This is a genomic window from Candidatus Contendobacter odensis Run_B_J11 (genome assembly GCF_000531125.1).
GTDB lineage: Bacteria > Pseudomonadota > Gammaproteobacteria > Competibacterales > Competibacteraceae > Contendibacter > Contendibacter odensensis.
In genome coordinates, this window is the sequence record NZ_CBTK010000113.1 from 57,672 (window position 1) to 115,342 (window position 57,671).

The window sequence follows — 57,671 nt, forward strand, 5'->3', positions numbered from 1 at the left end:
CCGTTGACATGGAAATTCCTCCGCGCCCGCCAGCGATCAATCCCGCACGGTGAGTGGGACGGTAAAGCTCACTTGGTAGTGAGCCGGGGTCTCGATGATTGCCAGCGGATCGGGAGTTGCGTAGGCCAGTTGCAACCGTTGCCGGATGTTGTCCTGCGCAATACGCTGGCCCGATCCATGAGATTCATCACGGGTGGCCGGTTGGGGATTGGCGACGGTGATCCGTAATGCGTCGGTGCGTTTTTCGATCTGGATGGTCAATATTCCGCCTGCCGGCAAGCATTGAATGCCATGCTGGATGGCGTTCTCGACCAGGGGTTGCAGCAGCAGGGCCGGGATCGGCAGATCAAGCGGCAGATCGGGATCCAGCCGCCAGGCTACCCGCAGCCGGTCGCCCAGACGCAAGCGCTCGATAGCAAGGTAGCGCCGGGTCAGTTCCAGTTCCTGGTGCAGGGTGATGGATTCGCGATGGGCCAGCGCCGAACGCAGCAGATCAGCCAGATCGAGTACTGCCTGCTCAGCCCGATCCGGCTGTCCAGGGATCAGGCTGGCGATGGTATTGAGGGTGTTGAACAGAAAATGCGGATGAATCCGTGCTTGCAAGGACTGTAAACGGGCGCGGGCTTCGGCTTGAATATTCTGTTGCCATTGGTGCTGAACGTAGAAGTAGCGCAGCGCCAACAACGTAATGATGCCACTGATGGCCTGCGGGGCAAGGATAGCGGGCAACCAATCGAGTGAGTGGGCGCCGAAGCCGGTATCAGTCGCCAGTCGTAGCGCTAACAGGGAACACAGCAGCGTAATCAGTTGGGCGATGCTGAAGGTAGCCACGGTCACGGCGGGAGGGTGTAAGCAGGCCAGCCAGCGCCGGCAACGGCACAACGTCGCTGCGACCATCAGCGCTACCCACTGCGTGAACAGCGACACCAAGGCCAGATCGGTCCAGAAATTTTCCAGGGTACGGCTGTTGGCGAGCGCCAGAACCAAGGCCAGTAACTCGATGATCAGCACGAGCAGAAAAACCGTGCGGTTATTGCAGAAGTCAGGCAAGAACCCGGTGATCATGCGGGGATCCCTGCTGGATTGTTGCGGATGGAGACGAGCAACGAGAGTGGGTTTCATTAGGGTGCGATGCCCGATTTACGGCAGGGTTCCAACGGCGGGTTGTCGAAACACCCGGTAGCGGCGTTCCACAAATAAACTGTTGCCACTGACGAGTTTCGCTTGATGTTTGGCCTCGGTCGCCAAGGTAGCGACATCATGATGCGAACGGCAATCATCGAGTTCAGGCTGGACCACCCCGACGGACAGGCTGAGCAGGGGAAAAAATTGTTCCTGGCCGCGCCGATCCAGCGCTTTGATTCCTCCCTGAAGCTGATCGATCGCGGTATAAAAGCGCGGAGCCATTCGGCCAAACTCCTTCAGAATTCGCTCACAACGCGGGCGCCAGTCGGTGCTCTCAAAGACCACGATAAAATCGTCACCGCCGATGTGACCGACGAAATCCCGTTCCGGGTCGGCATGGACGGACAGAATCTGTCCCACGCCCCGGATCACCTGATCGCCCTTCTGATAGCCGTATACATCGTTGAACGGCTTGAAGTGATCCAGATCGCAGTAGGCGACTGCGAACGACCGACGGGACTTGATCAGTTCCTCGATCCGATCCTGAATCGGTACGTTGCCCGGCAACAGGGTCAACGGATTGGCATAACGGGCATCTTGGATGCGCAGATCAGTAATCTTTTCCAGGAGGTGCATGGTCCAGCCCAGCCCGCTGTAGCAACCGTCGCGGGCGATGATAAAGGCGTGAGGATCGCTAAACCGATCCAGGCGTCCGGTTATCCGTCGGCTGGCGTGTTCGAGCGGTAATTCTTCTTCAATAATCAGCGGGTTCGGATCCATGAACAAGGTAGCCGGCTTTTTACCGTGCAGCTCCCGGCCAAAATTCGATAAAAAAATATCCATGAAATCCAGGCGGCGGATCAGACCAATGGGTTTTCCATCTCGAACGACCGGCAGATAGTACAGTTCTTTGTTCCGGCGCAGGATCGTGCCGACCGTGCCTACGGTTAGATCCGGAGCGATGCTGGGATTAGGCGTGACCAGACAGCTCACGGTTTTCGGCAATGGAGAAACAGGTGGAAGCAGCAAACCATCTTCAGGACAATCATGGGGTGAAGTCATACGAGGATAACCCATCCGAATAGAGTCGGAGAAAGCGTCTTCAGGTCAAGCGCGCCAAGCGAGGCGACTGAGGTAAAATTTGGATACCTTTGGGCCAATACGGAGCATATACGGCGATGATAACCGTAGTATGACCGCTCCATTGGCCCGGCTATTGCGCGCAATTCACTGGCAAATCAGAGAAGTTAGGGATAGGTGGCGTTCATGGTGAAAAGGCCAAATACTTCATTTCCAGCATCAAGTCCTCTCTCGAAGGAACCCACTGCATGAAATTCTGTAGCCAATGCGGCGCCCCAGTCGGCCTGAGTGTTCCTTCAGGTGACAATCGGCCTCGGCACGTTTGCGAAACCTGCGGCACGATTCACTATCAGAATCCGAAAATCGTCGCCGGCTGCATCCCCGAATGGCAGGGCCGGATTCTACTGTGCCGGCGGGCCATTGAACCGCGCTACGGTCTGTGGACCCTGCCCGCCGGATTCATGGAAAATGGGGAATCGGCGGTGGCGGCGGCGCTGCGCGAAGCATGGGAAGAAGCCCACGCCGTCGTTGAAAATCCGACGCTGTACGGCCTTTATTCGCTGACTCATGTCAGCCAGGTCTATCTGATGTTTCGCGGCCAGCTTAAGGATGGCGCCGCCAGTCCCGGCGAGGAAAGCCTGGAGGTGCGACTTTTCGCCGAGGACGAAATTCCCTGGGACGAATTGGCCTTCACCGTGGTTCGGGAAACCTTGAGTCAGTACTTCGCCGAACGCCGGAGCGGCGGATTCAGCCTGCATATCGGTGATATTATCCGTGAGTCGGATCACCAATTCCGGGTTAGAAACTACTGATGTAAAACCGGCGGCGACAGTCGGTTTGGGCATGGTCTATAGTTGCGGAGAACCAGGTTCCATCCATCATTCAAAACCGTGGAGGCATATTCATGAGACCTTATCTCGTCGTGGTAGAAGACCCCAGCTCCGATAAATTGCTTAACGTGGCCCTGATTCAGGCTGAGAACGAACAGCAGGCCGAAAGCAAGGCTCAGCAATTATTTCCCAAGCTGCCCAATGAGGATTTGTGCGTGTATGACATCCACGAGCTGAACCATGATTGCCCCGACGGTTGGACTTACCTGGACTAAACTGACCAGCCGCACCCCCGGAGATTCACGGCGTGGAGACCCCAATCCCTGAAGGCGAAGACGGTACGCTCATCGGCGCATCGTATGTGCTGAAGGAAGAAGAGCAACTGGCGCAAATCTGGAGCGCCCAGGATCGGATCAGGCATGAGCGTAGATCGCGGGAGACCAGGGAGATCATCGGAGGTCTGCGCCAGCACCTCGAACAGTTGCGCGCCCAGACCGACACCCTCTGGGAGCGGTTCGTTACCCTGACGCTGGAGCGGATTCTGTCCGATCAGCTTCGTGAGTTTCTCGACGAGGTTGAGACCGAAGTTCACGATCTGAGCCAGGGACTGGTGGAAGCCGATTGTGAGATTGATCGGCTGCGGGCGGATATTCAGGAACGGCGGCGCGGGCTGGAAGAGCGGTTAGCCCTGCTGGAACCGTTGGCGCATCGAACCTCTACCCAGAATCATCTGGGCATGATGTTGTCACGGGTGGAAGGGCTGGAGGCCTATTTACTGGGCAAGAAGGATGTAACGCCGGAAGCCTACGAGATGCATTACAAGCGTCATACGACCGCGCCGGGCGACCTTCTGTATCTGCGGATCCGCCTGCTGACGACCCGGGTCGCCATTACCGCCGCCAATTACAGCCGACAACTCAGCGAACTGGCCTTTGAACTGACCGCGCTGCTGCCTGAAATCGAGCGCCTCAAAACCGACATGGCTACGCTGATGACTCGGGTTGAGTGCGTAAGCGATTTATCCCGCTATTGGCTGGCGTATCTCGACATCGCCACCACAAAAACTGCCTGAGCGTCGCATCCAACATCTGAAAACCCAGCGGTTCCCCTCCCGTCAACCGGGAAGGGAAGTTTATTGATAGCTGCCTACAACGCTCGCACGCTCAATACACCCTGCACATCAGCGATCTGCGCCACTACCTCAGAGGTTACCGGCGCGGCGGTATCCACCACAGTGCAGGCAATCTCGCCCCGCGACTTGTTCAACAAATCCAGAATGTTGATACCGGCGGTGGAAATCGCCTTGGAAATCCGCTCGATCATGTGCGGGACGTTGGCGTTCACGATGACCAGACGCGGCCCGCCGTTGCGCGGCATCGCCACTTCCGGGAAGTTGACGGAGTTGTGAACCGTGCCGTTTTCCAGATACTCGCGCACTTGGTCGGCCACCATGATCGCACAATTGTCCTCAGCCTCGGCGGTGGACGCACCCAGATGCGGCAGCATGATGACTCGTGGATGATCCTTGAGCCGGTTGGTGGGGAAATCGCAAACGTAGGTCCTGAGCTTGCCGGCCTGCAACGCCTCGAATAATGCCTCTTCGTCTGCTACGCCCTCACGCGAGAAATTCAGCAGGGTTAAACCGGCTTTGCTGTGCTTGAGCAATTGCGCGTTGATCAACTGGCGGGTGGCGTCATTCAGCGGGACATGCAAAGTGATGAAATCGGCCTGCGCGGCCATCTCGTTGACGCTCAACACCTGCTCGACCTGTGAGGAAAGCTGCCAGGCGTTGCTGACGGTGATGTGCGGGTCATAGCCGATCACCCGCATCCCCAGCGCACGGGCGGCATTGGCGACCTTGACCCCAATCGCACCCAGCCCGATCACGCCCAAGGTACGGTTGGGCAGTTCAATGCCGACAAACTGTTTCTTGCCGGACTCGACCTGCTTGGACAATTCAGCGTCAGTGCCCTGGAGCTTGCGGGTGTAATCCCAGGCCGGACAGATGTTGCGCGCAGCCATTAACATGCCAGCGATCACCAGTTCCTTAACTGCATTGGCGTTGGCGCCGGGCGCGTTGAACACGCAAATGCCCTTGGCGGTCATCGCTGTCACCGGGATATTGTTGACGCCCGCGCCGGCGCGGCCCACCGCCTTGAGGCTGGCCGGAACCGGCCAGTCGTGCATGGCGTAGGAACGCAGCAGTACCGCATCGGGATTCTGGATTTCGGAAGCGATCTCATAGCAGTCGCGAGGCAGGCGTTCCAGACCGGAAACGCTGATGTTGTTGAGAGTAAGGATTTTGTACATGACGGGTTAACCACGGGCCTGAAAAAAGAAACACCCCGGACGCAAACGTCCAGGGCGGGATTTGCGGGGAAAAGTCTTTAGCCGTGCCGCTTCTGGAAATCGGCCATGAAGTCCACCAGCGCCTTGACCCCGGCCAGTGGCACTGCATTGTAGATGCTGGCGCGCATCCCGCCGACCGAGCGGTGGCCGGCCAGAGTCAGCAGACCCGCAGTTTTGGCCTCGGCCAGGAACGGCTTATCTAGCGCTTCATCGGGCAGGGTGAACGGTACGTTCATCCACGAGCGGTAGGCAGGATCGACCGGATTCTTGTAGAAACCGGATTCATCAATGGTTCGGTACAGCAGTTCGGCCTTGGCGCGGTTGCATTCTCCAATCACCGCCAATCCACCCTGCGTTTTCAGCCACTGAAACACCAGCCCCGCGATGTACCAGGCATAGGTCGGCGGGGTGTTGTACATCGACCCTTCCTTAGCCATGACCGCATAGTCGAGCATAGTCGGCGTGCCGGCGATGGTCTGGCCGATCAAATCCTCGCGGACAATAACAATGGTCAGACCGGCGGGGCCAATGTTCTTCTGTGCGCCGGCGTAGATGACGCCGAATTTGCTGACATCCAGCGGACGCGACAACAAGGTAGACGACAGGTCCGCCGCCAGCGGTACCGCCACATCAGGAACCGTGTGCATCTCGACGCCGTTGATGGTCTCGTTCGGCGTGTAGTGCAGATAGGCGGCTTCGGGGTCGCATTTCCAGGTCTCGCGGGCCGGGACGGTGGTAAAGTTACCCGCCTCGGAACTGGCGACCACATTGACCTGAGCGTATTTCCTGGCCTCGGAGATGGCTTTTTTCGACCACATGCCGGTGTTGAGATAATCCGCCTTGGTCTTGCCGCGCAGCAGATTCATCGGAATCGCAGCGAACTGGCTGGACGCGCCGCCTTGTAGAAACAGCATCTTGTAATTAGCGGGGATGTTCATCAGCTCGCGCAGGTCGGCCTCGGCCTGTTCGGCGATGGCGACGAACTCCTTGCCGCGATGACTCATTTCCATCACCGCCATGCCGGAACCGCGCCAATCCAGCATCTCGGCCTTGGCCTGTTCCAGAACCGCCTCGGGCAACATGGCGGGACCCGCACTGAAGTTATAAGGACGTGGCATTCGGGTATTCCTCGGTTTTAATTCACCCGCAGGGAATGTGCAGGTGAAAAATTAAAGACGCAGTGTAAAAATGCGGCGCATTTTAGCAGCTTCCTATCGGGATCGCTGCGTTTCCCACGGCGTTCGCACCAGTCGGGTGATCCGGGTTGTAAGCGATTGGAGCGATTACAACTTAAGGGGGGTGTGTCAAAATGCGGGAAAGATCACGCGCTAAACCAGGACGCCGGATGAAATGACATGACAAAATTAAATTTAACTATCAACGAGTTACTGATAGCGCAGTAACCGATCCATGCCTCTATCCAGAAATACTCTCGTTCTGATCCCGGCCCATAACGAACAAGCCACCGTCGGCGCTATCGTCGACCAGGTGCGGCGACTTTGGCACTGCCCGGTGGTGGTGATTGACGATTGCAGTAGCGACGCCACTGCTCTGGTGGCCCGCCATGCCGGGGCCACCGTACTCCCGCTGACGTTGCAACTCGGTGCTTGGGGGGCGATCCAGACCGGATTACGTTACGCCCTGCGCCAAGGCTATCGCACGGCGGTGACTCTCGACGCCGACGGCCAGCACGAACCCGAAGACATGGGCACGCTGTTTCAACCCTTGGCGGTCGGGGCAGCCGATGTCGTCATCGGCGCATTCCCCGAACGTGCCAGCCGCGCCCGACAATTCGCCTGGGCCTACTTCCGCTGGCTCACCGGCCTGAAACTGGAAGACATCACCTCCGGCTTTCGCGCTTACAATCATGCGGCCATGAGTGTGCTTGCCTCCCGCGAAGCCAGCCTGCTTGATTATCAGGATGTCGGGGTGTTGCTGATTTTGCGCCGCAAGGGCTTGCGCACCGTCGAGGTGCCGGTGGCGATGCAGCCGCGCACCCTGGGTGCCTCCAAGGTGTTTCGCTCCTGGTGGGTGGTGGGAAAGTATATGCTGCAAACCAGCCTGCTCTGCATCGCCCGGGTCGGCTATAACCATCTACCGCCTGCTGACGAAGACTAATATCCCACTGATGATCACTTACCAAATCACCTCGATGGCTATCGGGATCAGCCTCGCCGCCATCATCCTGTTGCTGGTCCGGCGCGATCACCTGCACGGACCCTATGCCATCTGGTGGATCGGCGCAGCGGCTACCGTTGCGGTACTCGGCCTGTTTCCACGGCTGTTTGACCGGTTGGCGGTGATACTGGGGGTCAGTTATCCACCGATTTTAGCCATCGTGCTGGGGTTCGGCCTGCTGCTGGTCAAGATTCTGACCATGGACGTGGAACGCTCCCGGCAGGAACGGCTGATTCGCCGCTTGACGCAGCGGCTGGCGATGCTGGAAGCGCAAGCGCCCGCAACACTGGATCCCGCCGGTTCTCCACCGCTGTCCGGTTCCAAACCCCCGGACGCAACCTGAGTCCGGTCGTCATGCGCGTCCTGCACCTTGGTAAATACTACCCACCCTTCGCCGGCGGGATGGAAAATTTCATGGCCGATCTGCTGCCGGCCCTCCATACCCAAGGTGTCACAGTGGCGGCGCTGGTGCATGACGAGCAGCCGCGTCGGGCTGGTCTGCTTCCTGTGTCGGGTAGTGTTCTCCCGATCTACCGTGCGCCTTGCTATGGTCGGCTGCTGTATGCCCCGGTCAGTCCCGCGTTCCCCTTCTGGCTGGCGCGGGCGATCCGCGAGTTCCAGCCCGACTTGTTGCATTTGCACCTGCCGAATACCTCAGCCTTCTGGGCGCTGGCGGTTCCCGCCGCCCGTCGGCTACCGTGGGTGATTCACTGGCACGCCGATGTAGTCGCCACCCCACTGGATCGTGGACTGGGCCTCGCCTACCGCCTGTATCGGCCACTGGAACAACGGCTGCTCGCCATCAGCCAGGCGGTGATCGTGACATCGCCGCCCTATCTGGACGCCAGCACTGCCTTGGCTCCTTGGCGCGAACGCTGCCACGTTATTCCGCTTGGCCTTGATCCCAGCCGCGTTGCCGATCCCGAACCGGCAGCACGCGCACGCGCAGCAGCGCAGTGGGGTGATGCCGATTTTCGGGTGTTGGCGATTGGACGGATGACCTATTACAAGGGTCACGACGTGTTAATTCGGGCTACCGCTGAACTGGGAGGGCATAGCCGGGCGCTGATTGCAGGCGCTGGTGAACAGCGGCAACGGCTGGAGGCGTTGATCCAGTCCCTCGGATTGACCGACCGGGTTCGGTTGCTGGGCTTTCAGGACGATGCTGACCTCAACACCTTGTGGTCCAGTTGCGACGTGCTCTGTCTGCCATCCCTGGATCGCGCCGAAGCGTTTGGAGTGGTGCTGCTGGAAGCGATGCGGTTTGGCAAGCCGGTGATCGTCAGTGATATTCCCGGATCGGGAACCGGCTGGGTGGTGAGGCAGGCGGGACATGGGCTGTTGGTTCCGCCCAACGATCCGGTGAAACTGGCGGCGGCGCTGCGGGAGTTGCATCGCGATCCGGCCCAACGCCAATCTCTCGGCACGGCAGGCGCAGCCGCATTACGGAAGCGGTTTGGCATCGGGCCGGTGGCCGAAACAGTGGCCGGGCTATACCGGCGCTTGTTAGATCGGGCATAGCCGCTATTCGCGCTGGCTACTTCACCAGCGGCCTTATGCTGGAAAAACCGCCGTCCATCGCCCACACCTGCCCGGTGATCCAGCCGGCTTTGTCGGACAACAGCCATGCCATCAGCCGCGCTAAATCCACCGGATCGCCGATACCGGGCAGCGGATATTGCCGGGCAGCTCCGGCACGACTGGCTTCACTGCCGATGATCCGCGCCACCGCCGGCGTATCCATAATGCCGGGCGCGACTGCGTTGATCCGAATGCGCGACGGCGCATAGGTGGCCGCCGCTGAACGTACCAAACCCTCGACTCCCGCTTTGGCGATGGCTATCGCTTCGTGATTGGCAACCCCGATCCGGGCGACCACCGATGACACCAGTACCGCCGCGCCCGGCTCCCGTGCCTGTCGCAGCCCTTCTACGAATGCGCTCAGCATGAAGAAAGCGCTGTCGAGATTGGCACGCAGACAGCTTCGATACAGTTCAGGCGTAGTCCGGTGTAGCGGCGATAACAAGGTGGTCCCGGCGCAATGCGCCAACGCCGTCGGTAAACCGATTTCTCGCTGACACTGCTCCAACGCAAACTGCGCCCCTTCCGGGGTGGACACATCGGCCTCAATGCACAAGGCATCTGCCCCGTAAATCGCTTGCAACCGTTCCAGACTCCGGCCCACCAGCGCCACGGTCCAGCCTTCCCGGCGCAATTCCGCAGCCAACGCTTGCCCCACTCCACCACTGGCTCCGGTCAATAATGCAATCGCTGCCATGCTGTTGTCCTCGGTTGTAGTTATTAACTTATTGAATATACCTTGTACAAATTCTAGCAGTGATGTACAAATTATGTCTAATATTTTCAGACAAGCTGCCCGTACACAGGAGGACAAACCGATGTCGGGATCACTGGATCATTTCAAGACTGTATTCAATCAATTAAACGCCAGCACCTTAAACTTGCTGGAGGAGATTTACACGCCCGAGGTGGTTTTCCGCGATCCGGTGCATGAACTCAATGGTCTGCCGGCACTGCGCGACTACTACGGTCGGCTGTATCAAGGGGTGGTGTCGTGCCGGTTTGAGTTCGAGAGCGAGGTAAACGACGGCTCGCAGGCCATGCTGGTGTGGATCATGCGCTTCCAGCACCGCCGGTTCCGGCGCGGCGAAATGCTGGATTTGCGCGGCGTCAGCCATCTCAAGTTCAGCGCCGACGGCAAAGTGCTTTATCACCATGATTATTTCGATATGGGCGCGTTTATTTATGAACGGGTGCATCTGCTAGGTAGCGTGATTCGCATGATTAAAAACCGCCTTTAGAGGGATTTCTCATGAAAATCGCCATTATTGGCACGGGCATCAGCGGGCTGACCGCCGCTTGGCAACTGCATCGCGAACACGATCTCACCTTGTTCGAGGCCAACGACTACATCGGCGGCCATACCCATACTGTAGACGTGGATGTACAGGGCCAGTACTACGCGGTGGATACCGGCTTCATCGTATTCAACGACTGGACGTATCCCAACTTTATCCATCTGCTGGAGCAACTGGGCGTGGCTTCGCAGCCAACGCTAATGAGTTTCAGCGTCCGTTGCGAGCGGACCGGGCTGGAATACAACGGCGAGAATCTCAACACCCTGTTCGCCCAGCGTCGCAACCTGTTCCGGCCCTCGTTTCACCGGATGATCCGCGACATCCTGCGGTTTAATCGCGAAGCGCCGGCGCTGTTGGAGGTGAACGACCACAGTGCGATCAGTCTCAACGCTTATCTGCGGGAACGGGCCTACAGTCGGGAATTCACCGAACAGTACATTCTGCCGATGGCAGCGGCGATCTGGTCGGCAGAACCGGCGCTGATGAGTGAAATGCCGGCGCGGTTCTTTGTCCAGTTCTTCAAAAATCACGGTCTGTTGAGCGTCAGCGACCGACCGCAATGGCGTGTCATTCAGGGTGGATCGCGCAACTACGTCGAACACCTGACCGCGCCGTTCCGCGACCGCATCCGCCTGAACTGCCCGGTGGAGTGGGTGCGCCGCACTCCGAACCAGGTCCAAATCAAGCCGAAACACGGCCCGCTGGAACACTTTGATGAAGTGGTGTTCGCCACCCACAGTGATCAGGCGTTGCGCCTGCTGGCTGACTCGACCGTGAAGGAGCGGGAGATTCTTGGTGCGATTCCCTATCAGGAAAATGAAGCGGTGCTGCATACCGATATTCGACTGCTGCCGCGCCGAAAATTAGCCTGGGCGGCCTGGAATTATCATCTGCCGCTGCAATCGCAAAACCGGGTGGCGGTGACTTATGACATGAACCTTCTCCAAGGCTTGGATGCGCCGGAGATCTTTTGCCTCACGCTCAATCGCAGCGAGGCGATTGACCCGGCGCGGATTCTCTACCGCACGACTTATCATCATCCGGTGTTCACCGAGGCCGGAGTCCGGGCGCAGGCCCGCCGCGATGAAATCAGCGGGGTTAACCGCACCTGGTATTGCGGCGCTTATTGGAGCTACGGCTTCCACGAGGATGGAGTGAACAGTGGGCTGGTGGTCGGGCAGGGTTTGCTGGAACGGCGGGCGGCGGCGTGAGCAGGCTACCGATACTGAGAGGCAGCGTAAAACGGCTTGTTGTAGAGCAATTTTACCCAGCCGTTTGTTTGACCGGTCTGGGCTTTAGCCGGCGTCGTCGGCGGGCCTGATTGTCAGCATTTCTGAAGCAGTTGAAACGGTGGCCTGCGGGTCGCCGTTTTTGTTGGCGGTGTTGGCAAGTCTAATCGGGGTCTTCTGCCGCTTCGCAAGCAGCGTCGATGACCGAATCAGCAAGAAAGTAGCCAGCCGCCTTGAGTTGATAAAGCATCGGGCGGAGATCGCCGACTAATCCACGCCGTCTCGCTTCTGCCAGCAGACCCGCCGTACCCTTGACCGGCAAGCCATAAATCTGGTGTGCGATACGACGACCACGCCGTTCGTCAATGATCACCGTGCAAGGCAGCAAGGTGCGGGCGAGCGCGATGACGGATGCTTCTCCCGGATCGAGTTCCGCCACCAGCAGAGGGTCTGGCTCCGGCCCTTGGCGAATATGCGCCACCCATTGTGGCGCACTCAGGTCAGCCGCGCCGGGACGGCCCAGTCCGGCGATGATGACTTCTGCATAAACCGGGGCGGGAATCCAGAATTCCCGAAACAGCGCGGGCAGCAGATCCAACCTTTCCAGCAGCGACAGAGCGACCAAAGGTCCAGCATTGATGACGGTGCGCTTATTCATCCCAGGAAAACTCACCCTCCATCTCATCAGCTGTCAGGTTGACGACCGGGGTTCCAGCACGACTGGCGGCCAGCAGGAACTCGACTCGTCCCATGCCGCAGATGCGTCCCGCTTTGCCCGACGAAACCCGACCCAGCTCAAAGAGCTTTAAGGCCAGCAGAAAACGGGCTTCGGTGATAAACAACTCGGGCGGATCAGCAGGTGTTGGCAAGGCATCGGCTGGAATTTCCAAGAGTATGGCGTTCATAGTGATATCCGTTGATGCTCATGGGCCAAGTGCTGACCAGCGTGAATCTTGGCTAGACGCATAAGATATTCAATCTGGAGATAGTGTTTCTTCAGGTAGAACTTGAGCATATCGGTCATCCTCGCAGTGGACAGGATCAGTTTATCAGGCTTGATGCGATGTACCATTGGCAGGTTTACACAAAGTTTTGAATAGGTCTTGTACACGGACCAACAATGATGTAAAAGTTATGTACAATATTTTTAGACAAATTTCTTGCGCCCGGAGGAGGAAATCCGTTTGCACAGTTCCCTCTATGTGGGTCATGTCGCTCACCGGCGCTTTTCCCCACGCCCGCACCAGTTCCGCTACAAGCTGTTCATGGTCTACCTCGATCTGGCGGAACTAGACACGGTGTTCAAAGGCCGCTGGCTGTGGTCGGCGAGCCGACCGGCGCTGGCCTGGTTCCGCCGCCGCGATCATTTCGGCGATCCCAACCTGCCATTGGATGCCTATGTACGCGATCTGGCGGAAAAGCAAACCGGCCGTCGTCCGCAAGGGCCGATTCGGCTGCTGACGCATTTGCGCTATTTCGGCTACTGCATCAACCCGATCAGCGTCTACTACTGCTTCACTCCTGACGGTGCGCAGATTGATACGCTGGTTGCCGAAGTCACCAACACCCCATGGGGCGAGCGCATCGGTTACGTGCTCGACGTGGCCGGGCAAACTGGCGGCAAGCAGCAGGCCGAATTTCAGAAAGCGATGCATGTTTCGCCGTTCCTGCCGATGGACTTGCGCTACGGCTGGCATTCCACCGCGCCGGGGCCGCATCTGGCGGTGCATCTGGACGTGTTCAAGGGCCAGTCCCGCCTGCTCGACGCCACTCTCAGCTTGCGTCGCCAACCCCTTGGAGGTCGGAGCATGGCGGGGGTACTGATTCGCTTCCCATGGATGACTTTGAAAGTGATCGCGGCTATTTATTGGGAAGCGGTGCGACTACTGTGGAAACGCATTCCGCTATTCCCGCCGCCTCCGACACCCGGCAACCCTGCGGAGAATTAAACTCATGCAGCAAGAATCCATTTTGTCGTCCCCTCTCGGTTTGTCACCCGCTCCAACCCCCTCCCGCCGGGCTGACCGCTGGCTGCGCCGTGCAGTGTTTCAGCGGTTGCAAAAGCTGATCCACGGCTGCGTGACGGTTGCCGATACCGATGGCAACCATGCCTTCGGCCAAGTGAGTGCGAGCTGTCCGCTCCGCGCTACCGTCACCATCCATGATCCGAATGCGTATCAGCGGCTGGCCTTGCGCGGCAGCATCGGCGTCGGCGAGGGTTACATGGCCGGCGAGTGGTCCTGCGATGATTTACCCGCGCTAGTGCGAATTTTTGTGCTGAATCAGGACGCGCTGTCAGAACTAGAGAAGGGTCTGACCCGGCTGATGATGCCGCTGTTTCGGCTGTGGTACGCCCGCCGCGACAACAACCGGGGGGGCAGTCGCGCCAATATCGCCGCCCATTACGATCTCGGTAATGAATTCTACCGGCTGTTCCTCGACGATACCCTGATGTATTCCGCAGCGATCTTCCCGACGCCGGACACCGGATTACGGGAAGCGTCCGTCGCAAAGATGGACCGTGTTTGCCGCAAACTGGAATTGAATCCGGGCGATCATCTGCTGGAAATTGGCGCTGGCTGGGGCGGGTTTGCCCTGTACGCCGCGCAACACTACGGTTGCCGGGTTACCACCACCACCATTTCCCAAGAACAATATCAACTGGCTTGCAACCGGGTACGGGAGGCGGGGCTGGAGGAACGGGTCACGGTGTTGTGTCAGGATTATCGCGACCTGCACGGTAGTTTCGACAAGCTGGTGTCCATCGAGATGATCGAAGCCGTCGGAGAACGGCATCTCAACACCTATTTCCGTACCTGCGCCCAATTGCTCAAGCCGCACGGCATGATGTTGTTGCAGGCAATTACCGTCGCCGATCAAAAGTACGCGCAATACCGGAACGAAGTGGATTTCATCCGGCATTACATCTTCCCCGGCGGTTTCCTGCCGTCACTGACTGCCATTGCCGAAACGCTGGGTCGGGTGACGGATCTGCGCGTCTTCCATCTGGAAGACATCGGCGCTCACTACGCCACTACGCTCAGCCATTGGCGGGAGCGGTTCCTGGGCAATCTGGATCGGGTGCGGGCGCTCGGGTTCCCGGACACCTTTATCCGCATGTGGGAATACTATCTGTGCTATTGCGAAGGCGGTTTCCGCGAGCGGGCGATTGGCACCGTGCAACTGCTGCTGACCAAACCACAGTGCCGGCGCGAACCGTTGACCCCGGTGCTGGTTTGAAGCGAAATTCCCCAATCCTCTATCAGATTCAAGATTCAAGCGGGTAATTGACGGAAAATCGAGGGTGGCAGCGGCCTTCAGGCCGTGATGTTCGCGGGCTAAAACCCGCTCCTGCGGCTAGGTCGAAAACCGATAGGTAGCAAGCCATGTTTCTGAATTTCATCGCGTTCCAAATCGGCTGGTTTGCCTGTGTGCTGGGTGGAGCGCACGGCTGGCCCTGGCTCGGCGTAGGGGTCACTGCCGCTATCATCGCGCTGCATCTCTACCGGGCGGCACGACCATCAACAGAAGCAGTATTGATAGTGCTAAGTGGCCTGCTGGGCTTTATCGCTGATTCGTTGCTAACCGGAATGGGGCTGCTGCAATTTCCATCCGGGCAGCTTCATCGGCACTTCGCTCCCTACTGGATGGTGGCGATGTGGATGGCGTTCGCTACCACCTGCAATGTCTCGCTGCGCTGGTTGAAACCCCGGTTGGGACTGGCGGCGCTGCTGGGCGCAGTGGCGGGACCACTGGCCTACTATGGTGGGGCAAAGCTGGGCGGGGTGTCGTTCGCTGAACCCCTCGCCAGTTTGATCGCGGTGGCCGGGGTATGGACGCTGGCAATGCCACTCTTATTGATTATCGCCGCTCGCTGGGACGGGATGGCAGAAACAGATCGGACAAACGCTGCGCCTGGCAAGTCCGCGATAGCAGATAAGCCAGTGTAACCACGTTGCCAAGAATGAACAGCGCTGCGATCCATGCCGCCGCCCGCCACCGATTCGGTTCCACCAATGCTAGCCAGACCGCGATGAACAGCAGACCCACACTGAGATCCAGCAGGGTGACGATGCCCCAAGGATTGGCGATGACATAGCGCAAGCCCGCCAGTACGTTGCTCTGGTTGCTGGCGATCAGAATGGCGGCGACGAGCAGGCCCAACAGAATCCCGCAAACGATAATAGTGGTGCGCAGCATGAACATTCTCCGAACAACAATGATGTTCCAACAAGACCACACCCGCGTGGGTAAGTGCGTTCGGTGGGTATTCGTTCAACTTTCACCGCCAGCCCTTTTCCTGGATACGGGAGGGGAGAGTGAATGGTTTTGTCGGAGGGTATTGCCATGACCGGTCTCGAACTGTTCCTGGCCGGTTGGGCGACGGCGGCGCTGCTGATGGCGCTGGCCTGGGCAGTGCAATGGCGTACTCAGGATGCCGGAGTGGTGGATGTCACTTGGGCGGCGGGATTGGGAGTGTTGGCGCTGGGCTATGCCCTGCTGGCGAACGGTGATCCGTTGCGGCGAATTCTGGTAGCGATCATGGCGGGCGGCTGGTCATTCCGATTGGCGGCTTACCTCCTGATCAATCGGGTGATCGGCAAGTCGGAAGACGGTCGCTATCAACGGCTGCGTGCGCATTGGCACGAACGCCTGCAACTCAAATTTTTCGGCTTCTTTCAGGCACAGGCGCTGCTCACCGCCGTATTCGCCGTACCCTTCCTCGTGGTCACCATGATTCTGGAACGACCTCCGTTACTCGCAGTCTTCGCCGTCGCACTCATCTGGCTGCTGGCAGTGGGCGGCGAGACGCTGGCTGACCGGCAACTGGCGGCATGGCGGGCGGATTCTGCCCACCGTGGCCGCACCTGCCGGGCTGGACTGTGGCGCTATTCCCGCCATCCCAACTATTTTTTCGAGTGGCTGCACTGGTGGTGCTATCCGCTGCTGGCCTGGGGGTCGCCGGCGCTTTGGCTGACTCTGATCGGCCCGGCACTGATGCTGTACACCCTGCTCAAAGTGACGGGCATTCCCTACACCGAACAACAGGCATTGGCCAGTCGCGGCGATGATTACCGCGCCTACCAGTGCAGTACCAGCGCGTTTATTCCCTGGTTTCCAAAACGGGAGGTTTGATGCTCAATATCGCCATTGATCTGATGGAGCGGGGTTATGTTCCCGACGGGTTAATTCGGATCGGCATCCGTCGCTTGCTGGCCCAGCGGTTGCGCGCCGAAGAGGCCCGTGATGAGCAGGTTCGCGCCGCAGCGCTGGAAAAATTCATCGTGGAACTGCGCGCCAGCCCCATTGCTTTGCATACCACGGCGGCCAATGCCCAGCATTACGAACTGCCCGCTGGCTTTTTCCAAAAGACGCTGGGGCCACGGTTGAAATACAGTTCCTGCTGGTGGCCGGAAGAGGTGAGAGATCTGGAAACCGCTGAAGCGGCCATGCTGGCACTTTCCTGCGAGCGGGCCGAACTGGGCTTTGATCAGGATATTCTGGAACTGGGCTGTGGCTGGGGTTCGCTGACGCTGTGGATGGCGGAGTTCTATCCCGACTCACGGATCGTGGCGGTCTCCAACTCCCATTCTCAAAGGGAATTTATTGAAGCGCAATGTCAGCAACGTAGATTGGAGAATGTTCAGGTCGTCACCGCCGATATCAATGATTTTTGTACCGACCGACGCTTTGATCGGGTAGTGTCGGTGGAGATGTTCGAACACATGCGCAATTATCAGGCACTGATGGCACGAATCCAGAGGTGGCTAAAACCGGGCGGCAAGCTGTTCGTCCATCTCTTTACTCATCGCCTGTTGGCTTATCCCTTCGAGACCGAGGGCGACGATAACTGGATGGGGCGCTATTTCTTCACCGGTGGATTGATGCCTTCGCGTGATTTATTGCCGCGTTTTCAGGATGATTTGCAGTTGCAAGAGCAATGGCACTTTAACGGACGCCATTATCAGCGCACTTTAGAAACGTGGCTGATCAATCAGGATCGCTATCGCGGCGAGATTATGCCGATCTTCAGTGAAACCTACGGCACTGAAAACGCTGAACGCTGGTTCCAGCGCTGGCGGGTATTCTTCATGGCGTGCGCGGAACTGTTCGGCTATCGGTGCGGCGAGGAATGGGGCGTATCGCACTATCGGTTTGGCAACCGGGGATGAGGGCTTCTATCTTTGATTCTCTTGGTCGCGAGTGGGTTTTTTAATGCCTCTATGTGGCTTTTTATTTCCATATCCAAGGTTAAAACCACCGGCTTTAGCCGGTCAGCTTTCAGCTACGACTCTCCAAGCGAGATCAGATACTCTCTAAATGGGGCTTGGCTTGGTGTTGCAACTTATTGTTACAACAGGATGTTCTTAAAGCGCTTGGCGCATTGATTGGGTGGACTTTCAGAGGTTGTACAGCGAGGCGGACCCACTTGGGCGTAAACCTGACGGGCACCTTCCAGACCAAGGGTAATCCACCTCACACCGGTGGGATACGTTGGTAGTTACCAATCACCTTGAAAGGGCTGGCTACAGTTGCATCACTTTGAATCACACCCCCCTCAGAGTGTCAAGTTGTCAGGCGCTTGGCGCGGTTTACCCTAAAATGGTAACTTGATCGCACTCATCCACTCGTACCGAACGATGTCTACTCTGGCTTTTCATACCATCGGCCTTATCGGCAAGTTTGGCGATCCCAATGTTGCGGATACGCTGAACCAAATCGCCCTCCACCTGCATCAGCGTCAGTTGCGGGTGCTGCTTGATGAAAGCTCGGCCCGGCTGATCCCGGATAACGGTCTGGAAATCGCCAGCCGCGCCGCCATCGGTGAGCAGTGCGATTTGGCTATCGTCATGGGCGGCGACGGCACCATGCTCAACGCTGCCCGCTCGCTAGTGGATTACCAGGTGCCGATCCTGGGCGTCAATCTGGGTCGGCTCGGTTTTTTAGCCGATGTTTCGCCCGGCGAAATCCCCCACAGTCTGGATGCAGTGCTGAACGGTCAATTTCGTGAGGCCCGCCGCTCGTTGCTCCACGCCGAGGTGGTGCATGAGGATCAGGTGACCAGCGAGGCTGACGCGCTTAACGATGTCGTGGTCCACAAGCGCGAAGTAGCCCGGATGATCGAGGTAGACACCTTTCTCGACGGGCGCTTTCTCAACGCCTATCGCGCCGACGGTCTGATCATTTCCACTCCGACCGGTTCGACCGCCTACGCTCTGGCTGGCGGCGGGCCAATCATCCATCCGGCGCTGGAAGCGGTGGTGCTGGTGCCGATCTGCCCGCACACCCTTTCACATCGCCCGATTGTGGTCAAAGCCGACAGCGTGATCGAAGTGGTGTTAAATGCCGCCAACACCACCCAAACCCAAGTGACTTGCGATGGTCAGATCAGCTTGGCACTCGAACCGGGTGACCGCATCGTGATCCGCAAAAAAGATCGCAAAGTGCGACTGATTCATCCCGTCAACCACGATTATTTCAAGTTGCTGCGGGCCAAGCTGAGTTGGGGCCTCAGCCCGGAAGCTTCACCGTTCACCTGATGATCCGGCCACCATGCTGACCCAGTTGCGTATCCGCGATTTCGCTATCGTTGAAGAATTGGAGTTGGAACTGGTGATCGGGATGACGGCGGTCACCGGCGAAACCGGGGCCGGTAAATCCATTTTGGTCGATGCCATTGGTCTGCTGCTGGGAGACCGCGCCGACAGTGGGGTGATCCGACACGGCGCGGAACGGGCTGACCTCAGCGCGGCCTTTGATCTCGATGCGCTGCCGGCGGCGCGCACTTGGCTGGCTGAACATGATCTGGATCACGACCGCGAATGCCAGTTGCGACGGGTCATCGCCCGCAATGGGCGCTCGCGTAGCTACATCAACGGCGTCCCGCAACCCACCCAGGCGCTGCGGGATTTGGGCGAGTGGCTAGTGGATATTCACGGCCAGCATGAACATCAGTCATTGCTGCGGCGTGAGGCCCAGCGGCAATTGCTGGATGATTACGCCGGACATCCACCGCTGGTCGCCGAATTGACCGCGAATTATCAGACCTGGCACCGGCTGCGGCAGGAACTGGGTGAGTTGCGACAGGCCAGCAGCGAGCGCGACGCCCGGCTGGATATTCTGCATTATCACCTGCGGGAACTGGCGGCGCTGAATCTGGCGGAAGGCGAAATCGCGGAACTGGAACGCGAGCAGCGACGGCTGGCGAATTCCAGCCAGTTGCTGCAAACCGGCCAGCAGATTTTGAACGGGCTGACCGAAAGCGATGAAACCTCCATCGCCGATCGAATCGACCACTGGCGGCACGAACTGGATGCCCTGATCCGGCTGGATACCCGGCTCGCTCCCGTCGGCGAAATGTTAAGCACTGCGCTGATCCAGGTACAGGAAGCCGGCGGCGAGTTGCGAAGCTATGTCCAGGCGCTTGATCTCGATCCCGACCATCTGGCGCAGGTCGAACAGCGACTGGCCGCTGCGCACCAGCTTAGCCGCAAGCATCGAGTGACCGCCGAGGAATTGCCGGCATTGCGAATACGGTTTGATGCGGAACGGGATACGCTCGAACACAGCGAGACCCGGTTGGAAGACTTGCAGCAGGCGGTCAAAACGGCACGGGCAGCTTATCAGCAATGTGCCGACCGATTGAGCGCGCAGCGGGTGGCGGCGGCGCGAGAACTCGGCGAGCGGGTCTCAATCGCGCTGGCGGGGCTGGGGATGCCGGGCGGACGTTTCACTATTGCGCTGGAGCGGTTGGAACAACCGACGCCCGCTGGGCTGGAAACGGTGGAGTTTCAGGTCAGCGCCAATCCGGGCCAGCCGTTGCGTCCGTTAGCGAAAGTCGCTTCCGGCGGCGAACTGTCGCGTATCAGCCTGGCGATTCAGGTGATCACCGCTCGCGCCGCCCGCATTCCGACGTTGATTTTCGATGAAGTGGATACCGGGATCGGCGGCGGGGTGGCGGAAGTGGTGGGGCGGCAATTGCGGGCGCTGGGCGGCGGTCGGCAAGTGCTGTGCGTGACCCATTTACCCCAGGTTGCGGCGCAGGCGCATCAGCATTTCAAGGTGGAAAAACAGACCAGCGGGGAAACCACCCACACTCAGGTTTTAGCGTTGGACCATGGCGAGCGGATCGCGGAAGTGGCGCGAATGCTGGGTGGGGTGGAGTTGACGGCGAATACGATGGCGCATGCCCGGGAAATGGTGGAGAAGGCAGTGATTGCAATGGCGGACCAGTACCCCTCAGAGCGGTAGCAGCGGTAACTCCGGGATATCAACTTCCACCCGGTTGCGCCCCTCATCCTTGGCCCGGTACAGCGCCCGGTCGGCTCTGGCAAGAACGGTGTCGGCGGCGGAATCGCTGAGCGCAAACAGAGTAACGCCGATACTGACGGTAATTGTGATGATGCCAGACGCCGTGTGGGCCGGCGAACTGGCGATGATCTGGCGCAGCCGCTCGGCCAATTGCCGCGCCCCTTCGGGATCGGTGCCCGGTAGCAGCGCGGCGAATTCCTCGCCGCCCAGCCGACCCAGCAGATCAACCTTGCGCAAAACATGCCGGGCGACCGTAGCGAAGTGGCGCAGTACGGCATCGCCAGCGGCGTGACCGTAGCTGTCGTTCACCTGCTTGAAGTGGTCGAGGTCAATCATCAGCAGTGCAGCCGGCTTGGCATAGCGTTGTAGCAATTCCAGTTCCAGTTCGACCTGCGCCAGGAAGTGGCGGCGGTTGGCCAGATCGGTCAGCGGATCGGTGGTCGCCAGCCGACGCAATTCCAGTTCCAGAGCCTTGCGTTCAGTGATGTCCTGCACGATGACCACTAGGTAGTCCGGCGATCCGCTTGGACTGTGTACACAACGTACCGAAATAATGGTGTGTACGGTCTGGCTGTCGCGGCGGATGAAGCGCTTGTCCAGGGTATAACCATCGGTTTTACCGGCTAAAACGCGATTGAATTGGGCGATCTCTGCCGCGAGATCGTCCGGGTGGGTGATCTCCGCCCATGTGGTGGTAGCCAGTTCCGCCCGTGGATGGCCCAAAATCTCGCACAGGCGATCATTGAACTGTACCCAGCTCTTGTTCAACGCCATGATCCCCATGCCGATCAATCCCAACTCGTAATAACCGCGAAACCGTTCCTCGCTCGCGCGCAAGGCATCTTCCATCGCTTTTTGCTGGCTGATGTCCTGCACGATGACCAGCAACAGGGTCATGGATGGAACCAATTCTCGCCGGGGTAACAGCAGGGCATCGGCATCCTTGCGTCCGGTCAGGCGGGCTGCAAATTTGTGGGTGTCCTTGTTACACAGGGTTACGTCAATGCTTTTACCCTCGGGGTTTTTGAAAAAAGCGCTGAAGCGGCCGAGGAAAACATCGTGTTCGGGATCGGCCAGGAAATCGGCCAGTGCCCGACCCGCCAACTCGCCGCGCCCGCGGCCTACCATACTGGCGAAGGTCTGGTTGGTCTGGCGGATAATGCCGCTGGCATCCAGCGTCAGATAGCCCACTGGAGCCTGGTGATAGAGCCGGGCGTAGCGGTCGCGAGTCTGCTCCAACTGATTCTGGGTGGTGCGCAACTCCTCATTCTGGAGTTCCAGCTCAATCTGGTGGACCGAGAGATCGTGGATCAGCCGCTCGATCTCAATGGTGGAGAGGGTACTTACTCCCAGGCGGGAATCATCGAGCAGCGCCTCCGCCCGTTCACGCAGCAATGCCCAGTCGCGATCCCTTTCCGTGTTCATGCCGCTTCTCCGGTCGGTTTACTCGATCAAGGTGAATCGTGGCGCTGCGCTCCACGTTCCCGCAGCGCCTCTTGGCCCAGGCGGGCTTCGGTCACGTCTTGAAAAGCTCCTGACAGTTTGACCACTCGCTCATCCCGCATCACCGGCCAACCGATAGTGCGCACCCAACGCCGGTTACCTTTGGCGGTAGCGATTTCCAGGGTCAGGTCGTAGGACACCCCCTCCTGGCAGGCGCGACGGAAGGCTTCGGCGATAATGGGGCGATATTCCGGCAGGTAGAAGCCGATGCTTTCTTCAGGGCGCGGCTGGTGACCCGGTGCGACCTCGTGGATGCGGAAGGTCTCGTCGGACCAGCGCAACTCTCCGGTCGCGGGGATAAAATGCCAGGCGCCCAAGCGGGTCTTTTGGGCGATTTCCTTGAAGGTGGTTTCTTTCTCAGCCAGAGTGAGCTGGACTTCCTTGACTTTGGTGACATCCACGAAGGAAACCACGGTGCCGGAGAAGGCTTTCGGTCCCACGGTGTAGGGCGCTACCCGCATCAGGTACCAGCGGCCGTCCTGGGTGTGAATCTCCCGTTCCAGCGGCTGGCTGGTGGCCTGTACGTCCCGCACCACATCAATAGGATCGCAATCCGCCAAATAATGCGAGATATGGGTAATGGGTCGCCCGACATCGCTCGGCAGCAGCTTGAAGATATCGACGACCCGGGGGGAGAAGCGGCGCACTTCCATGTTTTCATCCAGCAGGAGCTGGCCGATCTGGGTGGCGCTCAGCAGATTGTCCACGTCGTTGTTCAGTTCGGTCAACTCGATGATCTTGGTTTGATACTCGGTGTTGACGGTGAATAGTTCCTCATTGGTGGATTGCAGCTCCTCGTTGGTGGACTGAAGTTCTTCGTTGCTGGCCAGCAGTTCTTCATTGGTGGCCTGAAGCTCTTCGTTGGAGGTTTCCAGCTCCTCGATGGTCGCTTGCAGGTTCTCGCGGGTGAATTGCAGATCCTGCTCCAAATCCCGCAATCGTTCCTCGGCTTCCCGCGACAGGTCGAAGGCTTGAATCGCATGATCCGATTCGGTCGATACGGTTTTTTTCGACTCGCCGATAAAAACCGCCGCCAGCGATTCCTGCCCACGTTTTTCGGGCAGGGGCCGGATGCGCAAATCCACCAGTCGGGCGCCGCCGTCCCGGGGCAGGCGGATGTTGGTGAAATGCAATTCCTGGCGCTGGCGAAAGACTTTCTGAATGCCGGTGGTCAGTGGAATGGACAATTCCCGCACCGCCATCTTGGAGATGTCGTTGACGACCTTGCCCGAAGGCAGTTTGAAGTAGTCTCCCACGTCGCCCAGGACATGCAGGACTTCCAGTTGGGTATTGACGATCACCGCTAATGGAATGTAGTCCTGAGCGATGGCTTCCAGAAAGCGTTCCAGCACTCGTTCTTCTTCGCTGAAACGCAGGTTGCGGCGGGCGCCGGCGAACTGGCCTCGAAGATCGCGGGAGCGGGTGTCGGTTACGGACAGCAAGTGAGCCGTATCAGCCAGCGGCTTAAGGCGGCCCTTGGAACGGTAGAGCTTCCATTTCGAGTCCACCGCCTCGAAGTAATCAGCCATTTCACCCGTGGTTTCGCTGGTGCCCAACAGCAGCAATCCACCGGAATTGAGGGAGAAATTGAAAAATTCGAGAACCTTGCGTTGCAGGATTGGTTGGAAATAGATCAGCAGGTTGCGGCAAGTGAGCAGGGTGATATTAGTGAAGGGCGGATCCTTGCACAAGTTGTGTTGGGCGAACACCACCATTTCCCGGATGGTGCGGGCGATTTGAAAATTATCCTCGTTCTTGTAGAAATACTTGGCCAGCAGCCGGGGTGAAATGTCGGAGGCAATGCTTTCGGGATAGGCGCCGTTGGCCGCGTAATGAATGGCGTTGCGATCGATATCGGTGGCGAAGATTTTTACGTCGTGGGAGACGCCCAGCGTTTCCATGCACTCGCGCGTCAGAATCGCCAGACTGTAGGCCTCCTCGCCGGTGGAGCAACCCGCCACCCAGAAGCGGATTTCCCGGTTTTTGGCGTTGTTGAAAATTTCCGGCAGTCCGAACTGCTCCATGCGGTCGAAGGCGCCTTGATCGCGAAAGAAGCTGGTGACCCCGATCAGCAGTTCACGATACAGCGCCACCACCTCGCCGGGATTGTTGGTCAGATAGGCTACATAGTCCTGAATGTCGTCAGTCTGGTTGATGGTCATCCGGCGTTCGATGCGCCGGGTGACGGTGCTGGGCTTGTAGAAGGTGAAATCGACCTTGCACTTCTCCCGCAGCATGGCGAACACCCGGGTCAATCCCTGCTCGTCGCTCAACAGGGTTTCGGAGCGTTCGACCTTGGTGGTGTACGGATGCTTGGCGAAGGACAGCAACTGAACCGGCATTTGATCCGGCGGCAGGATGAAATCCGCCAGGCCGGTAGAAATGGCGGCCCGCGGCATGCCATCGAATTTGGCGCTTTCCTCATCCTGGATCATGATCATGCCGCCATATTCCTTGATGACGCGCACTCCCCGGGTGCCATCGCTGCCGGTGCCGGAGAGGATGATGGCTATGGCTTTTTCGCCCTGATCCTCGGCCAGGGAGCGCAGAAAGATATCAATGGGCAAATTGAAGCCCTGACTACGATCCTGATCGCTCAGCAGCAGTTTGCCGTGGAAGATGGTGAGATTCTTCTTGGGCGGGATCAGGTAGATATTATTGGGCAGCACGACCATGCCATCCTCAGCCCGATGAACCAGCATGGCGGTTTTTTTCGACAACAGCTCAACCATCAGGCTCTTGTAGTCGGGTGAGAGATGCTGGATCACAATGAAGCCCAGACCGCTGTCGGGCGGCATGTGGCTGAAGAAGGACTCAATGGCTTCCAGACCGCCTGCCGATGCACCCACCGCTACATAATGGGAAAGCGGCGCGGCGGCGGGTGGACTGCCCACCGCACCCTCCGCTGGGTCATTCTTGGTGCTGTCGCTGGTTGTCTGCATGCCACGATACTCCCTGATTAATGTCCGTCATCAATATCCACGGGCGCTGATGCCCCATACCCAGTTAATCAGAATGTTCGCTTTTCGTCATTCTCGCTTTCGCGGGGATGACGAATGCAAAGGCTTAGCGAAAGTTCTGATACCCGATCTATATAGCTCGGAGGCGGGTTTGACATGGCCCGGATCAGGGCGGCCACTCGATTTCTACCCGGTTGCGACCTTGACTCTTGGCTCGGTACAACGCCCGGTCGGCCCGACCGAGAATGGCGTCAGCCGCAGGATCGGTCGGTGCAAATGAAGTAGCGCCGATGCTGACAGTCACTCTGATAACCCCACCCGCCGTCGTCACCGGCGATTCCGCCACCCTTCGCCGCAGCCGCTCGGCCAATTGCTGCGCGCCATCAAAGTCAGTGCCTGGCAGCAGGGCAGCAAATTCCTCACCGCCCAGCCGGCCCAGCAGATCGACTTGGCGCAACATCTGTCGGGCGACGGCGGAAAAGTGTCGAAGCACGTCGTCACCGGCGGCATGACCATGCTGATCGTTCACTCGCTTGAAATGATCGAGGTCGAACATCAGCAGGGCGACGGGCCGGGCATAGCGTTTGAACCGGACCAGTTCCTGCGTCATCTGCGCCAGAAAGTGGCGACGGTTGGACAGTTCAGTCAGCGAATCGGTGGTGGCCAGCCGGCGCAGTTCCCGCTCCAGCGCCTTGCGCTCGGTAATATCCTGCACCATGACGATAAAATGGCGCGGTGATCCTGCCGGGTCGCGTACACAGCGAACCGATAGCACGGTATCTACGATCCCGCCATTTTGGCAGACAAACCGTTTATCCAGCTTGTAGCCCTCTATCTCTCCGGCCAGGACCCGGTTGAACTGGCTCATGTCCATTGCGAGATCATCCGGGTGAGTAAGCTCAGCCCAGGTTTTGGCAACCAGTTCGGCGCGTGGGTAGCCCAGAATCTGGCACAGGCGATCATTGAATTGCACCCAACCCTTGGTCGGCGAGGTGATCGCCATTCCGATCAGCCCCAACTCATAATAGCTGCGAAACTGCTCCTCGCTTTCCTGCAACGCAGCGGTGCGGGTCTGTACCTGCTGTTCGAGTACGGCCTGGCGGTTGCGCAAAAATCCAACAAACGTGGCCAGCACTGCGGTCAACAGCAACCCCGCCAGGCCAGTGAGCCAACCCGCCCGCGCTGGATGGGCGGCATGAAACAGTGGGGTAGGACGGATCAGCACCGCCTGGGCACGACCAAAGGTAAACAGCGGGTGAACCGCCTGGAATTCCCGTTGCTCAAAGCGGGCCACCGTGATGGCCTCGATATGCCGGCTCTCGTAGTCGTGCGGGTGGACCGCCAGCAGCGTGGGGCCAGCGGCGATCATCAGATCGATCAAATCCACCGCAACCTCGTCCGAATCATGGATACCGTGCAGCAGGGCACGGTCCAGCAGGGTTTGCAAACGCAGTACGCCCAGCACGAAACCGCGCAACCGTCCAGCGTCGCCCCCCGCGTTGCTGTTCTCCGGCATCGGCAGGACCGGTGCGAACACCGGCTGAAACACCAGTATGGCCGACTGGTGTTCGGTTTCCTGCACCAGAGTAAGCGGATGAGTTGCCGTGATCAGCCCAGTGCGCAGAGCGGTTTCCAGCGCGGTGCGGCGGATCGATTCGGAACCGAGATCGAATCCCAGAGCCACTTCGTTACCGACCCGTGGCTCTAACCCATAAACCGGGTAGTAGTCCGCCCGGCCTGATACGGGAACCCGTTCACCTTGGGCATTGTGTTCCCAAATGATGAAATCACCGCTTCCTTCACCCTGCGCTTCGGCCTCGAAACGCGCCTTGTCCGCCGCCGGTATGTGCGGAATCCACTCATAGGCCTGAACTGTAGTTGCCTTGGCCAAGGGGGCTACAAAGGCGTGGAACTCGGCGCGATTCACCTGCTGGCTGGCCTGATAGAACTGGGCCAGCGCAGACAAAGCGGCCCGAATATCGCTAAACACTTCGCGGATATTGCCGGCACGGGCGTCGGCCAGACGGTGGAAGAACACACCGCGCTCGCGGTTTTCCGCCTCCAGCACCAACAGCGTCGCTGCGAGGGTCAGCGCCAGCCCCAAGGTTCCGACCAGAGCCGTCTCAAAATGCCGGAAGTGTAGCCGCCTGCTCGCCGCTTGGCGGTTGCGCCACTGAATAGCGCCGGCACCGCCCAAGAGCAGGGTCAGCAACAGCAGGGTACTCAGGATCGGCACCAGCCGGCTCGCCAGAGCTTGGTGATTCCAGTCGCTGACGCGAATATCCAAACCGACCACCATCAACACCTTGCCGCTGTGAAGATCGCGAACGGGAGCCACCGCAGAGACGAAGACTCCATATTCATCCTGCCATGGCCCGAAGGCGACGGGCTGGCCGGTTCGGAACATCTCAAAATTTTCGGACGCAGGCTGTCGGTAAACCGTCCCCGGCGGTGAGGCCCAAGGGTCGTCTTCCGCCAGATTCTCCGGCCCGAACACAATGGCGCCGTCGCGAAGCGCCATGCTGTAGATGCTGTGCTGCTGGACGAGTCGCCCATAGGCGATCATCAGTTCACGAATCCGCTCGAACGCCGGTGTTCCCCGGTCCGTCGCCGTGAACGACAGCGCCTCCACCTCGCCGACGGGGAGGGCCTGGGCGATTTCCATCGCCTGCCGGAGCAGTCGTTCCCGCATCTCGGCCTCGACGCTGTGGCCGCGCCACTCGGTGGCCAGCCAACCCAGCGTGACCAGCACCACAAACGCCACCGGATACCGCCAGCGCACGATCCCGCCAAAGCGCCCTTTTTTTGATTTGGGCTGCTGTCCGTGCAGCCAGATGCCGGTCATGACCCCGATAGCGCCCAGCGCCCGAACCAGTTGAATCGGTATCCCGGTCGCGGCGAAAAAGCGGTCGTAATTCAGCCAGGAAGCGGGGGGAAAGTCGGCATCGGCCACAATCAGCCCAGCGGCCAGACCATAGAGCAGCATCGAACCGGCGGCCCATCGCAATCCTAGATACCGTTCACCCTCAACCGTCGCGGCGGCCCGCCACAAGGTACAGCCGGCGAGCAGTCCACCCGGCAGCGCCAGCGCATAACGACCGGCGATGTTCAGGCCACTGATCCCGGCCCATCCGCCCAGTCCCACCAAAGCCAGCAGCGGCAGATAAATCCACCCTCCCAGCGACTTGAATCCCTGGCGCATCAGGCCACGCCGCCCGAACTCGACCAGCGGCAAAAAGGACATGATCATGACGACCAGCCGAACTTCCTTGAATACCGGGGCATCGCCCAGACTCAGCGCCAGCAGATCCAGCCATTCGTTCAGGCCGTGGAGCAGACCGAAAGCCGCCAGCCATCGCCACGGCAGCGTCTGGTCCCGCCCACTCAGCGCCAGGGCCCGCGTCGCCAGCAGAAGGAACGACAGGCCGTAGATGAAATAGATGTAATCCGTGTTTACGGCAAAAACATTCACCGCTCTTTCTCCTGCCGACCCTCGCTATTGGACGGTCTGGCGGCGCTCATCCCACTCCGGCGCCCTTGGCCTGCACATCGGCGTGATAGGACGAACGCACCAGCGGCGCGGAGGCAACATGAGTGAAGCCCAGCGCTTCGCCAAACCGACGCAAATGCTCGAAGTCCTCCAGCGGAGCGTAGCGCTCTACTGGTAAATGATGGACGCTGGGCTGCAAATACTGGCCCAGCGTCAGCATCTCTACATGGTGGGTGCGGAGATCGCGCATGACTTGTTCAATTTCCGTCGTGGTTTCGCCCAAGCCCAGCATCAGCCCCGACTTGGTTGGGATCTTCGGTTGCCGCTCCTTGAAATGGCGCAGTAAATCCAGCGAGTATTGATAATCCGCGCCGGGTCGGGCTTGGCGATACAGCCGTGGCACCGTTTCCAGATTGTGGTTGAACACATCGGGCGGCTCCCGCTCCAGAAGATCCAGCGCCGCATCCATCCGTCCGCGAAAATCCGGGACCAGAGTTTCGATGCGGATGCCCGGCTGTCGGGCGCGTACCGCCCGGATGCAATCAGCAAAATGGGCCGCGCCGCCGTCGCGAAGATCGTCACGGTCTACCGAGGTGATCACCACATACTTCAAACCCATCGCCGCCACGGTCTGCGCCAGGTGTTCCGGTTCCTGGGCATCGAGCGGGTTAGGGCGACCGTGGCCCACATCGCAGAACGGACAGCGCCGGGTGCAGATGTCGCCCATGATCATGAAAGTCGCGGTGCCGTGGCCGAAGCATTCGCCGAGATTGGGGCAACTGGCTTCTTCACACACCGTGTGCAGGTGGTTGTCGCGCAGAATCTGCTTGAGTCGCATCACTTCCGGGGTACCGGGGAACGGGGCGCGAATCCAGGCCGGTTTACGCAAGCGCTGCTTGGGATCGGTTGGCGCGATCTTGATCGGGATGCGGGCGACTTTTTCCGCGCCGCGCAATTTCCCACCGGGCTGGGGAGTGGTTTTAGGCGCTGGCGCAGCAGAGAGATCGCCGGAAACGGGAGAATCGGACATGGCCTGTTCCTGAAAGGGATAGGTGGCGAACAGCCGAGAATTCGGCTCAGGATTATGCCGCAGATTTCAAGGTAAATCCCGCACCAGTCACGCCTTGCCACCTATCGGTTTTCGACCTCTACCGTAGGAGCGGGTTTTAGCCCGCGAACATCGCGGCCAGAAGGCCGCTCCTACCCTCGCTTTGCCCATCCTGCAAAAAGCTCAATGTCTATGCTCTGTTGAGAAATGGTATTACCACTTACCGGCTACCGGTAAATCGCCCGCTTGACCGAAGCTGCCAAAGTAACAACGGTCAATATCACAGCCGTCCCACTGACCATTACCGTTGTAGTCGAGGAACCAGGTGCCGTTGCGGAACACCCCGACCTTGGCTTTGCCGTCGCCGTTCCAATCGCCGGCAGCGGGTAAATCGCCGGCTTGACCGAAGCTGCCGTACAGGCATTTGTCTTGGCCGCCATCCTGCTGACAGCCGTCCCATTTTCCATTGCCGTTGTAGTCGAGATACCACGTCCCGGCCCGGAATACGCCGACTCCGGCTTGCAACCCGCCGTTCCAATTCCCCGCTACCGGCAGGTCAAGGGCTTGGCCGAAGCTCAGGCACAGATCGGCGCTACAGCCGTCCCATTTGCCGTTGCCGTTGGCATCCAAAAACCATTGGCCGTTGCGGAACACGCCGATCTTGGCAAAGCCGGTGCCGTTCCAGTCCCCGGCCACCGGCAGATCGCCGGGCGCGCCAAAACCGCTGTAGCAGCCATCGACCGCGCAGCCATCCCATTTCCGGTTGCCGTTGAGGTCAATGAACCATTCGCCAGTGCCGGAACGCAGCACTCCGATATAACTCTTGCTGCCGCCATCCCAGTTGCCCGACGCGGGCATATCCCCGGCCTGACCAAAGCCGGTGAAGCAGAACTCGGTGCCGCAGCCGTCCCAAACGCCGTTGCCGTTGGCGTCGAGGAACCACTGACCGTTGCGGAACACACCAACAGCAGAGCCGAGGTTCTGTCCACCCGGCGACATGAGGAATGCATGGCCTTGCCCGTTTATGACCCCGTGACCGGCAATTTGCCCAGCATCGTTAACGGCTTTAGCTTCTTGTAATGTCCAGCCCGACCCTGCGGGCAGGAGCGAATTCAAGTCGACCATCTGGCCGCCGTCGTACAGGTAGGCATGGTAGGCCCCATTGGCGGTATCCGAATACCCGACGATCTGGCCACTGGTGTTGATACTGTAGGCGCCGCTATTAGTCCCGCCCAAGGTGCCGAGGTCGCTCATGACCCCGTTGGCGTACCGAAAGGCATGGGTAGCGCTATTCCCTGTGGTTTTTGACTCCCCGACGACTTGCCCGCTGGCGTTAATGCCGTAGGCGACGCTGTCAGTCCCGCCCAGGGTGCCGAGGTCGCTCATGACCCCGTTGGTGTACCGGAAGGCATGTTGGGCAGTATTCCCGGTGGTGTACGAATCGCCGACGATCTGCCCGCTGGCGTTGATACCTGAGGCGCTGCTGATCGTCCCGCCCAAGGTGCTAAGGTCCGTCATAACGCCGCTGGTGTACCGGAAGGCATGGTTAGCAAGATTCGTGGTGGTCGCATACCCAACGATTTGCCCGCTGTCGTTGATACCAAAGGCGTAGCTGTTAGCCCCGCCTAAGGTGCCAAGGACGGTCATGGTGTTACCGGTGTACCGGAAGGCACGGAGGCTTTGCTTATCCCCAGCGGTATACGAGACCCCGACGATCTGGCCGCTCGCGTTGATGCCGGAGGCGCTGCTGCTATGAGTCCCGCTTAAGGTGCCGAGATCTGTCATGACTCCGTTGGCGTACCGGAAGCCATGTTGGGCAGTATCCCCGGCGGTATCCGATTCCCCGACAACTTGGCCGCTGGCGTTGATGCCGTTGGCCCAGCTCTGAGACCCGCCCAAGGTGCCGAGGTCGGTGATGGTGTATGAAGGGGGGATCGCCCACGCCTGACCGGCGGCGGACAGCAGAGCGATCAGAATGAGTGGCTTGGTGTTCATTGGTTAGCCTCAAGTGTCAGTTGCCTAAAATAACTTTACTCTGCCTAAGTAAAGTTTACAACATTATGATTTATTAGGAATAATTTGTGTAGGATAAGGAATATTCACCCTACTGGACTTTGCCCATGTTGCCCCAGGGGTGAATGGTAGGAGTGGCATCAAGCGCAGGGCGTTTTCGCGCCCTGCAAAAAAAGCCCCGCCGAGGCGAGGCTGACCAGAGTGTGATTCCGTTACCAATGACCGGCTACCGGCAAATCGCCAGACGCGCCGAAGCTGCCCAAGTAGCAGCGGTCTGTTGTAGCCGAGATACCGCAACCATTCCAAAAACCGCTACCGTTGTAGTTGAGGTACCAAGTACCGCTGTGGAACACCCCGATCTTGGCTGTGCCACTGCCGTTCCAGTCACCCACGACCGGCTTATCACCGGCTACCTCAAAGCTCAGACTCAGGTCAGCGCTGTCCCACACGCCGTTACCGTTGGCGTCCAAGAACCACTGGCCGTTACGGAATACTCCGATCTTGGCTTTATGGTCGCCGTTCCAATCGCCGACTACGGGTAAATCGCCGGTCAGGGCAAAGCCCGTATAACAACGGTCGAGGCCGGAACCGCAGCCATCCCAAACACCGTTACCGTTGTAGTCTAGGTAAAAAGCATTCGCGCTCGGACGGAATACGCCGATCTTGGTCGTGCCGCTGCCGTTCCAGTCGCCCACTATCGGCAAATCGCCCGCTTGGCCAAAACTGGTGAAACAACAGTCGTCCCATATTCCGTTGCCGTTGTAGTCGAGGTACCAGCCCCCCGCGCGGAATACGCCAATCTTGGTGTTGCCGCTGCCATTCCAGTCGCCCACTATCGGCAAATCGCTCGCTTGGCCAAAGCTCATACACAAGTCTGTAGAGCAGCTATCCCATATTCCGTTGCCGTTATCGTCGAGATACCAGCCGCCATCGCGGAACACGCCGACGGTTGCAAAGTATTGGGTAAAAGTGGCGGTGACCGTTTTGGCTGCGGTCATGCTGACGGTACAGGTTCCCGCGCCGCTACAGGCTCCGCTCCAGCCAGCAAAGGCCCACCCGCTAACAGGGGCTGCGGTCAACATAACAGAAACAGGCGGCGTGCCAGTGACATAGGTTTCTGTGCAGTCAGTACCGCAATTAATTCCGGTGACATTGCTCTTTACGGTTCCCAATCCTATCGGGGTTACCGTCAAAATGACGCCTCCCTCCAGCTTGACGACAAACGCATCCTTAACATTGTTGTTGATGGGGTAATAGCCATTAGGGGTGAAGGGAAAGTCATTGGCGTTTGTTACGCCGGCCAGATAGACGCCATTGGCCCTGGCGGCAATCCCCGCACCGCTGTCAATGCCGTTATTCCCGCCCAGGTAAGTCACATAAAGCCATGCCTTGCCGGTATCATTGAGCTGCGCGACGAACGCATCGCCGCTTCCGCCCAAGGTCTTGTCCATCGCATCAGCGGTAACCGGGAAGTTCGCGGAGGCCGTTGCGCCGGTGACATAAGTGGACACCGGGGCAGGAGAATTAGGGACGACCGCGATCCCGGCTGCGCTGTCTGCGCCGCTCCCGCCCAGATAAGTGGAATAAAGCAGCGAATCCATTCCAACCAAGGTCGGATCTGGATCGATTTTGGCGACAAAAACGTCTCCGTTGCCTGCGTAATTACTCTGTGCTGCATTAGGCGTCATCGGAAAATTGGAGGACGCGGTGCTGCCGGTGACATAGGCATGTCCATCATAATCCACCGCAATGCCCGCCCCGCTGTCCGCGCCACTCCCGCCCAAATAGGCGGAGTAAAGCAGTGAATACCTGCCGTTGGGGGCTGGAAATGAAAAGGGGTCAATTTTGGCGATAAAGCCATCCAGACTGCCGCCAAGCGTGGTGTCAAAAGCCAGACCCGTCACCGGAAAGTTGGTCGAGGCGGTGGAACCAGTGAGATAAATGTGGCCGAGGTTATCCACAGCTATTGCTGCGCCCTTGTCATCCTTGGCTCCGCCCATATAGGTGGAATAATACAAGGTGCCGCCGGTATCGATCACGCTGACAAAGGCATCGGTTCCACCGAGCAGCGCGGGTTGAAACGGGTTTTGCAGTGGAAAGCCATCGCTGAAATTGGAACTGGTGTAGCCCGTCACATAAATCAACGACTGAAGCACCGCGATGCCCCGCCCTTCATCATCCTTGGTTCCGCCCCAGTACGTTGAAAACGACAGATCACAATTGGTGTTCAGCACCACGATGAACGCATCCTTGCCGCCGTTGAGCGTACCCGGACCAACAGTAGGAAAGTTTGCCGAAGCGGTCGTGCCAGTGACATAGGCAAATCCCATGTCGTCCACCGCAATGGCATAGCCGATATCGTCTTTGTCATCGCTGGAACCACCGAGATAGGTGGAGCAGAGCAAGCTGGCAACGCCAGACAGGTTAAAATTGAATCTGGAGACGAAAGCATCCTGTTTGGTATTAGTGCTATTCGGGTAACCTCCTACCGTAATGGGAAAATCCAGCGAGGAAGTGGTTGCGCCGGTCACATAGGCAAAACCGCTATCATCAACGGCGATGCTGGTGGCGTAATCCTCCTTGATCCCGCCCAGGAAGGTGGAATAGGCCAGCACCGGATCGATGACCAAAGGCTGTTTCGGGTCATAGTGCGCCACCTCGAACCCGACTCGCAGCGGCTCAAACATCGGATCGGCGACCGCAATATTCACCGTAGTCGCCGCTGCTTCCGAATTGCGCAGCACATAGCGCCCGGCGACCGGCTGTTGCTGACCGTCAGTGACCTGATAAATCCGGGGCGCTTGCTGCACCACCTCGCCGCCCGGCACTGTCAACACCAAGTCCCCTTCAGCATTAACCCGCACCCGTTCCGCCCCGCTGATCGCCAGTTGAATCATCGCCGGATCGGCGCCGGGGGCCACAATGAAATCATGTTCTAGTTGCTGCGGGTTGCCGTAATACATCAAATCAATGCCCGGATAGACGTTTGCATAACGCACCCGCTGATAATGCGGGACGTTGGTGCGCCACTTCGCCGGGTCATTACCCAAGAGGTAATTGCTGATGCCGGGCAGCTTCTCCAGACCTTCAATTTGCGGTGCGGGATTGCGGGCCGCTCCCTCCAGCCGGGTACGAATCACCGCGCCGGGCGTCATCGGTGCTGCTGCAGGTTCGGTCGTCGGTCGGCTGGGACGCAGGGACAGCACCGCCTCATCACCCGTCAAGAACAGCGCATAACCCGCCCCCCGCGCCAAAAACTTGACGTCCTGGGCTGTTTGACCGACGTTCGGTTCAAAATAGATCGGCGTCCGAACGTAATCCGCCCTGAGCCGGGTCAGGGCGTCGGCCTTATCGTTCGACCGGCCCGGCAGGAAATCCAGCGGCTTTATTGACTGCCATTGCTCAGCCCGCGCCAGCAGATCAAACACCTGGGCCACAGTGGGCGATGATTCCGCCTGCGCTATTGCGCCGACCAGCGCCAGCACTATCGCCAGCAGTCCACCGCACAATGCGGCCCACCCGCAATGCTGTTGCTCGCCGCTTGCCTGGGTCATGTCTCTTTCCTTGGTTGGATGATGTTGCAGATTCCAAGGCAAATTCCGCGCCGTCTGTGGCCGGATTGTCCGGTGGTTCAGGGCAATCCCTCCACCCAGCCAAAGCAGCTATAGCCCAGGTGCTGGCCGAGGTGCGGCAGCAGTTCTTCAGCGGCGGTGGCGGGCGAGAGATGAACGCCCAAGTCGCGCAATTGGGTGACGCGCAGACCGGGATAACCGCAGGGATTGATCCGGCTGAACGGCTCCAAATCCATGTCCACGTTAAGGCTAAGGCCGTGATAGCAGCGGCCCTGGCGGATGCGTAGCCCCAACGACGCCACCTTGGCATCCTCCACATAAACCCCCGGTGCGGTAGGCCGGGTGTGGGCGGCAATAGAATGACTGGCCAGCAGATCGATCACCGCCTGCTCCAGCGCCGTGACCAGCATTCGCACGCTAAAACCCAGTCGCCGCACGTCCAGCAGGCAATATAGGACAACCTGTCCCGGACCGTGATACGTCACCTGACCGCCGCGATCCACCTGAATGACGGGTATCTCGCCCGGACTCAGCAGGTGTTCAGCCTTGCCGGCCAAGCCCTGGGTGAAAACCGGGGGATGTTCGACCTGCCACAGTTCATCCGGGGCATCGGCGTTGCGGGAGGCGGTGAAGGTCTGCATGGCGGCAAATACCGGAGCGTATTCGCAGTGACCGAGGCGGCGAAACCAGAGCGGTTGGGAGCGGGGAATTGGCGCAGTCATGACTGACGCGCTTACAGCACCATCTTGATTTGCGGATGCCCACTGAGGTCGCAGTAGATAGCGTCCAACTGAGCGCGGTCGCGGGCATGAACGATCACGGTCACCGACTGATAGCGGCCAGCGCTGCTCGCACGCACCCGCACTTGGGCATCGTCCAGATCGGGCGCATGGCGTAGCACCTGTTCAACCACCAGCGCCCGGAACCCCGGATCACTTGCACCCATGACCTTGATCGGAAAATCGCAGGGAAACTGCAATAGCGACTCATCGCTCATGCCAGACGCCTCTCAATGACTGCTGCTTTCAATTGAACAGGGAATGGAAGAACAGCAGGATCGCGTCAATCATCCGTCCGAACCAGCCGCTTTCCGGCACATCCTGAAGCGCAACCAGCGGCGTCTTGCTCACTTCCTGATCGCCCAGCTTGACGACGATTTCGCCGAACGGCTGATCTTTTTGCGCCGGCGCGATGATGGTCGGCTGTACCGTGGTCGTGGTGCTGACTTGCGGCGCTTGCCCCTTAGGTACGGTCACATACAGCGGCTGGATCACGCCCAGTGGCAACTGGTTGGCCTGTCCTTTCCAAATCCGGGCCGTCACGATAGGGGTGTTGGCGTCGTGCAGCTTGCGACTCTCGAAGAAACTGAAGCCGTAGTTCAACAACGCCTGGCTGGCCTGAAAGCGTTCCTTCTCTTTTGCTGCGCCCAAAACCACTCCGATCAGGCGGGTGTCGTTGCGTTTAGCCGAGGACACCAGACAGTAGCCCGCCGATTCGGTGTGGCCGGTTTTGACGCCATCCACCGAGGCATCGGTCAGCAACAACCGGTTGCGGTTCTGCTGCTCGATATTGTTGTACTTGAAACTGCGTACTGAATAACGAGGATACTGATCGGGAAAGTCCTGAATCAGCGCCCGGGTCAGAAGAGCGATGTCGTGGGCGGACATGTAGTGATTAGCGTCGGGCAGGCCCGGCGCGTTAGTGAAATGGCTGTTCTTCATCCCCAGCCGCTCCGCCTCCTGATTCATCAGCTTGGCGAAGGTTTCCTCGGAACCGGCCACATGCTCGGCCAGCGCCACAGTAGCGTCATTACCGGACTGCACCACCATGCCCATCAGCAAGTCTTCCACCGGCACCTGGCTGCCCACTTTAACGAACATCTTGGAACCGGCCGTCCGCCAGGCTTTCTCGCTGATGGTTACTTGATCGTTCAGATGAATCTTGCCCGTTTTCAGGGCCTTGTAGACGACATAGGCGGTCATCAGCTTGGTGATACTGGCCGGTTCCATCCGCTCGTCACCCTTCAGATTCGCCAGAAGGTTGCCACTCTGGTAATCCATCAGGACATAACTACGCACCGGCACTTGAGGGGGGGGTGGAATAGATTCGGCGTTTGCAGCGATCCCGCTCAGCGCCAGCAGGGCCAACGCGAGCAGCGGTAAAAAAAGAGTGCGGTTCAGAGTGAGCAGCGGCATATCGCGACGTTCTTCCATGGTTGCAAACGGGAACGGGTGATTCTAGCCACAAGTCCCGCCCAAAAACAAACCGCCTTGCTCGCAAGATGGCGGCAAGGCGGTGGTATGGCCTTGGTAAGGGGGCGTGATCGGCGTCAGGGCTTCAATCCGCGATGATCCGTGGGCGATTGATCCGCGAACTGGCCAGCCGCAAAGTCGCTTGCCGGGACTCGTTGGCATTACGCGGTTCCGGGCGGTTGCTCGCGCTGGTTTCTACCCGTGTGATGCGCTGGCCTGCATTAACCGCCCCGTCATTACGCTTTGGCTGGTGAGCATCGCTCCGTCCAGCGATGTTCCGTGCTGGTTCAGGCTTGCCCTTCTGGTTGCCGGTCGCCGTCGGCGTCTGCCGCTCCTCTACGATGTTCCTGCCTTTCGACGCTGGCGCGGCGGATGCCAGTCGGAGAGCTGGGCGCACTGGATTCCGATCAATCTCAGCCTTGGCCAAGGGTTTTGCGCCCGCAGTTTTCGCCGCTGACTTCGGCGGGTTGTGTTCCACGTTCGCCAACGCTAACCGTACCGGCGGCTGGGTTTGCGGTTTAGCCTTGCCTCGCTCGCCATTAGCCAGCGCCAACCGCGTCGAGGTTTTGGCCTGAGCCTGAGCCTGAGCCAGTAACTTCTTCGCCTTTTCCCGTTCCACCCGCGCCAGAACCTGCGCCGGCGGTTTACCCGGCGCCTGCGCCGTCGGGCGGGCGGGCATGGCCCGGGCAAACTGAATAGCAGCGGGTTTAATGATCGGTTCTGGGCGATCCTGGCGGCTGGCCAGCAGTTCCCGCTGCTCGGCGCGACGGGCGGCCAGCAGCGGCAAGGATTGATACGGCGCCAGCGCGGCGATTTCGACTCGGGCGGTGCCCTGCTCCAGCATGCCCAGCCGGTCGGCGGCGGCATAAGATAAATCAATGGCCCGTTCGCCGACGAAAGGTCCTCGGTCAGTCACTTTGACGACAATATGACGGCCGTTTTCCAGATTGGTCACCTGCACATAAGTGGGAAGCGGCAGGCTCTTGTGGGCGGCGGTCAGCTCGAACATGTTGAACAGCGGACCGCTGGAGGTCTTGCGACCGTGAAATTCCCAGCCATACCAGGAGGCGATGCCTTCCTCTCGATAGCCTTCGCTGGTTTCCTTGACCCGGTAGCGCCGGCCAAATACCACATAGGTATCGGGATTGCCGGAGCGACTGGGCGACTCAACCTTGGGGATCGGTTCATCGCTGCTTGTGGCCGTGTCCGAGGAACTGACCGGCAGCGGGTTCGCCGACTGTGGATGGTCAGGAACGGTGCTACAACCCGCAAGCGCGCCCGCCAATGACACCCAAACCAATGCGTGGCTCCAAGAAGATTTCGCCATAAAAACACCTCCCTTCCACCGGAGGGCACGCCGAGGGCGCGCCGGATCGGTGCAATTTTTGTGGATTTTCAGGATGACTCACTCAATACGAGCAATGCGAGTCGAATGTTCCGGCATGGCGCCGGCAGAGGATCGAGCGTAGCGCTCGCGGATTTCCTGGCTGAGCTGGTACACCGCCATGGCGTACAACAGGCTGCGGTTGTAGCGAGTGATGACGTAGAAATTGTCGAAGCCCAGCCAGTATTCCGAACGGTCGCGTCCCTGCAATTCCAACAACATCGCGGGTTGAGCGTCGCTGACGGGCGCTTCGGGAATCACTCCCTGGGCGCGCAGACGGGCGACGCTGGATTGGGGTGGATTCACTTGGCGGCTGACCAGGGCGGGATAGGCCGTGCCGCTCACTGATGCCGGTACAGCGACCGGTTGCCCGCTGCGCCAGCCGTTTTTCTTGAAGTAATTTGCGACGCTACCGATGGCGTCACCCGGGTTGCGCCAGAGATCGCGGTGACCATCATCGTCGAAGTCCACCGCAAAGGACTGGAAGCTGCTGGGCATAAACTGCCCCAGTCCCATGGCTCCAGCATAGGAACCACGCGGGGCGAGGGGATCGATGCCCTCAGCGCGGGTGAGGAGCAGGTAGTTTTCCAGTTCCTTGCGGAAATAGGCCGCACGGCGGGGATAGGCGAACGCCAGCGTAGACAATGCTTCCAGCACCCGGTATTTGCCCATGTTGCCGCCGTACTGGGTTTCCACGCCGATGATGGCGACCACAATTTCCGGCGGTACCCCGTACACCTGTTCAGCTTGGGCCAGTGCTGCGGCGTTGGCCCGCCAAAACTCTACTCCGCCTTGAATTCGTTTGGGATTGACGAAGATCGTCCGGTAGTCATACCAGGGTTTGGCTTCAGCCGGGCGGGACATGGCGGTGATAATGTCAGGCTTGGCATAGGCGCGGCTGAACACCGCTTGCAATTGCGCCGCGTTGAAACGGTGTTGGGTAGCCATTTCACGAATGAACGCCTGCACATCAGCCCGGCTTGCCAGCGACTTTCCGGCGTTCGCGGGGGAGGGATCAGCGACGGAGGTTGTGTCCGCTGCGGCAGGCGGACTGGAGGCGACCAGAGTATCCGGTGAGGGACGAAGCGGCGCTGGCGCAGCGCAGGCGCTTAATAACAGGGCAATTCCAAACAGATTAAAGCTCTTCACGCGCTCATCTCGTCGTTGTTCCAAGGGCGATTATCGCGTCGAGGTCCGGCGGTGCGCATGGATGCTCATTAAAATACCGAAGCCCGCCATGATCGTCACCAGCGAAGTCCCACCATAACTGAACAGCGGCAGCGGCAGTCCCACCACCGGTAACAGGCCGGAAACCATTCCAGAGTTTACGAAAGCATAGAGGAAAAAAATTAAAGTGAGACTACCGGCCAGCAATCTTGTGTAGGTATCCGGGGCGCGGGTGGCCAAATACAGGCAGCGGGCGACGATAAAGAAGTACAGCACCAGCAACAGGCAACCACCCACCAGGCCAAATTCCTCCGAAAACGCGGCGAAGATGAAATCGGTTGATCCTTCTGGCAAAAAGTCGAGGTGCGACTGAGTGCCGTTCAGCCAGCCCTTGCCGTAGATGCCGCCCGAACCGATGGCGATCTTGGATTGGATGATGTGGTAACCGGCCCCCAACGGGTCCGTTTCCGGATCCAGAAAGGTCAACACGCGCTGGCGCTGGTAGTCATGCATGATGAAGGTCCAGAACAGCGGGATCGCCGCGCCCAAAACGCCAGCCAGCCCGATCATGACGATCCAGCTCAATCCGGCCAGGAACAGCACCGAGGCTCCAGCGCAGCCGACTACCAGCGCGGTGCCTAAGTCCGGCTGCCTGGCAATCAGGATGAACGGCACCACCGTAACCAGCACCCCGCCCAGCAGATGCCACCAGCGCGGCGGCAGCGGCTTATCACCGAAGAACCAGGCCATCGTCATCGGCACCGCGATCTTCATGATCTCCGAGGGCTGAAACCGCAGTACCCCCAAATCCAGCCAGCGTCGTGCGCCCTTGGAAATGTCACCGACCGCCATAACCGCCAGCAGCAGCAAAATCCCCACCAGGTAAATCCACGGTGACCAGAAGCGGAAATAATGCGGCGGCACCTGCGCCAGAATCAGCATGATCACGAAGCCCAGGCCCAGCCGCATGGCCTGACCGATCACCAGATTCAAATCACGTTGCCCGGCACTGTAGAGCACGATCAACCCCAATCCCGATACTGCTAACAAGGCGAGCAGCAAGGGTAGATCAAGATAAATCAGCTTGAGGAATTTACCGGTGTCATTCGGTTCCATGGGGCGGGACATCCTGGGCGGGTGGAATCCCGGTGGTGATGGAATCGTCGTATTTATCGAGCAGCCAGGCATCCATGACCTTGCGCGCCAGCGGCGCGGCAGTGGCGCTACCGCCGCCGCCATGCTCGGCGATCACCGCCACCGCGATGCGCGGCTCCTCGGTCGGGGCGAAGGCGATGAACAGCGCATGATCCAGCAAATGCTTGGCCAGGTTCTTGGCGCTGTAGCGTTGATTCTGGCCCAAAGTGAAGACCTGGGCGGTGCCGGTCTTGCCAGCAATCCGATATTGGGCGCCGATCCCGATGCGATGCGCGGTGCCACCCTCGACCACATGGATCATGCCGGCGATCACCGCATCCCAGTAGCGGGGATTCTTGAGCGTGACCGGTGGCAACGGTCGCGGCGCTTCCAGGGTCTTGGCCCGGGTGCCGGGATCTTCAGTGGCGTACAGGATGCGCGGGGCAAAATTTTTGCCCTGCTGGGAGATAACGGCGACCGCGTGGGCCAGTTGCAGCGGCGTCGCCAAAAAATAGCCCTGGCCGATACCGGCGCTGAGAGTGTCTCCGGCGAACCACGGTTGCTTATGCACCCTGTTTTTCCACTCTTGGGAGGGCAGCAGTGCTCCCTTCTCGCCGGGCAGATCGATGCCGATTGGACGTCCCATGCTGAACTGGTCCAGAAATTCATGAATACGGTCGATGCCCAAATTCAGCGCCAGATTGTAGAAGTACACATCGCAGGATTGAGCAATAGCCCGATCCATGTCCACACTACCGTGGCCGCTGTGCTTCCAGTCGCGAAATTTGCGGCTCACGCCGGGCAAGCGGTAAAACCCTGGACAGAAGACCCCGCTGTAGCGGTTGACTACGCCGTAATTCAGTCCGGCCAGCGCCATCAACGGCTTGATGGTAGAACCTGGGGGATAGACGCCGCGCAGGGCGCGATTGAGCAGTGGCCGATCCTTGGAGGTGTTGAGGGCACGGTAAGAAGCGAAGTCAATGCCGTTGACGAACAGGTTGGGGTCGTAGATCGGCTGGCTGGCCAATGCCAGAACTTCACCGTTACGCGGGTCGAGGGCGACAATCGCGCCGTTGTAGCCTTCCAGCAGTTTTTCCGCAACGGCCTGTAAGCGGATATCAATGCTGAGATAAATATGTTGTCCGGGGGTGGGCGGGGTGCGGCTCAGCACTCGTAACGGTCGGCCATCGGCGTTGGTCTCGACCTGCTGATAGCCGGTGCGGCCATGGAGTACCGCTTCGTAGGATTTCTCTGCTCCGGTCTTGCCGATGTGGGTGCTGCCACTGTACTGGCCCGGATCGAGCCTGCTTAGTTCACCCTCGTCAATGCGTCCGACATAGCCGATGGCGTGAACGGCACGCGGTCCCAGCGGGTAACGACGGGTCAGATCGGCTTTGATATCCACCCCCGGCAACCGGTAGAGATCAATCGCCAGCTTGGCGATCTCCTCGTCGGTCAACTGAAAGCGCAACGGTACGCCCGCGTAGGGTGGACTGCGCCGGGCCAGCTTGCGGAAGCGCTCAATATCGGCGTCGGTCAGCGCGATGCGCTCGCGCAGTTCCGCCAGAGTAGCGTCCAGATTCTTGACCTGCTCACGAGTCACTTCCAGATGGTAGGAGGCCAGATTATCGGCCAGCAGTACCCCATTGCGGTCGAAAATGAAGCCACGGGTAGGCGGCAGCGGCTGCAACCGGACCCGGTTGCTATCGGACAGCGTGGTGAAACGCTCGTGGTTGAGGACTTGCAGATAGACCAGCCGGCTGGCCACCGCCAGGAAGCTCAGGAAGACCGTGAACACCAACACCAGCGCCCGCCGGAAGAACAACTCGCTCTCGCTGGCGTTGTCCTTGGCCCGGGTCAGCAGTGGATCCAGAGGCGGTTGGGTGAACGGTTGCCAAGTTTTCATTGTCAGCCAGCCGGCACCTCAGTTCACCTGGAAATAGCGGCGGGTATCGCGCAGCACCACAAACAGCAGGGGCCACAGCACCATCCCGCCCACCGCTGGTGCCAGATACCAGCCATCACGCGGTGGGTAGCCGATGACCCCGCTGATCCAGAACACCAGCACCTGCTCGATGAGCAGAAAGATCAAAACGCTGAAGGCCTGCCGCCACGGCGAAAATACCCGGATGCGCCGATAGGTTTGCAAGGTGAGATAGGCTACGGTCACGAACGCCAGGGCGTGTTGCCCCAGTAACGCACCACGGCCGGCATCCACCAGGAGTCCAACCAGCCAGCCGACGCCCATCCCGATGCGGTGTGGTAGGGCCATGCACCAGTAGATCAGCACCATCGCCACCCAGTCCGGCCAGAACCAGCCCAGCCATCCCGGCACCGGGGTGCCCGCCAACAGAAACGCCAGCAGGAAGCTGAGAGCGATGACTTCCCCGCCGGTGGATTGAACACTTGTCATGGCGGCGGCGTTGTAGCGGTGCCAGCCACCGCCGGTGGTGTGGCTATTGGCTCATTCTCCAACAGCATCACTTCGCGAATCCGATCCAGTTGCGCGACCGGTCGGGCGATGATACGGGCGAATGGACTCCCCGGATCGAACTCGACTTTGCTGATGGTGCCCACGGGATAGCCGGGTGGAAATCGTCCGCCCAGCCCGGAAGTCACCAGCAGATCGCCGATTTTCACATCCTCATTGTTGGGAATATGTGGCAGTTCCAGTTCCTGAAAATTGCCGGTACCCCGCGCCAGAGTCCGAGCGCCGGTGCGGTTGATCTGAATCGGCAGGGCGTGGTTAGGATCGGTGATCAGAATCGCCGTCGCGGTAAACGGATCGGCGCGGATGATCTGGCCGATAATGCCGTGCTGGTCGATCACCGGTTGGCCGACAGTGATGCCGTGCTGGCGCCCGCGATTGAGCAGAATGTGATGCCGGTACGGATCGAAATCCACCGCCAGCAACTCGGCAATCAGCACCCGCTCCGGGGCGTTGACCGCCGATTCGAGCAACGAGCGCAGCCGGCGATTTTCCGCCTCAAGGGTGGTGAGTTTCTGCAACTGGGCATTGAAAAATACCTGGCTTTCGCGCAGGCGGGCGTTCTCTTCCAGCAGGGTGGTGCGGCCCGCCAAATTCTCGTTTGCCCAGTTTCGGGCATCGGTTGGCAGCCGTGTCAGATAATGCAACGGGTAGATCACAGTGGACAGGACATCATGCACGCCGCCCAGTGTGTGATAGCGATGGTCCACGGTCATCACGACCATGGACAGCGCGACCCACAGTCCAAGCTGGAGGGTGGCCGTCGGGTTGACGATGAACAAGTGGCGGACCCGTTTGCTGGGTTTGAGAGCTGCCACCGCTGGGCTTATTCAATCGCGAAGGCGTCAATGGCGCGTTCGTCCTTGGCGATCAGCTCCAAAACTCGCCCGCCGCCACGCGCCACGCAGGTCAGCGGGTCTTCGGCGACAATCACATTCAGGCCGGTTTCCTCGGTCAGCAGCTTGTCAATGTCGCGCATCAGCGCACCGCCGCCGGTGAGTACAATTCCGCGCTCCGCTACATCGCCGGCCAGTTCCGGCGGGGTCGCCTCCAGGGCCATCTTGACCGCACTGACGATGCCCGAAAGCGGCTCCTGCAAGGCTTCGAGGATTTCGTTGCTGTTGAGAGTAAAGCTGCGCGGGACGCCCTCGGCCAGGTTGCGGCCCTTGATTTCGATTTCATGCACCTCGTTGGTAGGATAGGCGCTGCCGATCTCGTGTTTGATCCGCTCGGCGGTGGGTTCGCCGATCAGCACCCCGAAATTGCGCCGCACATAGTTGATGATCGCTTCGTCAAAGCGGTCGCCGCCGATCCGCACCGCGCCAGCATAGACGATACCATTCAGCGAGATCACCGCCACTTCCGAGGTGCCGCCACCGATGTCCAATACCATCGAGCCTCGTGCTTCCTCGACCGGGATACCCGCGCCAATCGCTGCCGCCATCGGTTCGGGAATCAGGTAGACCACCCGGGCACCGGCGCCCATGGCCGACTCGCGGATCGCCCGCCGTTCCACCTGAGTCGAGCCGCAGGGCACGCTGATCAGCACTCGCGGGCTGGGATTGAAGAATTTTCGAGCGTGAACCTTGCGGATGAAATGCTGGAGCATCTTCTCGGTGACGGTGAAATCCGCAATCACCCCGTCCTTCAATGGTCGGATGGTCGAGAGGTTATTGGGAGTACGGCCCAGCATTCGCTTGGCGTCGGTGCCGACCGCCGCGATGGTGCGAATGCCGCGAACCGGATCCTGGTTGATAGCAACCACCGAGGGTTCATTGAGGACGATGCCACCGCCCCGAACGTAAATCAGCGTGTTAGCCGTTCCCAGATCAATAGAAAGATCGTTGGAGAACTTCCCGCGCAACCATTTGAACATGTTGTTGAAAACACCCGGTTGTCAAAAGCGGCCAATCCTAACAAGCAGGGCGGTTGGGAGCAAGCTGGCAAATATGCTAGGGTTAGCGGACTTGATTCATGCAGCCAGGAGAATTTGCCCAATGTCACTGGGACTCGCCGAAGTCGCTAAAATCGCCCATCTGGCGCGATTATCCATTCGTGAGGAGGATGCGCCAATTTATGCCCGCAATCTATCGGCTATTCTTGAACTGGTGGCGCAGATGAACGCTGTGGACACTACGGGCGTTGCGCCAATGGCTCATCCGCTGGATACCGCGCAGCGATCACGCGCCGATGAAGTGACCGAATCCAATCAGCGCGAGCGGTTTCAGGCGATTGCCCCGCGCATCGAAGCCGGCTTGTATCTGGTTCCCAAAGTCATCGAATAAGTATTTCTGCGACTAAAGCCATGCATGAGAAAACGATTGCCCAACTGAGCGCCGGCCTCGCCGTCGGCCACTTCAGCAGCGAAGAATTGACCTGCGCGTTCCTAGATCGGATCGCCCGGTTCAATTCCTCATTGAACGCTTTTATCACTATCACCGCCGAATCCGCGCTGACGCAGGCCCGCGCTGCGGATGAGCGCCGTCGCCGGGGCGAAGCCGGACCGCTGACGGGCGTTCCTATCGCCCACAAGGATATTTTCTGCACCGATGGCGTGCGCACCTCCTGCGGCTCGCGGATGCTGGATCGCTTCATCGCACCTTACAACGCCACTGTGGTCGAGAAGCTCAACGCCGCTGGCACGGTGATGCTGGGCAAGACCAACATGGATGAATTCGCCATGGGGTCGTCCAACGAAACCAGCTTTTACGGCCCGGTGCGCAATCCCTGGGATTTGGAAGCCGTGCCCGGTGGCTCTTCCGGCGGTTCCGCCGCCGCAGTGGCCGCCCGGTTGACGCCTGGCGCTACCGGCACCGACACCGGTGGTTCGATTCGTCAGCCCGCCGCACTGTGCGGCATTACCGGGATTAAGCCCACTTATGGCCGGGTCTCCCGCTGGGGCATGATTGCCTATGCCTCCAGCCTGGATCAGGGCGGACCCATGGCGCGCACCGCTGAGGATTGCGCGCTGCTGTTGGGGGCGATGGCCGGCTTCGATCCGCGTGATTCCACCAGCGTGGATCGTCCCGTCCCCGATTACATTGCTCACCTTGACCAGCCGCTGGACGGGCTGAAAGTCGGTCTGCCCAAGGAATACTTCGGCGAAGGACTGGACCGCGCAGTCGCTCAAGCGGTCGAGGCGGCCATTGCCGAATATCGGCAACTCGGCGCAGAGATGGTCGAGATCAGTCTGCCGAACAGTCACTTGGCGATTCCAGCCTACTATGTGGTCGCGCCGGCTGAATGCTCGTCCAATCTGGCCCGCTTTGACGGGGTGCGCTATGGCCACCGCTGCGAGGATCCCAAAGACCTGCTGGACCTTTACACTCGTTCACGCGGCGAAGGCTTCGGAGCCGAAGTCAAACGTCGGATTCTGGTCGGCACGTTCGCGCTGTCGGCAGGCTATTACGACGCCTATTATCTGAAGGCGCAGCAGATCCGGCGCCTGATCAGCGAGGATTTCCGGCGGGCGTTCGCGCAGGTGGATGTGATCATGGGGCCGACTTCGCCCACCGTAGCCTTCAACCTCGGCGAGAAAGCGGACGATCCGATTACTATGTATCTGTCGGATATTTACACCATTGCGGTCAATCTGGCCGGGTTGCCGAGCCTCTCATTGCCGGTGGGTTTCGTCGGTCAGCGCCCGGTCGGGTTGCAGCTCATCGGTGATTACTTTGCCGAGGATCGGTTGCTGAACATCGCCCATCGCTACCAGCAAGTCAGCGATTGGCACCAGCGCACACCGGCTGCGTTCGCTTAATCGCTCCTCGCCCTTCGCCAGAGGGGCCGGGGTCAGGGCGCTTTGCTTTCAAAAATTCAGGGTAGGGCGAAAGAATGGAATGGGAAACGGTCATCGGGCTGGAAATCCACGCCCAGCTTGCCACCAAGAGCAAAATCTTCTCCGGCGCCGCGATTGCCTATGGCGCTGAACCTAATACTCAAGCCTGCGCGATTGATCTCGGGATGCCGGGAGTATTGCCGGTGCTGAATCGGGAAGCGGCACGAATGGCGGTGATGTTGGGACTTTCTATTGGCGCTGAGATTGCCCGCCGCTCGGTATTCGCCCGTAAGAATTACTTCTATCCCGATTTGCCGAAAGGCTACCAGATCAGCCAGTACGAATTACCGATTGTCCAGAAAGGCCAATTGACCATTGATCTGGAGGATGGAACCCGCAAGGTGATCGGTGTGACCCGCGCCCATCTGGAAGAAGACGCCGGTAAATCATTGCACGAAGACTTTCACGGTCAGTCCGGGATTGATCTGAACCGCGCCGGTACGCCATTGCTGGAAATCGTCTCGGAGCCGGAGATGCGCTCGGCGAAAGAAGCGGTGGCGTATATGAAAAAACTGCATCAAATGGTGGTCTATCTCGGGATTTGTGACGGCAACATGCAGGAAGGCTCATTCCGCTGCGACGCCAATGTTTCGGTGCGGCGTAAAGGCGATCCTCAGTTCGGCACCCGCGCTGAAATCAAGAATCTTAACTCGTTCCGCTTTGTCGAACGGGCGATTGAATTCGAGATTGAACGGCAGATTGATCGGATCGAGTCCGGCGGAAAAGTGGTGCAGGAGACCCGGCTGTACGACCCGGACAAGGGCGAGACCCGTTCCATGCGCAGCAAGGAAGAAGCCAATGATTATCGCTACTTCCCTGATCCCGATTTATTGCCGCTGGTGCTGGATGAAGACTTCATCAATGCTGCCCGCGCCGATTTGCCGGAACTGCCGGATATTAAGAAACAGCGGTTCATGACGCAATATGGATTGTCGGCTTACGATGCCGGCGTACTCACCGCTAGCCGCGAACTGGGTGATTACTACGAAGCGGTGGTTGCGGCGCTGGGCGGTGAGCCTAAATTGTGCGCTAACTGGGTCACGGGTGATTTTGCGGCATTCCTGAATAAGGACAACCGCGATATTGCTGACAGCCCAGTGAGTACCGCACAACTGGCCGGTTTGTTGCGACGGATTCAGGACCGGACCATCTCCGGCAAAATTGCCAAGGATGTATTTGAGGCGCTGTGGGCGGGCGAAGGCGATGCCGACGCGATTATCGAAAAACACGGTCTCCGTCAAATTACCGATACGTCCGCCATTGAGAAAGTGATTGATGAGGTGATCGCGGCCAATCCGGATCAGCTCGCTCAATACCGCGCCGGCAAGGACAAGCTGTTCGCCTTCTTCGTCGGCCAAGTGATGAAAGTATCCAAGGGCAAGGCCAACCCACAGCAGGTGAATGATTTATTGATGGAGAAGTTGAAAGACTGATGGGGAAACAGCGCGGACTGAAATTCGCGCTGTTTTTTCAATAGTGCGCCCGCTCACGCTCCCTGCGGTAACCCTGAACCCGGCACTGGATGCCCCGCGTCGTCCAGCGGAATGTCCACCCACACCTCTCGATGAATGCGGCGCAAATCGAGAATGGACCAGGGAATCAGGATCAGCGCCGCCACGATCCAGGCGGTCAGATGCCAAACCCAGCCGCCGCCGGGAATGAAAGTGGCAACCGCAACAAAGAAACCGGTGACCCCATAAAACCGATAAGCGGCCTGCTGAGTGTAATGACCCACTCTGGGATCGGGATGATGCCGGTTCAGAGCGTACACCAGCATCGAGGCGCCGAACCAAAAAATCAGCAGGGGAAACGGCACCAGAATCGCGATCAAATTGCCATAATTCATCAGTGTCGCTGCCCGCCTGGCGGAGGAACCCCGCGCGATTTTGCCAATAACGGTATTTTCGCTTTGTTCCAGGAGATGCATGATTGAAATCCTCAAAATTGAGAACAGGCATGAGAGACGCCCAATGCGACCCTGCTCGAAACAGCCGGCTCATTATCCATCAGCAGCGCCCAGCGTAGCCACCACATGGTGGAACCCGCTCCAACGAGGGCTATTACCGTCCACTTGCCTGTTGTGCGGGGCCGATGGCACGGGGGAACGCGATCTGTGCGCCGGTTGCGCCGCCGATTTGCCACGCAATAGCGCAGCCTGTCCGCGTTGCGCTGCACCATTGCCAGTCAGCGTAACCGGACTCTGCGACAGTTGCCATGCCTCGCCGCCAAACTTTGACCGTGCCTTCGTGCCCTTCCGCTATCAGCCCCCACTGGATGCGCTGATCAAGCATTTGAAGTTCGGCGGACGCTTGGCCCATGCCCGGCTGCTGGGTGATCTGTTTGCCGCCGCACTGGCCGAACGGGCTGGCTCCCTGCCGGATTGCATTGTTCCGGTGCCACTGCATCCGCAGCGCTTGCGCGAGCGCGGCTTCAATCAGGCGTTGGAATTAGCGCGCACCACCGCCCGCCGGTTCCAGATTCCGCTGCGGGCCACGGGTTTACGGCGGGTGCGTTATACCCTACCGCAGACCCAGTTGGATGCCCGCCGCCGCCAGACCAACCCGCTAGGCGCGTTCGCGTTGGGTGATCCCCTAGCTGGATCGCGGGTTGCACTGATGGACGATGTGATCACCACCGCCAGTACGATTACCGAATGCGCCCGGGTGCTGCGAACTGGCGGGGCGACTGAAATCGAACTCTGGGCCATCGGTCGCGCCGTGGTTCATCCTTGAGCGTACATCTTGGTTGCCCCGCTCCAGCACGCCGTTTTCGCGGGGATGCTTACCTCGCGGGTGGCGAAATCCCGTACAATGCCGCCCCAGTTTGCCCCTCAGGCTATACTGGCACTATGAAAACCCATCCCCTCGCTTTCGAGCAGGCTATCCGCTCCCACGACGATCTTCTCAAACGCCACGAACTGGCGATTTGGGTCGGCGCGGAACCGACTTTCACCGACCGCCGCGCTGAAACGCCGGAATGGCTGAACAACGCGCTCGGTCCCAGCAAGGAAAGCCGCGCCCGCCGGATGCTGGCCGAAGCGGCGAATCTGACGCCCGGCGGTGCGGTGTTGCGGACGCTGGGCCGACAATACCCCAAGGAAGAACTGCCGCGCTGGAGCTTAGGTCTGTACCGGCGGCGCGACGGCCAGCCAATCTGGTCCGGCCCGGTGGATCCGCTGCTGGAACCAGCGCCTCTTTCCATGCCGGAGGGCGCGCTGGAGGATTTGTGGGAACAATTGGCCCAGCATCTCGGGGTGCGTGGCTGGACCGCGCTGCTGTTTACGGTCGAGTGCTACCCAAATCTGCGTATTGTGTTTCGCCATGACGCGCTGCCGGTGCTGGCCGACCCGGTGCGGGATCCGCGATTGGCTCGCCCAAGCCCACACGGCCAGCCGATTTCTCCGGGCGGATTGCATGACGAATTGGCCGAACAGGGAATTTTCCTGCTGGGTATCGGCTGGCCCGGCCCAGAACAGGGTTTGGGCGAAGTCGCCGCGCCCTGCGTGGAATTGCCGGCTTGCGGTGAGGTTGAGTTGTTCCTGGAATTGCTGGCGGCAGTGGGCGAGGCGGCGAATGCGGCTAAATTCACCGGTCTGATCCTGACCGGTTTTCCGCCACCGGTAGACGCTACCGTCGCTTGGACCACCCTGACCCCGGATCCTGCCGTAGTGGAAGTCAACATGGCTCCCGCCTCGGATGTAACCGGCTTCCTGCGCGAAACCCGCCTCAGTTTCGCCGCCGCCGCCAACGCCGGATTATCACCCTACCGGTTGAACTACAACGGCCAGATCACCGATTCAGGTGGGGGCGGCCAACTCACTCTAGGCGGTCTTGAACCGAACAGCAGCCCCTTTTTGACCGAGCCGCGCCTGCTGCCGGCGCTGATTGGCTATTTCAACCGCCACCCCGCGCTCTCGTTCTATTTCGCCGGTGATTGCGTTGGCAATTCCAGCCAGGCGCCCCGCCCCGACGAACGCACCGCTGAAATTGTCGAGGAACTGGCGCTGGCGTTGGCCCTGCTCGACCGCCAGCGTAATCCGACTCCGGAACAAATCTGGCAAAGCCTGTCGCCGTTCCTGGCCGACGCGGGCGGCAATACTCACCGCAGCGAAATCAACATTGAAAAACTGTGGAATCCCTATCTGCCCGGGCGCGGTCAGGCAGGACTGGTGGAATTCCGTGCCTTCCGCATGCCGCCGACTCCAGAACGACTGGCGGCTTTGGCAGCGCTGCTACGCGCCATTGCGGCCTTGCTGACCAAGAAACCGCAACCTCCCAAACTGAGTTACTGGGGTCGGGAACTGCACGACCGCTTCGCCTTGCCCTATTATCTGCGGGCTGACCTGTGGGAAGTGCTGGATGAATTGGCCCGCACCGGTCTGGGCTTGGGGCAACCGATCATCGCTGAACTGCTGGACGAGAGCCACTATCAGGTAGGTGAAGCGAAATTCGGTGACTGCCGACTTACCGTCCGGCGGGGTTTGGAATTCTGGCCGCTGCTCGGCGATGCTCTGGCGCAGGAACACGGTCATTCGCGGCTGGTGGATGCCAGTACCGCACGGATCGAGATCAGTGTGGGTGCCGATGTCGGAGCCAAATCGGCACTGGCAGATTGGCGGCTAACGGTGAATGGTTACGCGCTGCCGCTGCGCCGGGAGGATGAGATCGATGGGGAAACCTGGCTCTATGGGGTGCGCTACCGCCGCTTCAAACCCTGGGCCGGCCTGCATCCCAGTCTGGAGGCCCAAGGTCCCATTGAGTTAGTGTTGAGCCATCCCGACCAGCCGGGAGCCATGCGGGTTACGCTGTATGAGTGGAAACCGCAAGGCGGTGGTTACGACGGCCTGCCCGTTGATCAAGCCGAAGCGGCTGTCCGTCGAACCGAGCGCTTCGTGGTGGAACGTTTGGACGCTGCACCGGGCGTACCGCCACTGGAACCGCCGTGCGGTGCGCTGACGCCTTATTGTTTCGATCTGCGCTGGATCTAAAAGCCACAACCTGCCCCCCGTGCCGGCGTCCGGTCTACCACGGGGTTTATCCTGATAGCAGCAACTGAATAATAGTAATCATATTTTACACACCAAGGAGAGTCCTGCTCATGAGCGTCGAAACCATCGCCAGCCAACCCTTCCAGGATCAAAAACCCGGTACTTCCGGGTTGCGCAAGAAGGTCAAAGTATTCGAGAAGCCCCATTATCTGGAGAACTTCGTCCAGTGCATTTTTGACACCCAGCCCGATTACAATCAGGCGCCGCTGGTGGTCGGAGGCGATGGTCGTTACTACAACCGCCCAGCGATCCAGATCATCCTGCGCATCGCCGCAGCCAACGGCTGTATGCATGTGGTGCTGGGCCAAGGCGGTATCCTCTCGACCCCGGCGGCCTCTCACCTGATCCGCAAGCACAACGCCCGGGGCGGCATCATCCTGTCGGCCAGCCATAATCCCGGTGGACCCGATGAGGATTTCGGCATCAAGTTCAATACCCCGAACGGCGGGCCGGCACCGGAGAAAGTGACCGAGGCCATCTATACCGCCAGCCAGCATATTCATCGCTACCACATTCTGGATACGCCCGACATTGACCTCGACCAACCGGGTGTTGCACTGGTTGGCGACATGCGGGTGGAGATTGTGAACCCGGTCAGTGATTACGCCGATTTGATGGAGCAGTTGTTTGATTTTGACCAGATTCGCACGCTGTTCCAATCGGGATTTCGGATGCGCTTTGACGCCATGCATGCGGTGACCGGCCCCTATGCGCATGAGATTCTGGAACATCGGCTGGGCGCGCCGGCGGGAACGGTGGTGAATGGCGTACCGCTGGAAGATTTCGGCCATGGTCATCCCGATCCGAATCTGGTGTATGCCAAGGAACTGGCCGATTACCTGTTCGGGCCGGATGCGCCTGATTTTGGCGCTGCCTCGGACGGTGATGGCGACCGCAACATGGTGCTTGGTCGGCACTTTTTCGTCACTCCCAGCGACAGTCTGGCGGTGATCCTGGCCAACGCCGCGCTGGCGCCCGGTTACCGCACCCGTGTGACCGGCGTAGCCCGTTCGATGCCAACCAGTCAGGCGGCGGACCGGGTGGCTGCCAAGTTGGGACTGCACTGTTACGAAACCCCGACCGGCTGGAAATTCTTCGGTAATCTGCTGGACGCTAACAAGATCACGCTGTGCGGTGAGGAAAGTTTCGGCACCGGTTCGGATCATGTACGCGAGAAGGACGGACTTTGGGCGGTGCTGTTCTGGCTGAATATTCTGGCCGCCCGTCGGCAGTCAGTAGCAGAGATCGTGCGCGAACACTGGCGTATCTATGGGCGCAATTACTACACCCGCCACGATTATGAGGCGGTTAACAGCGATGCCGCCAATGGTTTGGTGAACGCGCTGCGCGCCGCGAGTGCAACTTTGCCAGGACAGCGACTCGGTTCGTACACGGTGGATTACGCCGATGATTTCCGCTATCTCGATCCGATTGACGACAGCGTGAGCGATAAGCAGGGCATCCGCATCGGATTTAAGGATGGGTCGCGGATCGTCTACCGGCTGTCTGGTACCGGCACTGAGGGCGCGACGCTGCGGGTTTATATCGAAGCCTACGAACCCGACCCAGCCAGGCATGAACAGGATACTCAGCAAGCGCTGGCCGATTTGATCCAGATCGCCGGCAGTCTGGCCGGCATCCGCGAACGCACCGGGCGCGATGCGCCGACGGTGATCACCTGATTCCCACTGTTCCTTTTCTTCTCCCCCACTGGACGAGTGCAAGGATGACCCTGCAATCCCGCGCTTTGGGCTGCCTTCTGGGACTGGCGGCGGGTGATGCGGTGGGTACCACCTTGGAGTTTAGCCGCCGTGACAGTTATCCGCCGCTGACCGACATGATTGGCGGCGGGCCGTTTCACCTGCAAGCGGGTCAGTGGACCGACGACACTTCGATGGCGCTGGCGCTCGGCGAATCGCTCTGCGACTGCGGCGAGCTGAATTTGCAGGATCTGATGGATCGCTTTGTTGCTTGGTACCGGCAGGGACGCTATTCCTGCGTCGGAACCTGCTTCGACATTGGCATGACGACGCAACTGGCGTTGCAACGCTTTATGGAGACCGGCAATCCCGAAGCGGGCAACCGCTCGCCAAGTACAGCGGGCAACGGCTCACTGATGCGGCTGGCCCCAATACCCATCTTTTACCACCCTGACTTGGCAGCGGGCGTCGGGGTGGCCCGTCGACAGAGCGTTGCCACTCACGGCGCGGCGGAGGCGATAGATGCCTGTGCCGCTTATGCGGAACTGCTGATTTTGGCGATCAACGGCAAGTCCAGGGATGAAGTGTTAACCCACATGATTTCTGACTTGGTGCCAGGAGTGGCAGCGGTGATCGGTGGCTCCTGGCGCGACAAATCACGCGATCAGATCAGTTCATCGGGTTATGTGGTGCATAGCCTGGAAGCCGCACTCTGGTGCGTAGCGGGGGCATCAGGATTCAAGGAGGCTGTGTTGCTGGCCGCCAATCTCGGCAATGATGCCGATACCGTAGCGGCGATTACCGGACAACTGGCAGGCGCACTGTGGGGCATGGAAGGCATTCCCGCCGACTGGCTGGCGAAACTGGCGTGGCGGGAACATATCGAGCGGCTGGGATTGCGCTTGCTGAGGCACGAACGAACTATATCTTGACCTGCAAAGTCAACAATTGCAGAATCGTTCAACATTTTCGCGAGAGGACAGGACTCATGGGCGCTACGATTGAAACCTTCACTCCGGTCGAGGATCCGCTGCTGTTCACGGATGCTGCCGCGTTCAAGGTCAAGGGCCTGATTGAAGAGGAACACAACCCGAACCTGATGCTACGGGTGTTTGTCTCTGGCGGGGGGTGTTCCGGTTTCCAGTACGGCTTCACTTTCGACGAAAATTTGAGCGATGGTGACACTGTGGTAGAAAAGCAGGGGGTCAAGCTGTTGATTGACCCCATGAGCTTTCAGTACCTGGTCGGCGCTGAGATTGATTACAGCGAGGGACTGGAAGGCGCTCAATTCGTTATTCGCAATCCCAACGCGACCACCACCTGCGGTTGCGGTTCATCGTTCTCTTCCTAATGCCGGTTGGTGAGCGGGAACGATCACTTCCCGCTCAGGCCGGATAAATTCCCCCTAGAATCCGCAAGCCTCTTGCTCCCGTGACCTCGGGCAGATTACCGGGTACGCCATCCAGGGTGCGTTTGGCCAGCCAGGCAAAGCCCATCGCTTCCAGAAAATCCGGATCAATCCCGTGAACCGCCGTAGATTCTACTGGTATCCCCGCCAGTCGTGCCCGCAGGCGATCCATCAAGGCGCGGTTATGAACGCCGCCGCCGCAAATCAACATCCGCTGAGTCATGGCTGCATAGTGGCGAATCGCGTTGGCAATCGATACAGCGGTCAATTCCAGCAGGGTTGCCTGCACATCGCGGGGATGAGCGTCCGGCAGCGCCGCCAGCTTGGCATTCAGCCAGTCGGGATTGAAGTATTCGCGGCCAGTGCTTTTCGGTGGAGGCAATCGAAAATAGGGATCATCCAGTCCAGCAGCAAGCAGCTCCGGCAGTGGGCAACCGCTGACCGCCCAAGCGCCATTTTCATCCAGCGGCATTCCCAGATGTTGCCGGGACCAAGCATCCAGCAGGATATTGCCGGGGCCGGTATCAAAGCCGCTGACCGGAATGTCCGGGTCAGCCGATAGCCGGGTGATATTGGCGATGCCGCCGATGTTCAGCACGATCCGTTCTTCGGCATGGGTGCGGAAAAACGCCGCATGAAACGCAGGCGCCAGCGGCGCGCCCTGCCCGCCCGCTGCCATGTCCCGTCGGCGGAAATCGGCCACCGTAGTGATGCCGGTCAATTCGGCGATTAAGCTGGGGTTGCCGATTTGCACGGTGTAAGGCTCGGGACCATCGGGAACATGGCGGATAGTTTGTCCATGACTGCCAATCGCTTGAATCTGGCTGGGTTTCAAGCCTGCCTGCGCCAGCAATTCCCCAGCCGCTCGGGCGAACAGCCGCGCCACATCGGCGTCCAGCCGCATCATGCGATCTATTTCGTTTGATCCCGGCTGAGCGACAGCCAGCAATTCTTCCCGTAAACTGATCGGCACTGGAAGGCTATGTCGCAGAGTGAGATCGGGAATGGGAGCATCGGTAAATCGCACCAGTGCCGCATCAACCGCGTCCATGCTGGTACCGGACATTAAACCAATCAAGTATTTTGCCATTTTTTAGATACTGTGCTTATGGTTGAAAGTAAATCAAACTGTATCATATCGGAACAAAAAGAGTTAATCAGCTATTTTCTTCGTTTTTCAAGGAATGACGATGTGTCCGCTTGAACAATCGCTGGAATTGATCCGCCGTGGCGCGGTAGATCTACTGTTAGAGAATGAACTGGTCGAGCGCATCAAATTGGGGCGACCGCTCCGGGTCAAGGCCGGCTTTGACCCCACCGCGCCTGATTTGCATCTCGGTCACACGGTGCTGATTAACAAGCTCCGTCAATTTCAGGAACTCGGTCATCACGTCATGTTCCTGATCGGCGATTTCACCGGAATGATTGGCGATCCGACTGGCAAAAATGTCACCCGCAAGCCGCTGACCCGCGAACAGATTCTAGTCAACGCCAAGACCTACCAGGAACAGGTGTTCAAGATTCTCGATCCTGATCGAACCGAGGTGATGTTCAATTCAACCTGGTTTGATCAAATGACACCTGCCGATTTTATCCATCTGGCGGCCAAGCACACGGTAGCCCGGATGTTGGAGCGAGATGATTTTGGCAAGCGCTACGCCAGTGGTCAGCCGATTGCCATTCAC

The 57,671-nt window shown here is 59.3% G+C and carries 50 protein-coding genes (1 of these 50 only partly in view); 24 read left to right on the top strand and 26 right to left on the bottom strand.

The window, feature by feature from the left end; all coding sequences use genetic code 11:
* Positions 1 to 36: 36 nt before the first annotated feature.
* On the bottom strand, positions 37 to 1,065 hold the full coding sequence (locus BN874_RS08925) for a sensor histidine kinase (RefSeq protein WP_034432178.1): 1,029 nt from the start codon (positions 1,063 to 1,065) through the stop codon (positions 37 to 39).
* Between the two features lie 75 nt (positions 1,066 to 1,140).
* Complete coding sequence (locus BN874_RS08930) at positions 1,141 to 2,187, bottom strand: GGDEF domain-containing protein (protein WP_195912145.1); 1,047 nt, start codon at positions 2,185 to 2,187, stop codon at positions 1,141 to 1,143.
* Positions 2,188 to 2,453: 266 nt separating this feature from the next.
* Between BN874_RS08930 and BN874_RS08935 the strand changes: the two genes are divergently transcribed.
* From BN874_RS08935 to BN874_RS08945, 3 genes are all read left to right on the top strand, one after another.
* The gene (locus BN874_RS08935; protein ID WP_034432180.1) at positions 2,454 to 3,017 is read left to right on the top strand and encodes an NUDIX hydrolase; all 564 of its coding nucleotides are present in this window, start codon (positions 2,454 to 2,456) and stop codon (positions 3,015 to 3,017) included.
* A gap of 92 nt (positions 3,018 to 3,109) precedes the next feature.
* Positions 3,110 to 3,310, top strand: a complete 201-nt coding sequence (locus BN874_RS08940) for a hypothetical protein (protein WP_034432183.1) — start codon at positions 3,110 to 3,112, stop codon at positions 3,308 to 3,310.
* A 32-nt stretch (positions 3,311 to 3,342) separates the two neighbouring features.
* Entirely contained in the window at positions 3,343 to 4,107 is a 765-nt protein-coding gene (locus tag BN874_RS08945) for a coiled-coil domain-containing protein (protein ID WP_034432185.1), read from the top strand.
* A 74-nt stretch (positions 4,108 to 4,181) separates the two neighbouring features.
* Here BN874_RS08945 and BN874_RS08950 read toward each other — a convergent pair whose 3' ends face one another.
* Both BN874_RS08950 and serC read right to left on the bottom strand, forming a co-directional pair.
* Entirely contained in the window at positions 4,182 to 5,345 is a 1,164-nt protein-coding gene (locus tag BN874_RS08950; protein ID WP_034432187.1) for a 3-phosphoglycerate dehydrogenase family protein, read from the bottom strand.
* A gap of 77 nt (positions 5,346 to 5,422) precedes the next feature.
* The gene (gene serC / locus BN874_RS08955) at positions 5,423 to 6,502 is read right to left on the bottom strand and encodes a 3-phosphoserine/phosphohydroxythreonine transaminase (RefSeq protein ID WP_034432189.1); all 1,080 of its coding nucleotides are present in this window, start codon (positions 6,500 to 6,502) and stop codon (positions 5,423 to 5,425) included.
* Positions 6,503 to 6,794: 292 nt separating this feature from the next.
* On the opposite strand from serC, the gene BN874_RS08960 reads away from it, so the two are divergent.
* Genes BN874_RS08960 through BN874_RS08970 form a run of 3 tightly spaced genes read left to right on the top strand, consistent with a single transcriptional unit; the run spans position 6,795 to position 9,083 of the window.
* Positions 6,795 to 7,502, top strand: coding sequence for a glycosyltransferase family 2 protein (locus tag BN874_RS08960; RefSeq protein WP_034432191.1), 708 nt, complete (start codon positions 6,795 to 6,797; stop codon positions 7,500 to 7,502).
* A gap of 10 nt (positions 7,503 to 7,512) precedes the next feature.
* Positions 7,513 to 7,905 (top strand): DUF2304 domain-containing protein, encoded by a 393-nt coding sequence (locus BN874_RS08965; protein WP_034432193.1) that lies wholly within the window; start codon positions 7,513 to 7,515, stop codon positions 7,903 to 7,905.
* Positions 7,906 to 7,916: 11 nt separating this feature from the next.
* Positions 7,917 to 9,083 (top strand): glycosyltransferase, encoded by a 1,167-nt coding sequence (locus BN874_RS08970; RefSeq protein WP_034432195.1) that lies wholly within the window; start codon positions 7,917 to 7,919, stop codon positions 9,081 to 9,083.
* A gap of 16 nt (positions 9,084 to 9,099) precedes the next feature.
* On the opposite strand, the gene BN874_RS08975 is transcribed toward BN874_RS08970, so the two are convergent.
* Positions 9,100 to 9,840 carry an SDR family NAD(P)-dependent oxidoreductase gene (locus BN874_RS08975; RefSeq protein WP_034432198.1) on the bottom strand — a complete coding sequence of 247 codons (741 nt, stop codon included), beginning with the start codon at positions 9,838 to 9,840 and terminating at the stop codon, positions 9,100 to 9,102.
* A 121-nt stretch (positions 9,841 to 9,961) separates the two neighbouring features.
* Between BN874_RS08975 and BN874_RS08980 the strand changes: the two genes are divergently transcribed.
* Both BN874_RS08980 and BN874_RS08985 read left to right on the top strand, forming a co-directional pair.
* Positions 9,962 to 10,384, top strand: coding sequence for a nuclear transport factor 2 family protein (locus tag BN874_RS08980; RefSeq protein ID WP_034432200.1), 423 nt, complete (start codon positions 9,962 to 9,964; stop codon positions 10,382 to 10,384).
* 11 nt (positions 10,385 to 10,395) lie between these two features.
* Complete coding sequence (locus BN874_RS08985; protein ID WP_034432202.1) at positions 10,396 to 11,652, top strand: NAD(P)/FAD-dependent oxidoreductase; 1,257 nt, start codon at positions 10,396 to 10,398, stop codon at positions 11,650 to 11,652.
* 181 nt (positions 11,653 to 11,833) lie between these two features.
* On the opposite strand, the gene BN874_RS08990 is transcribed toward BN874_RS08985, so the two are convergent.
* The gene (locus tag BN874_RS08990; protein ID WP_034432204.1) at positions 11,834 to 12,328 is read right to left on the bottom strand and encodes a PIN domain-containing protein; all 495 of its coding nucleotides are present in this window, start codon (positions 12,326 to 12,328) and stop codon (positions 11,834 to 11,836) included.
* Positions 12,321 to 12,575, bottom strand: a complete 255-nt coding sequence (locus tag BN874_RS08995) for a UPF0175 family protein (protein ID WP_034432206.1) — start codon at positions 12,573 to 12,575, stop codon at positions 12,321 to 12,323. Before BN874_RS08995 ends, BN874_RS08990 begins: the two co-directional genes overlap by 8 nt.
* Positions 12,576 to 12,854: 279 nt before the next feature.
* On the opposite strand from BN874_RS08995, the gene BN874_RS09000 reads away from it, so the two are divergent.
* From BN874_RS09000 to BN874_RS23440, 3 genes are all read left to right on the top strand, one after another.
* Positions 12,855 to 13,619, top strand: coding sequence for a DUF1365 domain-containing protein (locus BN874_RS09000; protein ID WP_081756260.1), 765 nt, complete (start codon positions 12,855 to 12,857; stop codon positions 13,617 to 13,619).
* A gap of 4 nt (positions 13,620 to 13,623) precedes the next feature.
* Entirely contained in the window at positions 13,624 to 14,910 is a 1,287-nt protein-coding gene (locus tag BN874_RS09005; RefSeq protein WP_034432212.1) for an SAM-dependent methyltransferase, read from the top strand.
* Positions 14,911 to 15,056: 146 nt separating this feature from the next.
* A complete protein-coding gene (locus tag BN874_RS23440; protein WP_034432215.1) occupies positions 15,057 to 15,620 on the top strand; it encodes a DUF2878 domain-containing protein in 564 nt (187 codons plus the stop codon).
* On the opposite strand, the gene BN874_RS09015 is transcribed toward BN874_RS23440, so the two are convergent.
* A complete protein-coding gene (locus BN874_RS09015) occupies positions 15,532 to 15,870 on the bottom strand; it encodes a DUF1475 family protein (RefSeq protein WP_051497622.1) in 339 nt (112 codons plus the stop codon). The genes BN874_RS23440 and BN874_RS09015 overlap by 89 nt on opposite strands.
* Positions 15,871 to 16,017: 147 nt before the next feature.
* Between BN874_RS09015 and BN874_RS09020 the strand changes: the two genes are divergently transcribed.
* From BN874_RS09020 to recN, 4 genes are all read left to right on the top strand, one after another.
* The gene (locus tag BN874_RS09020) at positions 16,018 to 16,806 is read left to right on the top strand and encodes a DUF1295 domain-containing protein (RefSeq protein ID WP_051497638.1); all 789 of its coding nucleotides are present in this window, start codon (positions 16,018 to 16,020) and stop codon (positions 16,804 to 16,806) included.
* Complete coding sequence (locus tag BN874_RS09025) at positions 16,806 to 17,843, top strand: SAM-dependent methyltransferase (RefSeq protein ID WP_051497623.1); 1,038 nt, start codon at positions 16,806 to 16,808, stop codon at positions 17,841 to 17,843. Before BN874_RS09020 ends, BN874_RS09025 begins: the two co-directional genes overlap by 1 nt.
* Before the next feature lie 468 nt (positions 17,844 to 18,311).
* A complete protein-coding gene (locus BN874_RS09030; protein WP_034432221.1) occupies positions 18,312 to 19,211 on the top strand; it encodes an NAD(+) kinase in 900 nt (299 codons plus the stop codon).
* A 13-nt stretch (positions 19,212 to 19,224) separates the two neighbouring features.
* A complete protein-coding gene (recN, locus tag BN874_RS09035) occupies positions 19,225 to 20,922 on the top strand; it encodes a DNA repair protein RecN (RefSeq protein ID WP_051497624.1) in 1,698 nt (565 codons plus the stop codon).
* Here recN and BN874_RS22435 read toward each other — a convergent pair.
* The 16 genes from BN874_RS22435 to BN874_RS09115 form a co-directional block, all read right to left on the bottom strand.
* Positions 20,911 to 22,407 carry a sensor domain-containing diguanylate cyclase gene (locus tag BN874_RS22435; protein WP_051497625.1) on the bottom strand — a complete coding sequence of 499 codons (1,497 nt, stop codon included), beginning with the start codon at positions 22,405 to 22,407 and terminating at the stop codon, positions 20,911 to 20,913. The two genes, recN and BN874_RS22435, sit on opposite strands and share 12 nt — an antisense overlap.
* Positions 22,408 to 22,433: 26 nt before the next feature.
* Complete coding sequence (locus BN874_RS09045) at positions 22,434 to 25,427, bottom strand: chemotaxis protein CheB (RefSeq protein WP_051497626.1); 2,994 nt, start codon at positions 25,425 to 25,427, stop codon at positions 22,434 to 22,436.
* A gap of 184 nt (positions 25,428 to 25,611) precedes the next feature.
* Positions 25,612 to 28,917: a diguanylate cyclase gene (locus BN874_RS22440; protein WP_051497627.1), complete on the bottom strand. Its 3,306-nt coding sequence runs from the start codon at positions 28,915 to 28,917 to the stop codon at positions 25,612 to 25,614.
* Between the two features lie 46 nt (positions 28,918 to 28,963).
* Entirely contained in the window at positions 28,964 to 29,965 is a 1,002-nt protein-coding gene (gene lipA / locus BN874_RS09055; RefSeq protein ID WP_051497628.1) for a lipoyl synthase, read from the bottom strand.
* A gap of 231 nt (positions 29,966 to 30,196) precedes the next feature.
* On the bottom strand, positions 30,197 to 31,978 hold the full coding sequence (locus BN874_RS22445; protein ID WP_051497629.1) for a DUF3466 family protein: 1,782 nt from the start codon (positions 31,976 to 31,978) through the stop codon (positions 30,197 to 30,199).
* Between the two features lie 230 nt (positions 31,979 to 32,208).
* Positions 32,209 to 35,550, bottom strand: coding sequence for a DUF7948 domain-containing protein (locus tag BN874_RS09065; protein ID WP_034432224.1), 3,342 nt, complete (start codon positions 35,548 to 35,550; stop codon positions 32,209 to 32,211).
* A 77-nt stretch (positions 35,551 to 35,627) separates the two neighbouring features.
* Positions 35,628 to 36,290, bottom strand: coding sequence for a lipoyl(octanoyl) transferase LipB (lipB, locus tag BN874_RS09070; RefSeq protein WP_034432226.1), 663 nt, complete (start codon positions 36,288 to 36,290; stop codon positions 35,628 to 35,630).
* An 11-nt stretch (positions 36,291 to 36,301) separates the two neighbouring features.
* A complete protein-coding gene (locus BN874_RS09075) occupies positions 36,302 to 36,565 on the bottom strand; it encodes a YbeD family protein (RefSeq protein WP_034432229.1) in 264 nt (87 codons plus the stop codon).
* A 28-nt stretch (positions 36,566 to 36,593) separates the two neighbouring features.
* Complete coding sequence (locus BN874_RS09080) at positions 36,594 to 37,781, bottom strand: D-alanyl-D-alanine carboxypeptidase family protein (RefSeq protein ID WP_230314378.1); 1,188 nt, start codon at positions 37,779 to 37,781, stop codon at positions 36,594 to 36,596.
* Between the two features lie 124 nt (positions 37,782 to 37,905).
* Positions 37,906 to 39,147, bottom strand: coding sequence for a septal ring lytic transglycosylase RlpA family protein (locus BN874_RS25540; protein WP_051497631.1), 1,242 nt, complete (start codon positions 39,145 to 39,147; stop codon positions 37,906 to 37,908).
* A 78-nt stretch (positions 39,148 to 39,225) separates the two neighbouring features.
* Positions 39,226 to 40,353 carry a lytic murein transglycosylase B gene (gene mltB / locus BN874_RS09090; protein ID WP_051497632.1) on the bottom strand — a complete coding sequence of 376 codons (1,128 nt, stop codon included), beginning with the start codon at positions 40,351 to 40,353 and terminating at the stop codon, positions 39,226 to 39,228.
* Between the two features lie 30 nt (positions 40,354 to 40,383).
* A complete protein-coding gene (rodA, locus tag BN874_RS09095; RefSeq protein WP_081756262.1) occupies positions 40,384 to 41,487 on the bottom strand; it encodes a rod shape-determining protein RodA in 1,104 nt (367 codons plus the stop codon).
* A complete protein-coding gene (mrdA, locus tag BN874_RS09100; protein ID WP_051497633.1) occupies positions 41,474 to 43,411 on the bottom strand; it encodes a penicillin-binding protein 2 in 1,938 nt (645 codons plus the stop codon). Before mrdA ends, rodA begins: the two co-directional genes overlap by 14 nt.
* Positions 43,412 to 43,429: 18 nt before the next feature.
* Positions 43,430 to 43,918, bottom strand: coding sequence for a rod shape-determining protein MreD (mreD, locus tag BN874_RS09105; protein WP_034432234.1), 489 nt, complete (start codon positions 43,916 to 43,918; stop codon positions 43,430 to 43,432).
* Complete coding sequence (gene mreC / locus BN874_RS09110) at positions 43,915 to 44,811, bottom strand: rod shape-determining protein MreC (RefSeq protein WP_230314379.1); 897 nt, start codon at positions 44,809 to 44,811, stop codon at positions 43,915 to 43,917. Before mreC ends, mreD begins: the two co-directional genes overlap by 4 nt.
* Before the next feature lie 8 nt (positions 44,812 to 44,819).
* Positions 44,820 to 45,869 carry a rod shape-determining protein gene (locus tag BN874_RS09115; protein WP_034432237.1) on the bottom strand — a complete coding sequence of 350 codons (1,050 nt, stop codon included), beginning with the start codon at positions 45,867 to 45,869 and terminating at the stop codon, positions 44,820 to 44,822.
* A gap of 121 nt (positions 45,870 to 45,990) precedes the next feature.
* Between BN874_RS09115 and gatC the strand changes: the two genes are divergently transcribed.
* The 3 genes from gatC to gatB all read left to right on the top strand — a co-directional run bounded on the left by gatC (position 45,991) and on the right by gatB (position 49,264).
* Positions 45,991 to 46,278: an Asp-tRNA(Asn)/Glu-tRNA(Gln) amidotransferase subunit GatC gene (gatC, locus tag BN874_RS09120; protein ID WP_034432240.1), complete on the top strand. Its 288-nt coding sequence runs from the start codon at positions 45,991 to 45,993 to the stop codon at positions 46,276 to 46,278.
* Positions 46,279 to 46,298: 20 nt separating this feature from the next.
* Positions 46,299 to 47,753 (top strand): Asp-tRNA(Asn)/Glu-tRNA(Gln) amidotransferase subunit GatA, encoded by a 1,455-nt coding sequence (gene gatA, locus BN874_RS09125; protein ID WP_034432243.1) that lies wholly within the window; start codon positions 46,299 to 46,301, stop codon positions 47,751 to 47,753.
* Between the two features lie 74 nt (positions 47,754 to 47,827).
* The gene (gatB, locus tag BN874_RS09130) at positions 47,828 to 49,264 is read left to right on the top strand and encodes an Asp-tRNA(Asn)/Glu-tRNA(Gln) amidotransferase subunit GatB (RefSeq protein ID WP_034432246.1); all 1,437 of its coding nucleotides are present in this window, start codon (positions 47,828 to 47,830) and stop codon (positions 49,262 to 49,264) included.
* 53 nt (positions 49,265 to 49,317) lie between these two features.
* On the opposite strand, the gene BN874_RS09135 is transcribed toward gatB, so the two are convergent.
* Positions 49,318 to 49,758 (bottom strand): hypothetical protein, encoded by a 441-nt coding sequence (locus BN874_RS09135; protein WP_051497634.1) that lies wholly within the window; start codon positions 49,756 to 49,758, stop codon positions 49,318 to 49,320.
* Between the two features lie 43 nt (positions 49,759 to 49,801).
* Between BN874_RS09135 and BN874_RS09140 the strand changes: the two genes are divergently transcribed.
* The 5 genes from BN874_RS09140 to erpA all read left to right on the top strand — a co-directional run bounded on the left by BN874_RS09140 (position 49,802) and on the right by erpA (position 55,929).
* On the top strand, positions 49,802 to 50,563 hold the full coding sequence (locus BN874_RS09140; protein ID WP_051497635.1) for a ComF family protein: 762 nt from the start codon (positions 49,802 to 49,804) through the stop codon (positions 50,561 to 50,563).
* Between the two features lie 116 nt (positions 50,564 to 50,679).
* The gene (locus BN874_RS09145; protein WP_034432250.1) at positions 50,680 to 52,818 is read left to right on the top strand and encodes a transglutaminase family protein; all 2,139 of its coding nucleotides are present in this window, start codon (positions 50,680 to 50,682) and stop codon (positions 52,816 to 52,818) included.
* 110 nt (positions 52,819 to 52,928) lie between these two features.
* A complete protein-coding gene (locus tag BN874_RS09150) occupies positions 52,929 to 54,560 on the top strand; it encodes an alpha-D-glucose phosphate-specific phosphoglucomutase (protein ID WP_034432252.1) in 1,632 nt (543 codons plus the stop codon).
* A gap of 44 nt (positions 54,561 to 54,604) precedes the next feature.
* Entirely contained in the window at positions 54,605 to 55,510 is a 906-nt protein-coding gene (locus BN874_RS09155; protein WP_034432254.1) for an ADP-ribosylglycohydrolase family protein, read from the top strand.
* Between the two features lie 56 nt (positions 55,511 to 55,566).
* Positions 55,567 to 55,929: an iron-sulfur cluster insertion protein ErpA gene (erpA, locus tag BN874_RS09160; protein WP_051497636.1), complete on the top strand. Its 363-nt coding sequence runs from the start codon at positions 55,567 to 55,569 to the stop codon at positions 55,927 to 55,929.
* A gap of 34 nt (positions 55,930 to 55,963) precedes the next feature.
* On the opposite strand, the gene BN874_RS09165 is transcribed toward erpA, so the two are convergent.
* Positions 55,964 to 57,076 carry an anhydro-N-acetylmuramic acid kinase gene (locus tag BN874_RS09165; RefSeq protein ID WP_034432256.1) on the bottom strand — a complete coding sequence of 371 codons (1,113 nt, stop codon included), beginning with the start codon at positions 57,074 to 57,076 and terminating at the stop codon, positions 55,964 to 55,966.
* A gap of 100 nt (positions 57,077 to 57,176) precedes the next feature.
* Between BN874_RS09165 and tyrS the strand changes: the two genes are divergently transcribed.
* Positions 57,177 to 57,671, top strand: partial view of a tyrosine--tRNA ligase gene (gene tyrS / locus BN874_RS09170; RefSeq protein WP_034432258.1) — the beginning only. It continues 708 nt past the right edge of the window; the window shows 495 of its 1,203 coding nt (coding positions 1–495); it begins with the start codon at positions 57,177 to 57,179; its stop codon lies off the right edge, out of view.

What these genes read in the sequence shown, in the direction of transcription:
- BN874_RS09025 (WP_051497623.1), top strand. Translation starts at nt 16,806, where the DNA reads ATGCTCAATATCGCCATTGATCTGATGGAGCGGGGTTATGTTCCCGAC.
- gatB (WP_034432246.1), top strand. Translation starts at nt 47,828, where the DNA reads ATGGAATGGGAAACGGTCATCGGGCTGGAAATCCACGCCCAGCTTGCC.
- BN874_RS09155 (WP_034432254.1), top strand. Translation starts at nt 54,605, where the DNA reads ATGACCCTGCAATCCCGCGCTTTGGGCTGCCTTCTGGGACTGGCGGCG.
- serC (WP_034432189.1), bottom strand. Translation starts at nt 6,502, where the DNA reads ATGCCACGTCCTTATAACTTCAGTGCGGGTCCCGCCATGTTGCCCGAG.
- BN874_RS08985 (WP_034432202.1), top strand. Translation starts at nt 10,396, where the DNA reads ATGAAAATCGCCATTATTGGCACGGGCATCAGCGGGCTGACCGCCGCT.
- mreD (WP_034432234.1), bottom strand. Translation starts at nt 43,918, where the DNA reads ATGACAAGTGTTCAATCCACCGGCGGGGAAGTCATCGCTCTCAGCTTC.
- BN874_RS22445 (WP_051497629.1), bottom strand. Translation starts at nt 31,978, where the DNA reads ATGAACACCAAGCCACTCATTCTGATCGCTCTGCTGTCCGCCGCCGGT.
- BN874_RS22435 (WP_051497625.1), bottom strand. Translation starts at nt 22,407, where the DNA reads ATGAACACGGAAAGGGATCGCGACTGGGCATTGCTGCGTGAACGGGCG.
- BN874_RS25540 (WP_051497631.1), bottom strand. Translation starts at nt 39,147, where the DNA reads ATGGCGAAATCTTCTTGGAGCCACGCATTGGTTTGGGTGTCATTGGCG.
- BN874_RS09165 (WP_034432256.1), bottom strand. Translation starts at nt 57,076, where the DNA reads ATGGCAAAATACTTGATTGGTTTAATGTCCGGTACCAGCATGGACGCG.
- BN874_RS09015 (WP_051497622.1), bottom strand. Translation starts at nt 15,870, where the DNA reads ATGCTGCGCACCACTATTATCGTTTGCGGGATTCTGTTGGGCCTGCTC.
- BN874_RS09065 (WP_034432224.1), bottom strand. Translation starts at nt 35,550, where the DNA reads ATGACCCAGGCAAGCGGCGAGCAACAGCATTGCGGGTGGGCCGCATTG.
- BN874_RS09145 (WP_034432250.1), top strand. Translation starts at nt 50,680, where the DNA reads ATGAAAACCCATCCCCTCGCTTTCGAGCAGGCTATCCGCTCCCACGAC.
- BN874_RS09045 (WP_051497626.1), bottom strand. Translation starts at nt 25,427, where the DNA reads ATGCAGACAACCAGCGACAGCACCAAGAATGACCCAGCGGAGGGTGCG.
- BN874_RS09080 (WP_230314378.1), bottom strand. Translation starts at nt 37,781, where the DNA reads ATGGAAGAACGTCGCGATATGCCGCTGCTCACTCTGAACCGCACTCTT.
- mrdA (WP_051497633.1), bottom strand. Translation starts at nt 43,411, where the DNA reads ATGAAAACTTGGCAACCGTTCACCCAACCGCCTCTGGATCCACTGCTG.
- BN874_RS09020 (WP_051497638.1), top strand. Translation starts at nt 16,018, where the DNA reads ATGACCGGTCTCGAACTGTTCCTGGCCGGTTGGGCGACGGCGGCGCTG.
- BN874_RS23440 (WP_034432215.1), top strand. Translation starts at nt 15,057, where the DNA reads ATGTTTCTGAATTTCATCGCGTTCCAAATCGGCTGGTTTGCCTGTGTG.
- BN874_RS09030 (WP_034432221.1), top strand. Translation starts at nt 18,312, where the DNA reads ATGTCTACTCTGGCTTTTCATACCATCGGCCTTATCGGCAAGTTTGGC.
- BN874_RS09135 (WP_051497634.1), bottom strand. Translation starts at nt 49,758, where the DNA reads ATGCATCTCCTGGAACAAAGCGAAAATACCGTTATTGGCAAAATCGCG.
- BN874_RS08940 (WP_034432183.1), top strand. Translation starts at nt 3,110, where the DNA reads ATGAGACCTTATCTCGTCGTGGTAGAAGACCCCAGCTCCGATAAATTG.
- BN874_RS08965 (WP_034432193.1), top strand. Translation starts at nt 7,513, where the DNA reads ATGATCACTTACCAAATCACCTCGATGGCTATCGGGATCAGCCTCGCC.
- BN874_RS08925 (WP_034432178.1), bottom strand. Translation starts at nt 1,065, where the DNA reads ATGATCACCGGGTTCTTGCCTGACTTCTGCAATAACCGCACGGTTTTT.
- BN874_RS08980 (WP_034432200.1), top strand. Translation starts at nt 9,962, where the DNA reads ATGTCGGGATCACTGGATCATTTCAAGACTGTATTCAATCAATTAAAC.
- gatC (WP_034432240.1), top strand. Translation starts at nt 45,991, where the DNA reads ATGTCACTGGGACTCGCCGAAGTCGCTAAAATCGCCCATCTGGCGCGA.
- BN874_RS08975 (WP_034432198.1), bottom strand. Translation starts at nt 9,840, where the DNA reads ATGGCAGCGATTGCATTATTGACCGGAGCCAGTGGTGGAGTGGGGCAA.
- BN874_RS09005 (WP_034432212.1), top strand. Translation starts at nt 13,624, where the DNA reads ATGCAGCAAGAATCCATTTTGTCGTCCCCTCTCGGTTTGTCACCCGCT.
- rodA (WP_081756262.1), bottom strand. Translation starts at nt 41,487, where the DNA reads ATGGAACCGAATGACACCGGTAAATTCCTCAAGCTGATTTATCTTGAT.
- BN874_RS09115 (WP_034432237.1), bottom strand. Translation starts at nt 45,869, where the DNA reads ATGTTCAAATGGTTGCGCGGGAAGTTCTCCAACGATCTTTCTATTGAT.
- lipB (WP_034432226.1), bottom strand. Translation starts at nt 36,290, where the DNA reads ATGACTGCGCCAATTCCCCGCTCCCAACCGCTCTGGTTTCGCCGCCTC.
- BN874_RS09150 (WP_034432252.1), top strand. Translation starts at nt 52,929, where the DNA reads ATGAGCGTCGAAACCATCGCCAGCCAACCCTTCCAGGATCAAAAACCC.
- recN (WP_051497624.1), top strand. Translation starts at nt 19,225, where the DNA reads ATGCTGACCCAGTTGCGTATCCGCGATTTCGCTATCGTTGAAGAATTG.
- BN874_RS08950 (WP_034432187.1), bottom strand. Translation starts at nt 5,345, where the DNA reads ATGTACAAAATCCTTACTCTCAACAACATCAGCGTTTCCGGTCTGGAA.
- erpA (WP_051497636.1), top strand. Translation starts at nt 55,567, where the DNA reads ATGGGCGCTACGATTGAAACCTTCACTCCGGTCGAGGATCCGCTGCTG.
- BN874_RS08970 (WP_034432195.1), top strand. Translation starts at nt 7,917, where the DNA reads ATGCGCGTCCTGCACCTTGGTAAATACTACCCACCCTTCGCCGGCGGG.
- BN874_RS08960 (WP_034432191.1), top strand. Translation starts at nt 6,795, where the DNA reads ATGCCTCTATCCAGAAATACTCTCGTTCTGATCCCGGCCCATAACGAA.
- BN874_RS09140 (WP_051497635.1), top strand. Translation starts at nt 49,802, where the DNA reads ATGCGACCCTGCTCGAAACAGCCGGCTCATTATCCATCAGCAGCGCCC.
- BN874_RS08935 (WP_034432180.1), top strand. Translation starts at nt 2,454, where the DNA reads ATGAAATTCTGTAGCCAATGCGGCGCCCCAGTCGGCCTGAGTGTTCCT.
- gatA (WP_034432243.1), top strand. Translation starts at nt 46,299, where the DNA reads ATGCATGAGAAAACGATTGCCCAACTGAGCGCCGGCCTCGCCGTCGGC.
- BN874_RS09075 (WP_034432229.1), bottom strand. Translation starts at nt 36,565, where the DNA reads ATGAGCGATGAGTCGCTATTGCAGTTTCCCTGCGATTTTCCGATCAAG.
- lipA (WP_051497628.1), bottom strand. Translation starts at nt 29,965, where the DNA reads ATGTCCGATTCTCCCGTTTCCGGCGATCTCTCTGCTGCGCCAGCGCCT.
- BN874_RS08990 (WP_034432204.1), bottom strand. Translation starts at nt 12,328, where the DNA reads ATGAATAAGCGCACCGTCATCAATGCTGGACCTTTGGTCGCTCTGTCG.
- BN874_RS08995 (WP_034432206.1), bottom strand. Translation starts at nt 12,575, where the DNA reads ATGAACGCCATACTCTTGGAAATTCCAGCCGATGCCTTGCCAACACCT.
- BN874_RS08930 (WP_195912145.1), bottom strand. Translation starts at nt 2,187, where the DNA reads ATGACTTCACCCCATGATTGTCCTGAAGATGGTTTGCTGCTTCCACCT.